Annotated in this window: 58 protein-coding genes and 5 pseudogenes (1 of these 63 only partly in view); 28 read left to right on the plus strand and 35 right to left on the minus strand. The window is 40.1% G+C overall.

Going from position 1 to position 56,627, the window contains the following annotated elements; all coding sequences use genetic code 11:
* The first annotated feature begins 130 nt into the window (after positions 1-130).
* The 7 genes and pseudogenes from ACE3JL_RS11280 to ACE3JL_RS11310 all read left to right on the plus strand — a co-directional run bounded on the left by ACE3JL_RS11280 (position 131) and on the right by ACE3JL_RS11310 (position 5,881).
* Positions 131-1,810, plus strand: coding sequence for a DUF3352 domain-containing protein (locus tag ACE3JL_RS11280; RefSeq protein ID WP_375329497.1), 1,680 nt, complete (start codon positions 131-133; stop codon positions 1,808-1,810).
* A 524-nt stretch (positions 1,811-2,334) separates the two neighbouring features.
* Positions 2,335-2,604, plus strand: a complete 270-nt coding sequence (locus tag ACE3JL_RS11285) for a hypothetical protein (protein WP_375329498.1) — start codon at positions 2,335-2,337, stop codon at positions 2,602-2,604.
* Positions 2,601-2,990 carry a putative toxin-antitoxin system toxin component, PIN family gene (locus ACE3JL_RS11290; RefSeq protein WP_375329499.1) on the plus strand — a complete coding sequence of 130 codons (390 nt, stop codon included), beginning with the start codon at positions 2,601-2,603 and terminating at the stop codon, positions 2,988-2,990. The genes ACE3JL_RS11285 and ACE3JL_RS11290 overlap by 4 nt, the downstream gene beginning before the upstream one ends.
* Before the next feature lie 235 nt (positions 2,991-3,225).
* A pseudogene (locus ACE3JL_RS11295) lies at positions 3,226-4,474 on the plus strand (ISNCY family transposase).
* Positions 4,475-4,793: 319 nt separating this feature from the next.
* Positions 4,794-5,048, plus strand: a pseudogene (locus ACE3JL_RS11300) (IS1 family transposase); the annotation flags it as partial.
* Positions 5,049-5,303: 255 nt separating this feature from the next.
* Positions 5,304-5,522 (plus strand): hypothetical protein, encoded by a 219-nt coding sequence (locus ACE3JL_RS11305; RefSeq protein ID WP_375329667.1) that lies wholly within the window; start codon positions 5,304-5,306, stop codon positions 5,520-5,522.
* Positions 5,523-5,599: 77 nt separating this feature from the next.
* The gene (locus tag ACE3JL_RS11310; protein ID WP_375329500.1) at positions 5,600-5,881 is read left to right on the plus strand and encodes a hypothetical protein; all 282 of its coding nucleotides are present in this window, start codon (positions 5,600-5,602) and stop codon (positions 5,879-5,881) included.
* Here the strand turns inward: ACE3JL_RS11310 and ACE3JL_RS11315 are convergent.
* The 10 genes from ACE3JL_RS11315 to ACE3JL_RS11360 all read right to left on the minus strand — a co-directional run bounded on the left by ACE3JL_RS11315 (position 5,878) and on the right by ACE3JL_RS11360 (position 15,121).
* Positions 5,878-6,585: a hypothetical protein gene (locus ACE3JL_RS11315; RefSeq protein ID WP_375329501.1), complete on the minus strand. Its 708-nt coding sequence runs from the start codon at positions 6,583-6,585 to the stop codon at positions 5,878-5,880. The two genes, ACE3JL_RS11310 and ACE3JL_RS11315, sit on opposite strands and share 4 nt — an antisense overlap.
* Before the next feature lie 167 nt (positions 6,586-6,752).
* Entirely contained in the window at positions 6,753-7,544 is a 792-nt protein-coding gene (locus ACE3JL_RS11320; RefSeq protein ID WP_375329502.1) for a glycosyltransferase family 39 protein, read from the minus strand.
* A gap of 193 nt (positions 7,545-7,737) precedes the next feature.
* Positions 7,738-8,088 carry a hypothetical protein gene (locus ACE3JL_RS11325; protein WP_375329503.1) on the minus strand — a complete coding sequence of 117 codons (351 nt, stop codon included), beginning with the start codon at positions 8,086-8,088 and terminating at the stop codon, positions 7,738-7,740.
* Positions 8,089-8,131: 43 nt separating this feature from the next.
* Positions 8,132-9,799, minus strand: coding sequence for a hypothetical protein (locus ACE3JL_RS11330; protein ID WP_375329504.1), 1,668 nt, complete (start codon positions 9,797-9,799; stop codon positions 8,132-8,134).
* A gap of 377 nt (positions 9,800-10,176) precedes the next feature.
* Entirely contained in the window at positions 10,177-10,587 is a 411-nt protein-coding gene (locus ACE3JL_RS11335; protein ID WP_375329505.1) for a GtrA family protein, read from the minus strand.
* A 17-nt stretch (positions 10,588-10,604) separates the two neighbouring features.
* Positions 10,605-11,570 (minus strand): glycosyltransferase, encoded by a 966-nt coding sequence (locus ACE3JL_RS11340; protein WP_012268129.1) that lies wholly within the window; start codon positions 11,568-11,570, stop codon positions 10,605-10,607.
* A gap of 23 nt (positions 11,571-11,593) precedes the next feature.
* Positions 11,594-12,226 (minus strand): trans-aconitate 2-methyltransferase, encoded by a 633-nt coding sequence (locus ACE3JL_RS11345; RefSeq protein WP_004158847.1) that lies wholly within the window; start codon positions 12,224-12,226, stop codon positions 11,594-11,596.
* Positions 12,227-12,235: 9 nt separating this feature from the next.
* Complete coding sequence (locus ACE3JL_RS11350; RefSeq protein ID WP_375329506.1) at positions 12,236-13,252, minus strand: glycosyltransferase; 1,017 nt, start codon at positions 13,250-13,252, stop codon at positions 12,236-12,238.
* Positions 13,253-13,271: 19 nt separating this feature from the next.
* Positions 13,272-13,889 (minus strand): bifunctional 2-polyprenyl-6-hydroxyphenol methylase/3-demethylubiquinol 3-O-methyltransferase UbiG, encoded by a 618-nt coding sequence (locus tag ACE3JL_RS11355; RefSeq protein WP_147073714.1) that lies wholly within the window; start codon positions 13,887-13,889, stop codon positions 13,272-13,274.
* Between the two features lie 59 nt (positions 13,890-13,948).
* Positions 13,949-15,121: a glycosyltransferase family 2 protein gene (locus tag ACE3JL_RS11360; protein WP_375329507.1), complete on the minus strand. Its 1,173-nt coding sequence runs from the start codon at positions 15,119-15,121 to the stop codon at positions 13,949-13,951.
* Between the two features lie 631 nt (positions 15,122-15,752).
* On the opposite strand from ACE3JL_RS11360, the gene mazG reads away from it, so the two are divergent.
* Positions 15,753-16,586: a nucleoside triphosphate pyrophosphohydrolase gene (gene mazG / locus ACE3JL_RS11365; RefSeq protein WP_271989738.1), complete on the plus strand. Its 834-nt coding sequence runs from the start codon at positions 15,753-15,755 to the stop codon at positions 16,584-16,586.
* The gene (lepB, locus tag ACE3JL_RS11370; RefSeq protein ID WP_271989727.1) at positions 16,586-17,161 is read left to right on the plus strand and encodes a signal peptidase I; all 576 of its coding nucleotides are present in this window, start codon (positions 16,586-16,588) and stop codon (positions 17,159-17,161) included. Before mazG ends, lepB begins: the two co-directional genes overlap by 1 nt.
* 9 nt (positions 17,162-17,170) lie before the next feature.
* On the opposite strand, the gene ACE3JL_RS11375 is transcribed toward lepB, so the two are convergent.
* A complete protein-coding gene (locus ACE3JL_RS11375) occupies positions 17,171-17,659 on the minus strand; it encodes a universal stress protein (protein ID WP_271989725.1) in 489 nt (162 codons plus the stop codon).
* Positions 17,660-17,677: 18 nt separating this feature from the next.
* On the opposite strand from ACE3JL_RS11375, the gene ACE3JL_RS11380 reads away from it, so the two are divergent.
* A complete protein-coding gene (locus tag ACE3JL_RS11380) occupies positions 17,678-18,085 on the plus strand; it encodes a hypothetical protein (protein ID WP_375329508.1) in 408 nt (135 codons plus the stop codon).
* Between the two features lie 55 nt (positions 18,086-18,140).
* Positions 18,141-18,995 carry a prephenate dehydratase gene (pheA, locus tag ACE3JL_RS11385; RefSeq protein ID WP_271989723.1) on the plus strand — a complete coding sequence of 285 codons (855 nt, stop codon included), beginning with the start codon at positions 18,141-18,143 and terminating at the stop codon, positions 18,993-18,995.
* Positions 18,996-19,036: 41 nt separating this feature from the next.
* On the opposite strand, the gene ACE3JL_RS11390 is transcribed toward pheA, so the two are convergent.
* On the minus strand, positions 19,037-20,968 hold the full coding sequence (locus tag ACE3JL_RS11390) for a sensor histidine kinase (protein WP_375329509.1): 1,932 nt from the start codon (positions 20,966-20,968) through the stop codon (positions 19,037-19,039).
* A gap of 91 nt (positions 20,969-21,059) precedes the next feature.
* Here ACE3JL_RS11390 and ACE3JL_RS11395 point away from each other — a divergent pair, with 91 nt between their 5' ends.
* From ACE3JL_RS11395 to ACE3JL_RS11405, 3 genes and pseudogenes are all read left to right on the plus strand, one after another.
* Positions 21,060-21,740 carry a RibD family protein gene (locus ACE3JL_RS11395; RefSeq protein WP_271989720.1) on the plus strand — a complete coding sequence of 227 codons (681 nt, stop codon included), beginning with the start codon at positions 21,060-21,062 and terminating at the stop codon, positions 21,738-21,740.
* Between the two features lie 36 nt (positions 21,741-21,776).
* A complete protein-coding gene (locus tag ACE3JL_RS11400) occupies positions 21,777-22,967 on the plus strand; it encodes a GNAT family N-acetyltransferase (protein ID WP_271989718.1) in 1,191 nt (396 codons plus the stop codon).
* A gap of 53 nt (positions 22,968-23,020) precedes the next feature.
* Positions 23,021-23,237 (plus strand): annotated as a pseudogene (locus ACE3JL_RS11405) (hypothetical protein).
* A gap of 72 nt (positions 23,238-23,309) precedes the next feature.
* Here ACE3JL_RS11405 and ACE3JL_RS11410 read toward each other — a convergent pair.
* On the minus strand, positions 23,310-23,894 hold the full coding sequence (locus ACE3JL_RS11410) for a tRNA-(ms[2]io[6]A)-hydroxylase (protein ID WP_151697105.1): 585 nt from the start codon (positions 23,892-23,894) through the stop codon (positions 23,310-23,312).
* A gap of 132 nt (positions 23,895-24,026) precedes the next feature.
* On the opposite strand from ACE3JL_RS11410, the gene glyS reads away from it, so the two are divergent.
* From glyS to ACE3JL_RS11445, 7 genes are all read left to right on the plus strand, one after another.
* Positions 24,027-26,159 (plus strand): glycine--tRNA ligase subunit beta, encoded by a 2,133-nt coding sequence (gene glyS, locus ACE3JL_RS11415; RefSeq protein ID WP_375329510.1) that lies wholly within the window; start codon positions 24,027-24,029, stop codon positions 26,157-26,159.
* A 291-nt stretch (positions 26,160-26,450) separates the two neighbouring features.
* On the plus strand, positions 26,451-26,840 hold the full coding sequence (locus ACE3JL_RS11420; protein WP_271989714.1) for a hypothetical protein: 390 nt from the start codon (positions 26,451-26,453) through the stop codon (positions 26,838-26,840).
* An 83-nt stretch (positions 26,841-26,923) separates the two neighbouring features.
* A complete protein-coding gene (bchI, locus tag ACE3JL_RS11425; protein ID WP_046662240.1) occupies positions 26,924-27,997 on the plus strand; it encodes a magnesium chelatase ATPase subunit I in 1,074 nt (357 codons plus the stop codon).
* Between the two features lie 127 nt (positions 27,998-28,124).
* Positions 28,125-29,492, plus strand: coding sequence for an AAA family ATPase (locus ACE3JL_RS11430; RefSeq protein WP_375329511.1), 1,368 nt, complete (start codon positions 28,125-28,127; stop codon positions 29,490-29,492).
* Positions 29,489-30,178 (plus strand): retron system putative HNH endonuclease, encoded by a 690-nt coding sequence (locus tag ACE3JL_RS11435; RefSeq protein ID WP_375329512.1) that lies wholly within the window; start codon positions 29,489-29,491, stop codon positions 30,176-30,178. The genes ACE3JL_RS11430 and ACE3JL_RS11435 overlap by 4 nt, the downstream gene beginning before the upstream one ends.
* Positions 30,179-30,252: 74 nt before the next feature.
* On the plus strand, positions 30,253-31,344 hold the full coding sequence (locus ACE3JL_RS11440; protein ID WP_375329513.1) for a glycosyl transferase: 1,092 nt from the start codon (positions 30,253-30,255) through the stop codon (positions 31,342-31,344).
* A gap of 315 nt (positions 31,345-31,659) precedes the next feature.
* Entirely contained in the window at positions 31,660-33,651 is a 1,992-nt protein-coding gene (locus ACE3JL_RS11445) for an ABC1 kinase family protein (RefSeq protein ID WP_375329514.1), read from the plus strand.
* 253 nt (positions 33,652-33,904) lie between these two features.
* Here ACE3JL_RS11445 and ACE3JL_RS11450 read toward each other — a convergent pair whose 3' ends face one another.
* A complete protein-coding gene (locus ACE3JL_RS11450; protein ID WP_271989708.1) occupies positions 33,905-35,209 on the minus strand; it encodes a cytochrome P450 in 1,305 nt (434 codons plus the stop codon).
* Between the two features lie 213 nt (positions 35,210-35,422).
* On the minus strand, positions 35,423-36,619 hold the full coding sequence (gene alr, locus ACE3JL_RS11455) for an alanine racemase (RefSeq protein ID WP_375329515.1): 1,197 nt from the start codon (positions 36,617-36,619) through the stop codon (positions 35,423-35,425).
* 380 nt (positions 36,620-36,999) lie between these two features.
* Between alr and ACE3JL_RS11460 the strand changes: the two genes are divergently transcribed.
* Positions 37,000-37,308, plus strand: a complete 309-nt coding sequence (locus tag ACE3JL_RS11460) for a polyhydroxyalkanoate biosynthesis repressor PhaR (RefSeq protein ID WP_375329516.1) — start codon at positions 37,000-37,002, stop codon at positions 37,306-37,308.
* Between the two features lie 113 nt (positions 37,309-37,421).
* Entirely contained in the window at positions 37,422-37,739 is a 318-nt protein-coding gene (locus ACE3JL_RS11465) for a DUF4164 family protein (RefSeq protein ID WP_079209767.1), read from the plus strand.
* An 84-nt stretch (positions 37,740-37,823) separates the two neighbouring features.
* On the opposite strand, the gene mnmE is transcribed toward ACE3JL_RS11465, so the two are convergent.
* Positions 37,824-39,197: a tRNA uridine-5-carboxymethylaminomethyl(34) synthesis GTPase MnmE gene (gene mnmE / locus ACE3JL_RS11470; protein WP_375329517.1), complete on the minus strand. Its 1,374-nt coding sequence runs from the start codon at positions 39,195-39,197 to the stop codon at positions 37,824-37,826.
* A gap of 53 nt (positions 39,198-39,250) precedes the next feature.
* Between mnmE and ACE3JL_RS11475 the strand changes: the two genes are divergently transcribed.
* Positions 39,251-39,784: a DUF2062 domain-containing protein gene (locus tag ACE3JL_RS11475; RefSeq protein WP_375329518.1), complete on the plus strand. Its 534-nt coding sequence runs from the start codon at positions 39,251-39,253 to the stop codon at positions 39,782-39,784.
* 180 nt (positions 39,785-39,964) lie between these two features.
* On the opposite strand, the gene ACE3JL_RS11480 is transcribed toward ACE3JL_RS11475, so the two are convergent.
* The 17 genes and pseudogenes from ACE3JL_RS11480 to ACE3JL_RS11560 all read right to left on the minus strand — a co-directional run bounded on the left by ACE3JL_RS11480 (position 39,965) and on the right by ACE3JL_RS11560 (position 50,448).
* Positions 39,965-40,279 carry a nucleotidyltransferase domain-containing protein gene (locus ACE3JL_RS11480; RefSeq protein WP_024971013.1) on the minus strand — a complete coding sequence of 105 codons (315 nt, stop codon included), beginning with the start codon at positions 40,277-40,279 and terminating at the stop codon, positions 39,965-39,967.
* Positions 40,280-40,569: 290 nt separating this feature from the next.
* Complete coding sequence (locus tag ACE3JL_RS11485; protein ID WP_008197333.1) at positions 40,570-40,977, minus strand: type II toxin-antitoxin system VapC family toxin; 408 nt, start codon at positions 40,975-40,977, stop codon at positions 40,570-40,572.
* A 2-nt stretch (positions 40,978-40,979) separates the two neighbouring features.
* A complete protein-coding gene (locus ACE3JL_RS11490) occupies positions 40,980-41,222 on the minus strand; it encodes a hypothetical protein (RefSeq protein ID WP_002735297.1) in 243 nt (80 codons plus the stop codon).
* A 93-nt stretch (positions 41,223-41,315) separates the two neighbouring features.
* The gene (locus ACE3JL_RS11495) at positions 41,316-41,627 is read right to left on the minus strand and encodes a tetratricopeptide repeat protein (protein ID WP_375329519.1); all 312 of its coding nucleotides are present in this window, start codon (positions 41,625-41,627) and stop codon (positions 41,316-41,318) included.
* A 16-nt stretch (positions 41,628-41,643) separates the two neighbouring features.
* Positions 41,644-41,901, minus strand: a complete 258-nt coding sequence (locus tag ACE3JL_RS11500; RefSeq protein WP_002737575.1) for a hypothetical protein — start codon at positions 41,899-41,901, stop codon at positions 41,644-41,646.
* Positions 41,879-42,100, minus strand: coding sequence for a hypothetical protein (locus ACE3JL_RS11505; RefSeq protein ID WP_002736659.1), 222 nt, complete (start codon positions 42,098-42,100; stop codon positions 41,879-41,881). The genes ACE3JL_RS11500 and ACE3JL_RS11505 overlap by 23 nt, the downstream gene beginning before the upstream one ends.
* Before the next feature lie 72 nt (positions 42,101-42,172).
* Positions 42,173-42,256, minus strand: a pseudogene (locus tag ACE3JL_RS11510) (tetratricopeptide repeat-containing protein); the annotation flags it as partial.
* A 153-nt stretch (positions 42,257-42,409) separates the two neighbouring features.
* On the minus strand, positions 42,410-42,850 hold the full coding sequence (locus tag ACE3JL_RS11515; RefSeq protein ID WP_185240163.1) for an HNH endonuclease: 441 nt from the start codon (positions 42,848-42,850) through the stop codon (positions 42,410-42,412).
* 1 nt (position 42,851) lies between these two features.
* Complete coding sequence (locus ACE3JL_RS11520; RefSeq protein WP_072928049.1) at positions 42,852-43,109, minus strand: hypothetical protein; 258 nt, start codon at positions 43,107-43,109, stop codon at positions 42,852-42,854.
* The gene (locus ACE3JL_RS11525; protein ID WP_260441947.1) at positions 43,075-43,326 is read right to left on the minus strand and encodes a hypothetical protein; all 252 of its coding nucleotides are present in this window, start codon (positions 43,324-43,326) and stop codon (positions 43,075-43,077) included. The genes ACE3JL_RS11520 and ACE3JL_RS11525 overlap by 35 nt, the downstream gene beginning before the upstream one ends.
* 228 nt (positions 43,327-43,554) lie before the next feature.
* The gene (locus tag ACE3JL_RS11530; RefSeq protein WP_375329520.1) at positions 43,555-44,511 is read right to left on the minus strand and encodes a tetratricopeptide repeat protein; all 957 of its coding nucleotides are present in this window, start codon (positions 44,509-44,511) and stop codon (positions 43,555-43,557) included.
* Positions 44,512-44,622: 111 nt separating this feature from the next.
* Positions 44,623-46,143, minus strand: coding sequence for a tetratricopeptide repeat protein (locus ACE3JL_RS11535; protein WP_375329521.1), 1,521 nt, complete (start codon positions 46,141-46,143; stop codon positions 44,623-44,625).
* The gene (locus tag ACE3JL_RS11540; RefSeq protein WP_185240167.1) at positions 46,124-47,497 is read right to left on the minus strand and encodes an NB-ARC domain-containing protein; all 1,374 of its coding nucleotides are present in this window, start codon (positions 47,495-47,497) and stop codon (positions 46,124-46,126) included. The genes ACE3JL_RS11535 and ACE3JL_RS11540 overlap by 20 nt, the downstream gene beginning before the upstream one ends.
* 17 nt (positions 47,498-47,514) lie before the next feature.
* The gene (locus ACE3JL_RS11545) at positions 47,515-48,159 is read right to left on the minus strand and encodes a hypothetical protein (RefSeq protein ID WP_375329668.1); all 645 of its coding nucleotides are present in this window, start codon (positions 48,157-48,159) and stop codon (positions 47,515-47,517) included.
* Positions 48,128-48,772, minus strand: a complete 645-nt coding sequence (locus tag ACE3JL_RS11550) for a DUF3782 domain-containing protein (RefSeq protein WP_375329522.1) — start codon at positions 48,770-48,772, stop codon at positions 48,128-48,130. Before ACE3JL_RS11550 ends, ACE3JL_RS11545 begins: the two co-directional genes overlap by 32 nt.
* A 246-nt stretch (positions 48,773-49,018) precedes the next feature.
* Complete coding sequence (locus ACE3JL_RS11555) at positions 49,019-49,621, minus strand: DUF3782 domain-containing protein (protein ID WP_375329523.1); 603 nt, start codon at positions 49,619-49,621, stop codon at positions 49,019-49,021.
* 245 nt (positions 49,622-49,866) lie between these two features.
* Positions 49,867-50,448, minus strand: coding sequence for a DUF3782 domain-containing protein (locus tag ACE3JL_RS11560; RefSeq protein WP_375329524.1), 582 nt, complete (start codon positions 50,446-50,448; stop codon positions 49,867-49,869).
* Positions 50,449-51,113: 665 nt separating this feature from the next.
* Between ACE3JL_RS11560 and ACE3JL_RS11565 the strand changes: the two genes are divergently transcribed.
* Together ACE3JL_RS11565 and ACE3JL_RS11570 are read left to right on the plus strand one after the other, a co-directional pair.
* Positions 51,114-52,646, plus strand: coding sequence for an NHLP bacteriocin system secretion protein (locus ACE3JL_RS11565; protein ID WP_375329525.1), 1,533 nt, complete (start codon positions 51,114-51,116; stop codon positions 52,644-52,646).
* Between the two features lie 64 nt (positions 52,647-52,710).
* Entirely contained in the window at positions 52,711-52,887 is a 177-nt protein-coding gene (locus tag ACE3JL_RS11570; protein ID WP_002735384.1) for a hypothetical protein, read from the plus strand.
* 629 nt (positions 52,888-53,516) lie between these two features.
* Here the strand turns inward: ACE3JL_RS11570 and ACE3JL_RS11575 are convergent.
* Positions 53,517-53,945 carry a type II toxin-antitoxin system VapC family toxin gene (locus ACE3JL_RS11575; protein WP_375329526.1) on the minus strand — a complete coding sequence of 143 codons (429 nt, stop codon included), beginning with the start codon at positions 53,943-53,945 and terminating at the stop codon, positions 53,517-53,519.
* A 2-nt stretch (positions 53,946-53,947) separates the two neighbouring features.
* Positions 53,948-54,160 carry a hypothetical protein gene (locus ACE3JL_RS11580; RefSeq protein ID WP_002744188.1) on the minus strand — a complete coding sequence of 71 codons (213 nt, stop codon included), beginning with the start codon at positions 54,158-54,160 and terminating at the stop codon, positions 53,948-53,950.
* Between the two features lie 579 nt (positions 54,161-54,739).
* Here ACE3JL_RS11580 and ACE3JL_RS11585 point away from each other — a divergent pair.
* Positions 54,740-55,988: pseudogene (locus tag ACE3JL_RS11585) on the plus strand (ISNCY family transposase).
* A 445-nt stretch (positions 55,989-56,433) separates the two neighbouring features.
* Positions 56,434-56,627, plus strand: the 5' end (the start) of a protein-coding gene (locus tag ACE3JL_RS11590; protein WP_375329527.1) for a hypothetical protein. It continues 2,017 nt past the right edge of the window; only the first 194 of its 2,211 coding nucleotides appear in the window; the start codon lies at positions 56,434-56,436; the stop codon falls past the right edge of the window.

Genomic DNA, 56,627 nt, shown 5'->3' on the forward strand with positions numbered 1-56,627 from the left:
TGAGAATGAAACAGCCCTACCCAGAAGGAGGAGAATCTAAACCCAAACTTTCGGTAAGAATTGTAGCGATCGAAATTCTTGGGTCATTTGCTGGCTTAAAATAGCTAATGGTTCATCTCGGGACAAGGTTGTGAAATTGCGATCGTTTTTCTCTATTTTAGGTGCGACGGTAATCATTCTCCTAGGAGTCGCTACAGCCAGTTTTGCTTGGATTCTCGCCGATAGTCCTCTGTCTTTGCTCAAAGGTGGGGTACTGCGGGAACCGGCGGCGGCGATTTTTGTGCCGAAACAAGCCCCGGTTATGCTATCCTTGCTGGTCAACCCCGAACGTTTGGAGTCTTTTGGTCAATTAATCGCTACACCGGCTAATCGACGACGTTCCCACCAAGAAATTAAGGATTTAGAAAAAAGTCTGCTTGGTAAAACGGGATTGAATTATCAAAAGGAAATCAAACCCTGGTTAGGGGAGGAAATTACCCTCGCTGTTACTTCCCTAGATTTCGATCGCGATACCGATAATGGTATCCAACCGGGTTATCTTTTGGCAATTCAAAGTAAAGATGGTGAACGCACTAAGGAATTTCTGCAAGCTTCCTACTCAAAACAGGCTGTTTCGGGCAAATTTGACCTTGTTTTTGAACCCTACAAGGGAGTTAACCTGATTTATCAACGTCCCTTGACTGCGGGAGATAATAATCGTTTTCTCGCTAGTGCCGTGGTGGGTGATACGGTGCTTTTTGCCAATAATATCAAGGTTTTGCGCGAGGCACTTAATAACGTGCAAGTACCGGATTTAAACCTAAAAAATAGCCCCGATTACCGAGAAGCCCTCAAAAATATCACCGAACCGCGTATAGCTATAGTTTACGGCAATTTACCCCCGTTATCAGCTTGGATTGCTAATCAACCCGTCCCGGAGAGTCCCGAAGCAAAACAACGATTAGCCACGGCTTTTACCCTCAAATCCGGGGGAATAGTCGCTCAAACCGCCTTAATTGGGGTTTTAGGACAGGATGACCAAGCACCAATTTTATCTAGTCCCGTGGGAGCATTATCTTTTATCGGCGAAAATAGCCTTTTAGTCGCCGCTAGTCGCGATTTAAATCGTTTTTGGACTCAGGTAGAGGAGGGGTTAGAAGCAGATAGTCCCCTACAGGAATTAATAACACAGGTCTTAAACCGCTTCCAGTCGCCTTTAGGTTTAAATTTGCCTGAAGACGTTTTTAGCTGGGTTAGAGGCGAATATGGCCTCGCTCTCGTGCCTAGTTCAAAGGGGATGGAACCCGATAGTGTTTTTGTCGGGGAACGGGTGATGGGAGTAGAGGTGGACAGTGCGATCGAGCATTTGGATGAGTTGGCCCGCAGTCGCGGCTATAATGTGGTTAATCTGCCTTTACTCGATCGAACGGTGACAGCTTGGACAAAGTTAACCACGGCAGTCCCGGGGGGAAAAGCGCAACTAGAGACGATCGTGACGGGAGTGCATACTAGGGTCGATAATTATGAAATTATCGCTAGTTCTGTGGAAGCGATGGGTTTAGCTTTATCTGCACAGAAAAACCCCATTTTAGGTAGTGGTAAGTTTCGACAGGCAATTACTGCTCTACCCGCAGAAAATGATGGTTATTTTTACGTCGATTGGCGACAATTGCAACCAGTAATCGAGGCAAAATTCCCAATCGTGCGGGTGTTAGAATTGTCGATTAAGCCTTTATTTAATAATCTGCGTTCTCTTACTATTAGCAGCCAAGGCAGTGAAAATTCTGTGCGTCGGGGAACGATTTTCTTTAACCTAGGGGTGAAATCTTAATCAGTTATCAGTTATCAGTTAGAATTTTGTAGGTTGAGTTGGGCGATTTAATACTTAGGGGAAACCTGATCGATTCAATGGTTTGAGCGAAACCCAACATTATTGACGACATTGGTGTGGTTGGGTTTCACTCAAGCGTCACTAATAACCTTTCAGGGGGCGGTTATCAAGTAGCCATTAGTATTGATTCTGTGGAAGGACTCTCCTGGGGTAGTATAAATGTAGAGGGAAAAACATTACCTCTCGAGATGCGAAAAAATATGTATATAGCGTTTCTGATTCACAAGAGGTACATTCCCGATCCTGAACAGCTTAATCAGCAAAGGTTTAAGTGTGCCGCACAGATGCGAGAACCGCTATAATTAACTTGATCAGATTATTTATAGCGTTTCTGATTCACAAGAGGTACATTCACGATTGTGAACAGCTTAATCAGCAAAGGTTTAAGTGTGCCGCACAGATGCGAGAACCGCTATATAAAGTCTGTTTAACAGCTAAAGCTAATAAAGTTAATTTTGAAGCCGATGACCAAAGAGCTACTTATAGAAATCAATCGAGAAGGAAACATCGAACTTCCTCCTGAAGTTCAAACCCGCCTCAACCCAGGAGATAAATACATGATTTCCCTGACGGAAGACTCCATCATTCTCAAAAAAGTTCATCAAGATAAAGTCAATCTAGAGCAATTCTTTGAGCGACTAGAAGCAATGGAAACAGACCCCAATCAACCGACTCTAGCTAAGATTAGCCAGATGATTAAAGAAGCTCGCCAAATTAGACGCGCCAACTCATGAAAGTTGTTCTAGATGTCAATGTTTGGATTTCAGGATTGTTGTGGGGAGGAGTTCCGGGTAAAATCCTTAAATTAGCTAAAAATCAAAGAATTACAATCTTTGCCTCCCAAAAGATCTTAGCTGATATAGAAGATACATTAGAACGACCCAAACTCCAATCTCGAAAACAATATTGTGGATATACAACAGCATACCTGATTACTATCGTTCAAGAACTTATACAACCTTGTGTTGACAGACTACTAGAAGTTCCTCAACTTAGAGATCCAGATGATGCTGTTATTTTAGCAAGCGCTATAGTTATTCAAGCAGAAGTTATTATTACCAGCAATTCTCATTTTGAAATAAATAGAGCATTAACCCCGATTTTGGCAAGGAAAATATAGTACGAAGCAACTATTTTCTAGAAGAGGCGAACAATAAAAAAAACAATTGGCTAGACAAATTAAGTATAAATACCCAAGCAATCAAAGAGGTTGGCTGAGAACGAACAGGGTTAAATCAGGAAGATAGTTCTGTTTTTAGAATAGGGAATTCAAGGGAAATAAAAATTTATAATTATTGTCAGCTAAGGTAAAATGGGTGAGATAGAAATCCACCAGCACGTCAAATTATTCCAAGATGGCTCAAAAAGCGGCAACCCTAGAAATTTCGGAATTAATGCAATTTTTCCATCAAGAATTAGATGATTTACCCGATGAGAGGAAACCTGGAAATAATAGAAAATATGAGATAAAAGATGCCGTGATGGCTGCATTTTCAGTCTTTTTTACTCAGTCGCCGTCTTTTTTAGACCATCAACGTTTAATGAAAAGCAATAAGGGAAAAGATAATGCTGAAAGTTTATTTTCAATTAAAAAAATTCCTGGGGATAATCAAATAAGAAATTTGCTAGATCCAGTGCCAGCATCCAATATCTCTAGGACTTTTCAAAAAGTCTATGAATGGTTAAAAGAAAAGGGAGTTTTGAAAAAGTTTCTCTACTTAGATGGAGAAATATTAGTGGCGTTAGATGGCACAGAATATTTCTCATCCAAGAAAATTAATTGCCCTCATTGTAACTGTCGTAATCATCGAAATGGAACTACAACTTATTTTCATGGCTGTGTCACACCGATAGTATTTTCTCCTAAGCAAAAACAAGTAATTAATTTAGAGCCAGAATTCATTAAAAAACAAGATGGACATCAAAAACAAGACTGTGAAAATGCGGCCGTTAAAAGATGGTTAAATAGGAATCATAAAAATAAGTATGGTTATCCTGTAACTCTTTTAGGAGACGACTTATATTCTCACGAACCTGTTTGTGAATTAGCGATAAAACAAGGTTATAATTTTATTTTTGTTTGTTTGGAAACGTCGCATAAAACTTTATATGAATGGCTAGAATTTTTAGAAAAAAGTGGCGAAGTTAGGACCGTTGAAAAGAAACAATGGGATGGACGAAAAAATCTAATTTATCGTTATCGTTATGCTTCTAGAGTTCCCTTAAGAGAGGGGGACTCAAGTCTCGAAGTTAATTGGTGTGAAGTGACTGTTATCAATGAAAAAACCCAGAAAACTATCTACCAAAATAATTGGATAACTAATCATAAAATCACGGAAAATAATGTCGAAGAAATTGTCAAAGCTGGACGTAGCAGATGGAAAGTTGAAAATGAAGGCAATAACGTTCTTAAAAATCACGGTTATAATTTAGAGCATAACTTTGGTCACGGTCAGAATCATTTGTGCGAGTTCTTATTGTCTTTGAATTTACTAGCTTTTTTATTTCATACCGTGTTGGATTTAGTTAATTACACCTATCAAAAGATTCGTGAGCTATTAGTAACTAGGACTTCTTTCTTTAATGATATTCGTACCCTATTAAAATTTATTTGGTTTAAGAATTGGTCGGAATTTTTCTCATTTATTCTAACCGAATATGTCCCATTTAAAAAAGTAAATTCTAGTTAAAAATGTCAGAACTCTTGAAGGAGAAAAAGAAAATTGTTCATAAAAAAAACTAAAAATTTTGTTAGAATTTCATCCAGATTTATGAGTTGAAATCGATTTTTTGTGGACAAAGTTCTTAAAACCTGTCTATCTCCAGCTTTGGATGATAATTATCTGTCAAAAAATCATGCTTCTACACAAGTTCTCTATTTAAATAAGAGAATTTTATCTGATTTTTTTCAAAATGAGAATTGCTGGATAGAAATACAAGAGAAATTATTGGTTGCTATTTGGGAGATAGGAGTCGTCAATCAGCCAAAAAACTTTGGGCTAGTTTACCAGGCGTTTACCGACAATGTGCAGTTGCTTACACAGACTTTTGGGAGTCCTATAAGACAGTAATTCCCAGTAAACGTCATCGACCAGTTGGGAAAGAAACTGGTCAAACTAATCATATTGAAAGATTAAATAATACCTTTCGACAAAGGATTTCTCGGCTGGTGAGAGAGAGGGGAGCATCTCACTTACGCGATGAGTAATTATACTTAGCCTAAAAGCCACTCTTAATCGTGTCTTGGAACGAAATAGAGGCTTTTAAAGACCGCGTATATGGAGAATTAAAACAAGAATTACCCTCGAAAAGCCTATTTTTCTACTAAGTATTTATGCTTATTGCAAAGGTGAGATGCTCCCAGAGAGAAGAGAGAGTCTATCTTTCTCTAAAAAAATGGAGAATCACGTTGGGGCTGTTTGGTATTTTATCCATGACTACAATGCACAGCTGGCAAAGGATTAAGCCGCCATCACTACTACCGAATCACCACCGTGCGATTATGCGTCTGTTGGAAGATGTTCTGGCTGAGGAAATTCTCTCCGGACGGGTTTCTGATGGAGATACGGCCATGGTCGATATCGATGAGGAAGGTAAGGTGAAAGTTATTTCCGGTGAAAGACGCGAGTTAATCGCTCCCGTGATTGAATAAGTTCTCACTGGAATTAGTTAAATAAAAGGTGGGCTTTTTGCTCACCTTTTATTGTAAAAATAGGGGGAAAAAGTGCGATGAAAGTCTGGGTTGTGGGTTGTGTTTTGTTATTTTTGTTGGTGGAATTGTATCAATGGGCTAAGGGGTTTATTTTGCCTTTACCTCTCTATATTTTTGCTGGAGCTTTATTATCGATCGCTTCTAATTATTCTCAGGATATGAGCAATTTATTTGCTAGAAATGAACAGGTGTATCAAACTGCCATTTTAACTGATATTCCTGACATTTTGACGGCAGAAACCGCAATTACCAGCCTAGAAGCGGCAGCATCGGAGGATGGTAAAAAACTATCCAATTAGGCGGTTTTGTAGAATTGCCATGTCATAACTAGGGTAAAAATCACTAAAACTAGCCAAGGAACTAAAATTAAATTGCGTTTACCAGTAAAGAAAAAGGGAAAGAAAGTGACTCTTTGAATTAATGGTTTAGCTTCAGGAGAATTTGATTTCTCCATACACCACGAGGAGGTGAGTAAACAAGTAATGTTACGAAAACGACTACCTAGTCGAAATTGTTGATGGGTTTTGGGAGTAGCAAAGAAAATTTTACCTACTTCTGTAGTAGAGGATAAACTAACGGAGGCTATTTGAATAATAAAAGCAATAATAAGAAGCGTAATAATTAACGAACGTCTCCAATGAAAATTGGATAACAAATACTGAATTAAGAGAGCGATTAGGGGAATCAATAATAGATGAATAGAAGTGACTTGGTAGCGCGCTCCCCATGCAGAGTCTCCATGCCAAAAATCAAGACGGCTAGTAGCTAAGGTAAAGAGAATAAGATTCAACAAAGCTGTCAATATATAGCCACGAAGATAGGGAGATAATGTTTTCCATACATAAACTGTCAACATTAAACAAGGTAGAAGCAGTGGATCATATATGAAAATGCTTTTAGCTGGAGAAAATAATACTCCCAATATTCCGACCGAAGGGTGATTAATCATTGGATAATTATCTGGCAGTTTTGGTAAACCCTCCAAAAAAGGATCGGTATTCATAGTATCAATATCTATTGCTCTCAACGTCCAAAATTGTCCAAATCTTTTGAAGTTAAAGTATTGGTTGATTAACATAATAGGAATAGCACCTAATATCGAAATAGCAAGAGACTGTAATATAGTCAGCCAACTTTTGGCTCTTCTCGACTTTGTGTGATAATTTTTGCTTATAGAATCGTGAAATATTTACCTAGAAAGACTTTTAGGACTATTTTGCTGAAGAAACTATCAGTATAGACCCCGTTTCCACACAGAAACCAGAAGAACCAACTTTTTCTTTTGTATAGTAAAATACCAAACAAGAATAATAGAGTAGTTGCTATATGAATAATACTGGTGGTTCTAACTAAAAAAGCACAGCCCAAAGCAACTCCACTTAAATAAATATTGATAATCTTGTTATTTTTTAGATAATTAAAGATAGCAATATAAGCCAAAATAACAAATAATAAAACTTGATTATTTTGTTGATTATTTTGAGCATAATTTAAAACCGTGGTAGTGAGCAACCAAGTTATGCTAGAAATTGTAGCTATTTTTTCGCTAAATTCTAGCTTAATTAACAAATAGTAAGCTGAAATCACCACTGCTATGTTAATGGGGACAAAAATTAACCAGTTAACAACAAATCTTCGGCTCAACTCTTCGGGAATTCTGGGAATAAGTTGATGTATCGTAGTTCCTAGCCAATCCCCCGGTAACATTAATAAAGATTGACCTACTTCATAGGCATGATAACGTTTACCATCTCTACTTAGATTTCCAATGGTATTGTCCAGACGACTGAGAGGCTTATAGTTAGTATCTAGTTGAATTTCAGGCTCTCCCGTCCAGATAGAATGGGTTATACTCAAGCGAGCCAAAGTATCTCCACGGATGAAACCAGTGTTAATCACCGCCAGCCATAAAAATGTTATTAAACTAATTTTTATGATATTCCTTTTTGATGAGTTGTTCATTTTTTATCTACTCCTGTAAAACCATATTGAGGCAGTTTATGTCCTGATAATGTATTTAATCCTTCTCCATACTAACCTAAGTTCGGGATCAGCCGAAACCCTAATTTTACCCTAGCCAGTCAGCCCTATTCTTTCCTGGAAGTCATGGCAAAATCTCCTTAACCCGAACTGAAGTTATCTACTCCCCGCACAACTACCGAACCGGGTTTTTCGCATCGAGAATACATCGAGCATCTAAGAGGATAATATTTTTTGATTCGACAACTGAACAACTCTTGCTTAACTCGGATAAAACGAGGGGGGTTCCCGCTTGCAGTCTTTCTACCGCCTCAGAAGTTACCGATCCAAAGGATTGAAGGCCAACTTTATCGATTGGGTAGTCCGGGGAAAAAGCGGAGCGATCGAGTAACCAGAAACGAATGTTATTTTTCTGGATAAAGTTCTGCACGGTAGCCAGATCGGGACTATATTGGGCCTCGATCAAGTCCGTATATCTTTGGCGAAGCTTTTCATAGTATAACAAGTTATAGCGTTTCTGATTCACAAGAGGTACATTCCCGATCCTGAACAGCTTAATCAGCAAAGGTTTAAGTGTGCCGCACAGATGCGAGAACCGCTATATACGGTTCTAGGGAGTCTCGGTGGACAAAAACGGGACGCAGGGCAAAGGAGGGAATATTATCACCCTCTAGGGAGAGAGAAGCCACGAGACTATCTTTCGGCTGTTTAGCTAAAAACTGATAAAGCTCCGGTTCTTTTCCGGTAATATAGCTAACTTTTGGGAAAAAATAGTATTTTTTCAGAGAGAGCGGATACAGTAGTGCGGATACCGCAATAACGATGAGCATTATATAGGTTAAAAAAACTCTCGATAAGCAAAACTCTCTTGCGGGAAGTGTATTTTTTCTATCTCTTCCGACAAAATAAACTAATCCTAATATTTGGATGACCATCAGTCCAGTCAGTAAGAGCGAGCGAGTTCGATTGAAATGAAGAATCGGCAGGTAGGAATAAATCATTGCTACTTGAAGTAGGAGAAAGATAATGATGGTTATTCCACTTGCTATAGTCTTTTTACCCCCCCATTCTAACAGTTTATCGATCAGCATCGATAAAGCGATTCCCCCCGCGATAGCGAAAACTATCCTTAGGCTATGTTCCGTGTATCTTTGCGGTAAATATAGCTTGAAGAGGACAGCGTGAGAGATTAGATAAAAGGCGATCGAGGAAAGCAAAATTTGTGGCAGGATAAACAGGGCGCTCGTGATTCGTTCTGCGAGAGAAAAATGGGAGCGATAATAGAGTATAATCGGCAAGGCTAGTCCGAGTAGAATTTGAGGTGGTAAGAGGAAAAATTTTCTCTTGAAGGGGTTAAAAATACACCAGTCCCTGGGAAAAATACCGCTATAATCATTACAAGTCCAAAAAGTAAGCGGCTCCCGATGAAAAAATCCGATTTTACCATCTTGTCCGAACTCGGGCAAATTGCGAGCTTCCGCCAGAGAAACCATTGCTCCATAGTCACTACTTTTGAAAAGATATGTCAGTAAGATTAAAAATACAACCAGCAAGCTGACTAGACAAAAAACAATCTCTCTTCGGTCTGTAGTCAAACGCAATCTTTGGTTATTCCAGGAGAAGAGACGGAGAACTAAGACTCCAGAAGCAACTAGAACCGAAGGAGGATAAAAGAAAGCCAGTAAAATTAAAGAGAGCAAACAAGGAATCGTGGAAGAGCGAAGTAAGTAATAGATAAAGGCCAGAAAAAGAGGGTATAAAAAGCCTCTTGGGGTACCGGAACCTAAATCATCTTTTAACCACAGATTTTGATTGAGAAATAGTGTAGATATAAATCCAGCCAAAGGTACGGGCAGAATTTGTAGGGAGACTCGATAGCAATAAATGGTAGATATTAAACCTAGGGCGATCGGTACGAGCTTATTAAAAAGTATGGCGTTTATCCCCACCATTGACATCAATTTATAAAGACTTGCTAAGGCCGAAGGAGTCGCCCATTGATAATAGTTCATCAGGAAATCATCAGGAAAAAGCTCTGAATCGGAGAAGCGCATCATCCAAACGATACTACGGCGTGCGTCATCCTGAATGCTGTACTCGCTACCGAAAGCGATTTGTAAGAATAGGATACTGTACAAAATAGAGAATACGATGCTGAGACTGAACCAGAAGGTTCTGGAAAGCATCAATTCTCTTAGAGGAGTGAGAGCTAAAAAATAGGAGTTCTTTGTCTGCATAATTACCTTTACGTTTTATACAAGTATTTTACATTTAATGCGGATACCCTAAGAACTAGGATGATTGTCGATTTCTTGCTATTTTTGATTTGCCATTAGGATATAGCCCCAAGAATCTTTTGGAATGCCTAAAACTTCACTATTTCTAATCAGAAAAAATTTCGCAGCAATTATAAATAGTAAACTCAAGAGAAAGTATTGTTTCTTGCCATCTATAAGCTTTAAAACCATATTAACTGTTACTTTATTAGATAAAAGATTGAGGACTAGAGTGATTGTTATTGATGCTTGACATTTGCTTAGTTGATAGGTTGATCAGGAAAAATGGTAATGAATTATCTGGGAATTTTGATTGCAAAAAAATTCAATAAAGACCACTATTTTCGATTAAAAGTCCATTTTTTATGGGCAATAAAATTATAAATAGTCATTAGTATAGTAAGGATTATGTAAGCGGACAAGTACCATACTTTGAATAAATCAACCAAGAAATACATAGCGATAGCGACCGCAAAAGAACTAGAAAGCATGATCCCATGATACTTGATTAATTCTCCCAAAATACTTCCAATTTTTATTCGTCCTGTAAATGTATATTTTCGATTCAGATAGAATCCCAATGTATTTACATAGAACATTTGCACGAAAATCGAGAGAACGTAATGCAATTTTAGGTAATTGGTCAGAAGGTATAGAATTAGTATATTTTGGAATGCACAAAAGACACCCACAAGGCAAAACCTAAAAAATGAGCTTCTGAATAAACGATTAACTGCGATAAATTTCATGTCAAACCTAATCGTTACTAAATTATATTAGCTTTTAGTCTAGCAATTATGCGTTCTTGGATGCGCGAATATCGTAAGTATTTGTAAACTCCTAAAAAACCAAGCGAAAAACTCGATAGGAGTAACTTAATTAACTCTAATCGAGAACGTTCACCGTGCGCCATCCTCGCTAAAATAGTATTCACTTGTATTGAGAATTCAGCAAGTGATCGAATTCTTTTTTTTCTGTAGGTTGACACCTCCCATCTATCTAGATAGTCGTGAGCAACCACATTCAATTGATTATAAAACTCTCCAGTTTTGGAGCTTCTGACAACGGTTTGAGAGCTTGAATGAATGCGGAATGCACTCAATGGATAAGGATAATAAATGATTTTTTCATCTCGTTCATGAAAAGCGATTTTTAACCAGAGATCCCAGTCGGCTGTATACCAAAGTTTTTCGTTCATTCCCCCCACCTGTAAAGCAATTTCTCTTTTAAAAATTGGAGCAGGAATGGAGATAAAATTTTGAATCAACAGCCTCTCGATTAAAATATCTCTGTTAACATATTTTGGAAAAGCTGGTAAAGGACAAGTCCATAAACCTAACTTTTTCCCTCGGTCATCGATAAAGATTGAAGGGTGTAAAAGTAAGTCGGTATCTGGATAATCATTAAGGATTTCCTTGATTATTTTTAAACGATTGTTCAACCATAAGTCATCTTGATGTAATAAACATACATAGTCTCCCGAGGCATTCTGTAAAGCGAAGTTAGTGTTAGCAACCCAATTGCCTATCCTTTTACGCTCGAAAAGCTTGATAGGAATTTTATCCTCGTAATTTTTGATAATAGATAAAGTTCGATCAGTAGAGCCATCATCAATGATAATATACTCGACGTTTCTCTCATTTTGTTCAAGGATTGAATCGAGAGTATCCTTTAGATACTTATCTCCATTATAAGTGGGAATTAATACGGACAACCACAGATGATCATTCATAAAGACTTTTTGAAATAACACTATTATGAAGAAATTTTAATTAGAAAAACAATATTGTTTTTCCAAGGACGAACGGTAGACTCAAGGAGAATCGATTGTTTACCAAAGAGTTTATATATCATATCTCGAAATTGTTTGGTAGTTTTATACTTGACCTTATCACCAGTAATATACCGCTCAAATAGATAGCATAAATAATGGATCGGTGAATTATTTTTACACCAATCCTTGAGAATAATATATCCGTTAGGTTTTACGGATTTACCAGCGTAAGTTAAGAATTCTTCATGCATTGACCAAGGAACATGGTGCATAACATCACTAATGACGACTAAATCGACACTTTGGGGGGTTTCTGCAACGAATTCTTGAATTGATTTTTGTTCAAACCGAACATGATCGAGATTTCCTTGAAACATCCGTCCTACTCTAGGAGTAATATCGATTCCTATAATATGTGAACTAGGATAGGCACTCGCTAAAAGTTCAGTTAAAGCACCTTCCCCACAGCCTAACTCTAGAATTATCTCAGGATTAACCCATTTATGGATTTGATGAGTTAAATCAGCTAGATCAATAAAAATGTTTCGATAAATATCAGAAATTGGTTTTTCCCAAGGACCTAACAAGTTCCGAACAAATGTTCCTATCGGCATAAAAATTAGTTAACCCCCTATAAGTTTATCTTCGGCTGTTTTCATCTTTGTTTTAGTCCCAAAACACTTAAAAAGAAACTGGAAAAAATCACCCGTACTGCCAAGGCTAAAGCGGGTACGAAAGGAATGACAATTCCCATGGCTACGGCTGGACATAAGGCTCCATAAAGTCGAGCATTCCAAGTGTATAAAGCATACACTGAACCGCCTATATCTAGTAAAAATAAAATTACGCCAATGAGCAATGGAGAAGTTAGCAATTTTTCTAATTTTACTCTTGGTTTGACTAGAAGTATTCCATGCTTCTAGATGCTCATCTATAACAGATTCTAACTGTTGTCGAAAATCTTGGATATAAGAGCTACGAGTAACGGTTTGGGAATGAGAATGAATGCGAAAGACCGATAAGGGCTTGGGATAGTATATTATCTGTCCATCTTGAGCTAATTTTAGCCAAAAATCCCAATCAGCCGTGTACCATAGTTTTTCATCCAAACCACCTACTTTTAAAGCCATCTCTCTCTTAAAGATTGGTGCGGGAATAGAGATAAAATTCTGCACTAACAATTTACTAATCATCTGCTCCGAACTAATCATTATTGGATAAGAAGGTAGAGGACATCGCCATAGTCCTAATTTTTGCCCTTGTATATTGACAAATATAGAAGGATTAAGAATTAAATTGGCCTGGGGAAATTGAATGGTTAGCTTTTTTAAAATCATCAATCTCCGGGTTATCCACATATCATCTTGATGTAAAAAACAGACATAATCGGCTCGGGCCATATCGAGTAGATAATTAGTATTAGCTACCCAGTTTTTTTGCGGTTCCCTTTGAACAATTTTTAGGGGAATTTTGGTTTGAAAATACTGGAGTATTGCCAAGGTTTCATCTGTTGAACCATCATCAATAGCCAGACACTCTATATCAAAATCATCTTGAATAGCAATAGAGTTTAGGGCTTTTACTAAATATTTTTCCCCATTGTAAGTGGGAATTAAAACTGACAGCCAAGGTTTACTCATATTCTTTGCTCTGGTAATTTTATTTCTCTTTTTGACTTAAAGAGACAAATTCATTATACTTAAATAATTTGCCCACTATCCGTGGAAAAGGGAAAGAGTATTGTTTAATAATTTTGGAATCAAGTTCTCTAGCAATTGCTTTCAATTTAGCAAAATTCATAAATTCTACATGGGTTGCATCACTCTTGAAACCAGCTTCTTGAGGAGTTATTATAACTAATTTGCCGTGATTTTTTAACAGATAAACATAGTCATTAAGTAAATTAATTACCTCTAAATAACTCATGTGTTCCGCAACGTGAGCTAATAAGATAGAGTCAAACTTTTCGGGTTCATCAAATGATGACCGTTGAAACTCCTCTGGTGTAAAAGCCATGAAGCCCCTAGCTCGGCAGACTTCAACTGAGTGAAAATTGTGGTCAATACCAATTCCATTTCCTTTCAGATTCATCAGATTACGGCCTATTCCACAACCAATATCGAGAGTAAAACCTAAATTTAGCCTCTGAAGATTCCAACGGTAAGGAGCTTGAACATCCAATATTTCTTTCCATTTTGCCGTCTGTTTATTCAGCAATCGTTCCGAGTAGGACTGATTTTTGGTATCCTGATTGAAAGGGTTAATTTTCCTATTCATAAGTTTTCTGATCGGGTAGACAAGTGAGCCACAACTAGGCATAATTTTGGGTAGGTTAATTATTTTCTCTTGAGTCCCAAAACACTTAAAAAGAAACTGGAAAAAACCACCTGTACTCCCAACCCTAGAGCGGTTACGGAAGGAATGACAATCCGCATGGTCACGGCTGGATCTAAGGCTCCATAAAGTCGAGCATTCCAAGTATATAAAGCATACAGTGAACCGCCCATACCTAGTACCAATAAAATTACGCCAATGATCAAACCCACCTCCAGATTAATATAACGCAAAAATCGTCTTAACTTGCGGTCTTCCGGTAATAAACCCTCGCTGATAGCAAAAGCTTTTGTGAAGACGGCAAAACTGACAATTTGAAAGCCAATAATCAAAGCTGTGGCTGAATAGAGAAGGGTGTGAACTCTGGGTTGGGTCATAAACCAAATCGTCGCCACAAACCCCAGAAACATTAAAGCCAGTCCGGGGTAGAGAAACAACCAGCGAGGACTATACATTAAGAGGAAGCGGAGATGTCGCCAGCCATCGCGCCAAGTTTTTAGGTGGGGAGGACGACTACGACCGTCAGGGGATAAAGTGGTTGGTACTTCGGTAATTTTCAGACCGTAGAGGGATGCTTTCACCACCATCTCGCTGGCGAATTCCATGCCAGTGGTGCGTAGGTTCAATTGTTCGATCGCCTGTTTACTAAACCCGCGCAATCCACAGTGAAAATCACCAGAGGGACTACCAAAAAATAACCGTCCTAACCAAGTCAAGACAGGATTGCCCAGATGCTTATGCAATACTGGCATCGCCCCGGGTTTAATTCCCCCCTGAAAACGATTGCCCATCACCAAATCATAACCCTGTCGCAATTTTTCTAGGAAAGGCGAGAGATTGGTAAAGTCATAGCTATCATCGGCATCCCCCATAATAATGTATTGACCTTTGGCGGCGGCGATACCCCCCCGCAGGGCGCTACCATAACCCCTTTCTGGGATGGGAACCACCCGCGCCCCTGAATTAGTGGCAATTTCTTGGGAACCATCGCTACTGCCATTATCGGCGATTAGCACCTCTCCCGCAATTTTGTGTCGTTCCAGATAATCTCGCGCTTTGCCGATACAGATGGCCAGGGTTTCCGCCTCGTTGAGACAGGGCATGATGATCGATAATTCTAGAGTAGGTATCTGCTCCTTAGAGGCAGCATCTGCCCTGACCTGATTTTCCAGCATAATAATCGCGGTGGATTCGTTTTGCCCAAAAGTATAACAGGATTATTGACATTTGTGACAACAGATTTTTGATTGCTCAATAGTGCTGCCTTAATTGATTGGCTTGTCTTTGTCCCCAATAACCTGACAGGGGGACAAGCAAGCTGAAAAGCTTATTTAGCATAGAATACAGACACAGACTCCAAAAAAAGATAAGTCATATTTACTAGATATGACCTAGATAACGAAAATGATAAGTGAACTATACCAGAAAGTCTTAGAGAATGAACTGGGACGAGCCAGATATCTACTGTTGTTAATGATAGTTGGAACCTTGCAAATACTAAAGCAAGCCAAGTTAAAGATATTAGCAGAAGCATTAAGTACCTAAGCAAAATTAATTACACATATCTAACCCCCTCTTGCCTTTTGCCTCTTGTCTATCTTTACTAGGAAATTAATTTTGCACGACTACTTACCAATACCGATCCTGTTTGAGAGTCGGAGAAAAAAACTAAAAAGATTTTTAAAGCTGGAAAATCTGAATATTGAAAAAATCTGGTTTCTCTGCCTAAAAGAGATGTTAAAACAGCAGGAGAGATTCACAATAAAAGGATTAGTATATAATGGGGGAGAAAACCAGAAAAAATCGATGTCTAGCCTTCCAGAAACCAAAAATCCCAGCTACGAGGTCATCTTAGAGGCATTAAACCATTTAATCACCGTTGTTGCCCGTTTACGAGACCCAGAAAGCGGCTGTCCTTGGGATTTAGCCCAAACCCCAGAAACCCTGATTCCCTACGTTATCGAAGAAGCTTATGAGGTGGTAGCAGCGATTAAAAGTGGTGATAAAACTGCCATTGCTGAGGAATTAGGCGATTTACTACTACAGGTGGTTTTACAAGCCCAAATTGCCAGCGATGAGGGTAATTTTAGCCTAGAAGAAGTGGCTAGAGGCATCACCGATAAATTAATTCGTCGTCATCCCCACGTTTTTGGGGAGCTATCCCTAGAAAATCCCGAACAGGTGCGTCAAAATTGGGAGAAAATCAAAGCTGAGGAAAAAAATGACCCGACTATTAGCGGCAAGTTAACCCGTTATGCCCAAACTTTACCACCCTTGATCGGGGCGATGAAAATTTCTCGGCAAGCAGCGCGAGTCGGTTTTGATTGGGAAAATATAGCGGGAGTCTGGGAAAAATTTGGCGAAGAGTTGGCAGAATGGCAAGAATCCCTAGGATCGGGCGATAAAGAGCATCAACAGGCCGAATTAGGCGATTTACTCTTTACTATTGTTAATCTTGCTCGCTGGTATGATTTAGACCCCAGTATCGCTTTACAGGAGACTAATCTGCGTTTTATTGAACGTTTTTCCCTAGTGGAATCTGTGGCAGAAAAGCCTCTTCATGACTATACACTAGAGGAATTAACAGTTTTCTGGCAGCAAGCGAAAGCTAAGTTAGATCAACCATCATCTGGGCAATAATGCAAGAGCAAGAAATTAATAAGGACAAATCCAAGACTTTTTGGGCTTCTATTCGAGAAAATCTGCAAATTATCACTATAGCTTTGGTTTTAGCCCTGCTGATCCGCACTTTTGTGGCTGAACCTCGTTTTATCCCCTCGGATTCTATGTTACCCACTTTAGAACAAGGCGATCGCTTAGTGGTGGAAAAACTTTCCTACGATTTCCATCCTCCTCGACGGGGGGATATCGTCGTCTTTGAACCGCCGGCACAATTACAATTACAGGGATATCAAAAGAACCAAGCTTTTATTAAAAGAGTGATTGCCACCGCAGGGGATGTGATTGCTGTCAAGGAGGGCAAACTTTATCTGAATAATCAACCCTTGTCAGAGGATTATATTCTCGAACCGCCTCAATATAATTTAATGCCTTTGCTCGTGCCGGAAAATAACTTATTTGTCATGGGAGATAATCGCAATAATAGCAATGACTCCCATATCTGGGGGTTTTTACCGGAAAACAACGTGATTGGTAGGGCGGTTTTTCGCTTTTTTCCCTTTAATCGTTTGGGTATTTTAGGGGGGAATCGCTAACAGGAATTTTTAGTCCTGAGGATGTTGAACAATTAAGACGGAACAGGGGGCATGATGGAGAACATAATTACTCACACTACCTAAGAATAACTCTCCTAGACCCGATCGCCCACGCCGACCGATAACAATTAAATCAATATTTTCCTCTCGCGCCACTTTACAGATAGTTTTGGCTGCATGACCGTAAATTTGCCGGTATTCTCCCTTTACACCCATTTCTCCGGCTTGATTAGCCCTTTTTTGCAACATAGCCGCCCCTTTCTGCTCGAATTCTTCCCATTGTTGCCGCCAAAAATCGAGAGTCAGATCATTACCCTGGGCGGGGTAAATATCGGCTAAATTGGGTGGAATCGGTAAAGGGCTATAATCTTCTTCAGGGGAAAGGACGTGCAGCAGTAACAGGTTAGCTTCGTACTTACTGGCTAAGGATACAGCTGCCTTAAAAACACTGTCTCCCATCTCTGATAAATCTACTGCTATCAAGATTTTTTGATACATTTTTCAGCCTCTGCAACCATGCCTTATTTAACGGAATCCGACGCTATTAGGAATGCGATCGATCACTTTTCTCATTTTCCCATTCTTTGGTTAGATACGGAAGTGGCCGATTACGATAGCAAGACTCCCCGTTTGTCTCTGATTCAAATTCTGGCTGATTCCACGGACTTAACGGGAGAGCGGGTGACAATTTTGGATGTTCTCGATCAACCGGAGCTTACTGACTATTTTATCACTAAAATCCTGTTGGTTGACTGGATAGAAAAGGTTTTTCACAATGCTAGTTATGATTGTAGATTTTTGGGCGGTAAAAGCAAAGTTAAAAAAATTACCTGTACCCTAGAGTTAGCTAAAAAGGTTCCCTACTATATTGCTCTTTTACCCAATTATCAACTGAAAACTGTGGTTGAATTAGGTTATACTTGATATTTATGAGAAAGGCTGTAATAGCTAGAAAAAATTGCTTGCGGGGATAATTTCAATGACTGTAAAGATCGCTTATCTGGGGCCAGTGGGAACCTATTCAGAAACAGCCGCTTTAACATTTGCTAACAGTTTAGCACCCCAGCCTCATCAATTAATACCCTATCCTAGCATTGCCTTGGCCCTGCGATCGGTTGTCCAAAATCAGGCCGATTTAGCAGTGGTTCCGGTGGAAAATTCCACCGAGGGAAGTGTGGTAATGACTCTTGATGCTTTATGGCAATTACCTGGGTTACAGATTCAACAAGAATTAGTTTTACCGATTTCCCATGCACTCTTATCTTCCAGACAATCGCTAACAGAAATTACCACCGTTTATTCCCATCCCCAAGCTTTAGCCCAATGTCAAAAATGGCTAGAAAATAATTTACCTAACGTGCCAATTATTCCCACCAATTCTACCACAGAAGCGATTCAAATTCTCGATCGAGAGGCCAATTCGGCCGCTATTGCTTCCCCCCGGGCAGCGAAACTTTATCATGTACCAATATTAACACAACCAATTAATGATTATCCCGATAATTGTACCCGTTTTTGGGTAATGGCTTTAACTTCCCATCCCCAAGGGGAGAGAATGTCCCTCGCTTTTCAGGTTTTAGATCAACCCGGTGCTTTAGTCAAACCTTTAGAAGTTTTTGCCAAACGTCAGCTTAATTTATCTCGGATTGAATCGCGACCAACTAAACGATCTTTAGGGGAATACATATTTTTTATCGATCTAGAAATTAATCTGGATCAACAGCATTTAATCGCAGAAACTTTAGAAGAATTAACCAATTATACCGATGCGATCGAGGTTTTTGGTGCTTATCAGGTGGTTAACTTACCTATAGAAAGTTTAGAGGAATTATAAACTAAGTTTCCCAGAAATTACAGGAGTTAAATAGAGATATTTTAGTTTTTAAGAGAGGGAGAGGAAAGAATCGACAAAGATGAGTTTTCCTCTGGATTAAAATCAAGCTTTTCTTCTCTCACTAGAGGAAGAATAATTTCCACAGTTGTTCCTAAACCTTGACCTTGACTAGAGATAGTAATATCTCCCCCCATCATTTTCATCAAATTCTTAGAAATAGCTAATCCTAAACCCGTACCACTAAATCTCCTAGTTGTGGAACCATCAATCATCACAAAAGGGCGAAATAATTTTGATTGCTGCTGGGGGTCTATACCGATTCCTGTATCGATTATAGTAATAATGGCCTGTGAATGTTCTAAGTGAGTTATCAAAGAAATAGTTCCCGTCTCGGTAAATTTAATTGAGTTAGAAATAACATTTAAAATCACCTGTTTTAGCTTAAAAATATCAGCATAAACTATAGGAATTTCTGGACAGAAAAGCAAATTTAATTTCAAGTGCTTAAGTTGCAGCGATGCTGTTTGTAAACTAACAACTTCATTAATAATTTTGTGTAAATATACTGGTTCAGGACTAACGGAAAGTTTGCCCGCTTCTATTTTAGCAATACTGAGAATATCATCAATAATTCCTAAAAGATGTACGGCTGCATTATCCGCTTGTTGCAGATATTCTTTTTCCTCCTGCTCACTATTACAAAATCCATCCATAACACAGCGAATTGAGCCAATAATACCATTGAGAGGGGTGCGTAATTCGTGGGAAGTATTGGCTAGGAATTGGTTTTTTAATTGATTAGCATTTTCTGCTTCTTGCCAACTATTAACTATTTCCTCTCCCCAAAGACGTAACCTTTCGAGCATTTCCTCTAGGGACGAGGCTAACTGATTAATTTCTCTAATATTAAAATTTTGTGGTGTAATATTTTGCGAAGGAATTTTCTGAATATTTAAGGCATAATCTCGCAGTTTTTCTAAAGGTATAGCTAAATCCCTAGCAATCAGTACAATAGCTACTAAATAAGCTAATAATAAACCAGAAATTAGATAAAAAATTGCTTCCCAAATTTGCTGTAGAGGAGCCAGAGCTTGGGAGAGGGGACTAATGGCTAAAACTATCCATTTTTGGGATGATTCTCCCGTAACTGGACTGGGGAGGGAACTATAACCAGCGACTAATTCTTTGCCATCTTTCTCGAAAGAAAATAAATGCAAGAAATTTTGTTTTCCTCGGATAGCATTACTGATAATAATATTTAAGCGTTCAGCATCAGCTTCTTGACTGATATGGCTACCAATGCGATCAAAATAGGGATGAGCGAGAATAATGCCATTTTCAGAAATAACCACGGGATAACCTGACAAAGAACCGGGTAAAACCTTCTCACGGTAAAGTAGAGAAGTTTGCAGAATCAGACTAGATTGTAATTGTCCTTGATTATCGTAGATGGGAACAGCAAAAACTAATTCTAATTGACGATTATTATTGGGAGATTTGGTTAAAAGTTGTCGAGGTAAACCTCTCACTAAAATATTTTCGATGTTTCCAGCAAAGCTAGTCTGTTTTTTTGTCCATCTTTCCAGAGGTAAAACTTTGATAATTTCTGGTTCACAGGCTCGATTTAATAAAGGTTTCTTGGTTTTAATATCAATTAATTCCAGACAGTTAATCTGATTAGGAAGCTGCGCCGTGAATTGTTGTAAAAAAGCTTGTTTTTCGGCTAAGGTTCCCTGTTTTAAAACCAGACTTTCCCCCGCAGTGATTAGATTGGCCTGCAAAAATTGAATTGATTGCTCAATATTGTCTGCTTTTCTGATGGCACTTTCGGTGAGATTTTGACGGGCCGTTTCCAAAAAAGCCGATCGCGCCTTACGATAGGTGACATAAACTCCCATTAGTAGTACAGGTACACTGACTAGGAGTAAGCGAGAGAGCAGAATACGACGAAAGGAGGATTGACCGATAGACATGGGCAGAAATCGGTTTGATTCTTGCTATCAAACTCCAGACTATACTAGCCTATTCACCAATCAGACCGGGTGATATCCCCGAGCATTTGCCATGAATTGTCCTCACACCAGCGTTATTTTAGCCATGAGTGCCGATGGTAAAATTGCCGACGCTTACCAGTCAGCGGCCAGATTTGCCTCTGCTACTGATAAAATGCGTCTAGAACAACATTTATCGTGCATGGATGCCGCTTTATTCGGTGCTAACACCCTGCGTGCTTATCACACCAGTCTTCCTATCCGTCATCCCGATTTTCTCGCATACCGTCAACAACGGGGATTATCTCCGCAGCCGATACAGATCGTTTGTTCTCATTCAGGCCAGCTTGATCCCCGGATGAAATTTTTTCAGCAGCCTTTCCCACGCTGGTTAATCACGGCAGCCGAAAAAGTGGGGAACTGGGAAAATCGGGGTTTATTTGAGCTTGTCTTAGTCTGCAGTGATTGGAAGGCTATTTTTAGTCAATTTACCGCCCTAGGTATCAAAAAACTGGCGATTCTGGGAGGAGGTGAATTAATTGCCTCTCTTTTAGCTGAAGATTTAATCGATGAAATCTATCTAACTATTTGTCCTTTGCTGTTGGGAGGCAATAAAGCGGCAACTCCCCTGGGAGGAACTGGATTTCTGGCAGATTCTGCCAGAAAATTACGACTTTTGAGCGTGGAAACCGTGGAAGCAGAAATTTTCTTACATTATTCCCTTGAACGAGATTCCCACAAATCTCAAAACTAGATTACCTTAAATAAAAAGGTTGACTTATCTTGTCCCATGGTAGAACAGCTTAAACCTCAATATTCTGTCGCTTGGATTGATAAAATGAGTGAGATTCCCCAACAAAAATGGGATGCTCTCGCTCAACCCCTAACTACTCCCTTTCTAGAGTGGCAATGGTTACATAATATCGAAACTTCTGGCAGTGCCACAGGACGCACCGGGTGGCAACCTGCTCATCTAACAGTTTGGCGCGGTACTGAGTTAATTGCTGCCGCTCCTTTGTATATTAAAAGTCATAGTTACGGTGAATTTGTCTTTGACCACCAATGGGCAGATCTTTCCCATCGTTTGGGGATTAGGTACTATCCGAAACTGTTAGGAATGACCCCTTTTACTCCAGCGGTAGGTTATCGTTTTTTAATTGCTCCGGGGGAAAATGAACTGGAGATTACTGCTTTAATGATAGCGGCGATTGATCATTTTTGTGATCAAAATAATCTGTCGGGTTGTCATTTTCTTTTTGTGGATCCCCAATGGCGAATTTTAATGGAAAATTTTGGCTTTACTCCCTGGTTACATCATAGTTATATTTGGAATAACAAAGGTTTTCAAAGTTTTGAAGATTATCTGACAGCTTTTAATGCTAATCAACGGCGCAATATTAAACGGGAACGGAAAGCGGTTACTAATGCGGGGTTAATTATTAAAACTCTGGCTGCCGAAGAAATTCCCCATCATTTGTTCCCGTTAATTTATCGGTTTTATAGCAGTACCTGTGATAAATTTTACTGGGGAAGTAAATATCTGACACAGAAATTTTTTGAACAATTATATCCAAATTATCGTCAGCGAGTGGTTTTGATTACTGCCTACCAGAATGAAAAGGATACTAAACCGGTGGGTTTATCTTTTTGTATTCGCAAAGATACTAATCTTTATGGTCGTTACTGGGGCAGTTTTCAAGAGTATGACTGTTTACATTTTGAAGCTTGTTACTATCAACCGATCGATTGGGCAATTAGTCAAAATATTACCATGTTTGACCCCGGTGCGGGAGGACAACACAAAAAAAGACGGGGGTTTCCCGCCACTGCTAATCACAGTTTACACCGTTTTTATCATGGCAAAATGACTCAAATTCTCCGCAATTATATCCAGGAAATTAATCAAATGGAACAGGAAGAAATCGAGGCAATCAATCAAGATTTACCCTTTTCTAAGAGAGAAATTGAGTTGAACGAGTAATTTAGATAGTTAATTGTTCCTGGGTGCATCTCATTTTTGTAAATCTACTGAAGTTGGGATTTTTAAAGGGAAACTATCTTCTAAAATTGGTCATTACTTCCGATTTAATCACTCAATCCAAGCTTTTGGGGGGTTCTACCCCCCAAACCCCCCGTTGGGGACGCAAGCGCGGTCACTGAGCGTGTCGAAGTGCCGTCCCCAAACCCCTCGCGCATTAGTTTTTCGGTGGGATGCTTACAGGCAGCTGCTGATATATTTGTAATAATTTAAGAGTCACTGATAATTGCTAATTGTCCGTATTTCTGCAAATGTGAGCTGCAGCCATTGTTCCTATTAGTACAATCAACTATGAATACGAGGTTCCGGGTGCAGATTGGCTAAAATCTCACTTTCGATCGCCGCTAGGGTTTCTAAGCGTTGCTCGATCACTGTCCGTTCAAAATAATCCGCTGCTAAGAGCCAATAAATACCATAATGACGCGCTTCGGAAGCCATTAAACCGCGATAAAATTGAGCTAATTGAGGATCGGGACAATATTCTCCCAATAAACCTAATCTTTCGTGGGAACGCGCCTCGATTAAAGCTGATATTAACAGAGAATCCAAAAGGCGATCGGGTTCTTGGTGACGAATCTGGGCCTTTAATTTAGCACCATAAGGGGGAGAATTTAAGGGAGCGAGGGGAATTCCCCATTTATCTAACCATTGATTGACCTGTTCAAAATGTTCTAATTCCTCTTGTGCGATCGCTGTTAATTTCCGCACGAGGGAAGCGTAGGAAGGATAACGAAACATGAGATTTAAGGCTACTCCTGCCGCTTTTCGCTCACAATGGGAATGATCGAGCAGAATAATCCCTAAATTATTAATTGCCTGTTCTATCCAATCCTCAGAGGTGGCACTGACTAATAAATTAATCTTTCCCATCGTCGCTGATTCCAATGTGCTGCATCTTTCACCCTAACCTAAAAAGTCGAACAACACCAGTCAAAAACTAAGGATACGGCTTCTGTGATAGCCTAGATGATTGGTGAAGCATAAACACGGCCAATCAATCAGATGGATTTTTTACTGGAAGTCGGTACAGAAGAACTACCCGCAGATTTTGTCGATAGCGCGATCGCACAATTGCAGGAAAGAGTTAGCAAGAGTTTAGAGACGGAATCTCTGGACGCTACTGCTATTCAAGTTTACGGAACCCCGCGCCGTTTGGCCGTGTTAATCACAGGATTACCGAGGGAGCAAGAAGCTCGCAGCGAGGAGATCAAAGGACCTCCAGTTAGTGCAGCCTACAAAAATGGTCAAATTACCCCCGCTGGTGAGGGTTTTGCTCGAAAACAGGGAGTTAGCACTGCTTCTTTCTCAATTCGTGCCACGGACAAAGGAGAATTTGTCTATATTGAAAAAACGATTCCAGGTCGTCCAACAGCCGAGATTTTAACGGAATTAATTCCCCAATGGATTACCCGTTTGGAAGGAAGACGTTTTATGCGTTGGGGAGATGGAGATTTAAGATTTCCCCGGCCAATTCGTTGGTTATTAACTTTAGTGGATGGGGAAGTTTTACCCCTAGAATTAATTAATGGCTCTACCACTTTAACCAGCGATCGCTTAACTTTTGGTCATCGCATTCTACACCCGCAATCTTTAGCCATTAGTAATCCCCAAGCATATTTAACCAGTTTGCGATCAATTTTTGTAGAAGCGGATCCGCAAGTGCGTCAACAGATAATTACTGATCAGATTAGCACCCTAGCCAAAAAACTGGAGGGAGTGGCAGAAATTCCCGCCGATTTATTAGCAGAAGTAACTAACTTAGTCGAATATCCCACGGCAATTGTTGGCAAATTTGACGATGAATTTCTGGAATTACCCCCGGAAGTAATTATTACCGTGATGGTGACACACCAGCGTTATTTCCCGGTGAAAACTCCCCAGGGTTTGTCCCCCTATTTTATTACTATTTCCAATGGCGATCCCCAGAAATCTGAGATTATCTCCGCAGGAAATGAAAGGGTTATCCGCGCACGGTTAGCTGATGCCAGATTTTTCTATACTGCCGATTGTGATGAACCCTTAGATAGTTTTCTTCCCCAACTAGAAACCGTCACTTTCCAAGAAGAATTGGGAACCATGCGCGATAAAGTCGATCGGATTATGGAAATTGCCCAGATGATCGTTGAACAGTTAAATCTCGATGAACAAAGTCGTAGTGATATAGAGTCCACTGCCATGCTTTGTAAAGCGGATTTAGTTACCCAAATGGTCTATGAATTTCCCGAATTACAGGGAGTAATGGCCGAAAAATATGCTTTAATTAGTGGCGAATCGGCTATAGTTGCCCGGGGCATTTTTGAACATTATCTGCCTCGCAATGCTGGGGATTTACTCCCAGAAACAATCACTGGTCAAGTGGTGGGAATAGCCGATCGATTAGATACTTTAGTCGGTATTTTTGGACTGGGAATGCTGCCCACTGGTTCCTCAGATCCCTTCGCTCTCCGTCGGGCTGCCAATGCAATAATTAGTATTATCTGGTCAGCCAATTTTAATATCAATCTTTTGGCATTAATTGAGCAGATAGCTAAGGATTTTGTCACCAGTCATCCCGATAAACCCAACCCAGTCAATCTGATTAAAGATTTCTTTTTACAGCGTCTGCAAACTCTCTTAATTGATGATTTGAGGATAGATTATGATCTCGTTAATGCGGTTTTGGGGGAAAACGATCCAGAGTATAAGTCCCGCGCTTTAGAAAATTTATTAGATACCCGTGAACGCGCTCGCTTTTTATACCAAATTCGTCAGGATGGTCAGTTAGCCAACATTTATGAAACCGTCAATCGCTCGACCCGTTTAGCACAAAAAGGAGATTTAGATACAACTACCCTAGAAGCCAAGGGAATCATCAATACGGAGTTATTTGAACAATCCTCCGAACCAGCATTTTATGACGCTTTAATTGCCCTAATTCCCGAAACTATCAGCGCAAGAGAGCAAAGAGATTATCAGCGTCTCGTCACTGCTTTAACAGCAATTTCTCCCCTGGTGGCTGACTTTTTTGATGGCGAAAATAGTGTGTTAGTCATGGCAGAAAAAGAATCTGTCCGTCGCAATCGTTTAAATCTGTTGGGTTTACTGCGAAATCACGCCCGAGTCCTAGCAGATTTTGGGGCAATTGTCAAGGGATAATTCAGTTATCAGTTATCAGTTATCAGTTCACCGATTACTGTTTACTGAAAACACTTCCTAATTCATAATTCCCCACTGATTACTGTTCACTGTTCACTGAAAACACTTCCTAATTCATAATTCCCCACTGATTACTGTTCACTGTTCACTGAAAACACTTCCTAATTCATAATTGATAATTGATAATTCATAATTCATAATTGACAATTCATAATTGACAATTCATAATTCATAATTCATAATTCATAATTCATAATTCCCCACACCCCCACTGAATAACTGATAACTGAAATGGCCAATTCTGAACTACAGCAACAAGTCCAAAGATTACATCGACTGACGATATGGGGTCGTTGGTTATTCGTGTTGGGTTGTTGGTTAGGGATTGGTTCGGCTAGTTTATGGGTTTTACGCGATGATATAGCCTTAATACGGCAATATTTTACTTGGACAGCCGTAAGATATGCTTTAGCTTTCAATTACTGGGCTTCTATCGGTCTGGCCTTTTGTGTTGCCATTACAGGAGCAGTATTAGTCTGGCAAAGTCGCAATATTATTTTAGGACTTTCCCCCAGAGAAAAACTGCGCTTAGAACAACAGGTGCAGAAAATTCGGGCCAAAGGGCCGCATCATCCCCTCTGGCGCTGGATACTAAAAAGCAGGGAAAAAGACTTACAATGATAAGGCTTTGCTGAAAGCTGACGGCTAGAATCCCCACTAGATATAATTCTTTACCCAACAACTCTTGACTTTTGAATCCACTTATGACCGTGACTCCCCAAGCTCCTCCGAAAACTCGCCGCGTGGTTTTTCCCTTCACCGCTATTGTCGGCCAGGAAGAAATGAAATTATCCCTAATGCTCAACGTCATCGACCCCAAAATTGGCGGGGTGATGATTATGGGGGATCGAGGTACGGGAAAATCGACCACGATTAGGGCTTTAGCTGACCTTTTACCGGAAATTGACGTAGTTGCTAACGATCCCTTTAATTCTGACCCCAATGATCCCGATTTAATGAGCGATGAGGTGCGGCAAAAGGTGGACGAGGCCATCCCCTTGACCATTGCCAAGAAAAAAGTCACTATGGTAGATTTGCCCCTCGGTGCCACGGAGGATCGGGTCTGTGGCACGATTGACATTGAAAAGGCCCTGTCAGAAGGGGTAAAAGCTTTTGAACCCGGTTTGCTGGCCAAAGCTAACCGCGGCATTCTCTATGTGGATGAAGTCAATTTACTTGACGATCACCTCGTCGATGTGCTATTGGATTCGGCCGCTAGTGGTTGGAATACGGTGGAACGGGAAGGAATTTCCATCCGTCACCCGGCCCGGTTTGTTTTGGTGGGATCAGGCAACCCAGAAGAGGGAGAATTGCGCCCACAACTGCTCGATCGCTTCGGAATGCACGCCGAGATTCACACCGTCAAAGAACCACCTCTACGGGTCAAAATCGTGGAACAGCGTGCGGAATTTGATGGCAATCCCCTCTCGTTTTTAGAGAAATATAACTTAGAACAGGAAGAACTGCAAAGAAAGCTAGTGGAAGCCCAAAATCTTTTGCCTTCCGTGGAGCTTGATTATGATCTGCGGGTGAAAATTTCCGAGGTTTGTTCCGAGTTGGACGTGGATGGATTGCGCGGCGATATCGTTACCAATCGCGCCGCTAAAGCTCTGGCCGCTTTGGAAGGACGGACAACTGTGACGGTAGATGATATCCGTCGAGTAATTGTTCTCTGTTTACGTCACCGTTTGCGGAAAGATCCCTTAGAATCGATCGATTCTGGTTATAAAGTCTTGAAAGCTTTTAATCGCGTCTTTGGATTAGAGGAAAATCCCTAAATCTAAAAAACCCTCTCTCCGAAGAGAGGGTTTTTGACTGGATTTAGAGATGAAGGCCAAAAAGGGCTAGGTGTGGCCAAATAAGCTAGAATTTTATCGATCGCTGTTATTCTCTGGGGGAATGTCCATGTGGGTTGAAAGTATAAAACTCGAAAACATTAAATGCTTCCAGAATCAAGAGATTAAATTTATTCGTAATCCCGATAATAAACGTCGTCAGGATCCTAAACCTTGTCGTTGGATCACTTTATTGGGAGAAAATGGAGTAGGAAAAAGCACGATTTTACAGGCTTTAGCTTTGCTGCTCGCCGGACCAGAAGCAGCCAAAGAATTATTACCACGTCCGACTGGTTGGATATGTAATCCCAAGACACCGGGTAAATTAACCGCAGTGCTTCATCAAGAAGATGGGGATGCGGGAAAATATGGTTGGGATAAAACTCGAAAAACTTTTGCTTATTCCTATTTTGTTACAGGCAAGGAAAGGTTAGAGTTAGGAGGCAGTAAGGACAAACAAACCTATACGGAACCGGCATTAATCGAAGAAAATAGCAAAATTTTGAGTTGGTTGCGAGCCAATGCTTTTGCCTCCGATAGTCATGGTTGGTTTGCCGTCGGTTATGGAGCTTTCCGTCGTTTGACACGAGTGAGTCAAGTGATTATTCCTAGTCTTGAACCCCAGCAACGCTCTAGCAACTTTTTCAGCCAATTTAATGAGGATACATCTTTAAGTTCTTTTGAGAGATGGATGGTGCATTTAGATTATCGAATAGCCAAAAATCCTGAAGATAGTAAAGCCAAACAAATGAAAAAAATCGGCGAAGAAGCAATTACTAAACTGTTACCCGGTAATGTAAAAATTGCTGAAGTAACTGCCGATGGCTTGATTCAGTTTCTAGTTAACGGTCAAAAAGTTCCAACCATTAGTTTATCCGATGGTTTTCGGAGTATGATTGCTTTAGCTGGGGATTTAATTTGGCGATTATTACAATCCTTCCCCAATCTAGATAACCCCACAGAGGCTTCTGGAGTCGTCTTAATCGATGAGTTAGATATTCATTTACATCCTTCTTGGCAAAGGGAAATTGCTGGATGGTTACAGGAAGTTTTTCCCAAGCTTCAATTCTTTGTCGCTACTCATAGTCCTTTAATCGCTGCCGGTGCGGGGGAAAAGTCTTTAACCCTACGAATCGATCTGGTAGAGGGTGAATTAGAGATTGTAGAAATTCCTTATTTAGAATTAGCGGCTAATGTTGATCGTACTTTAACAAGTGCTGCTTTTGGTTTGAAATCAACCTATCCCACTGATACAGAAAATAAAATTAAGCGTTACCACCAACTAAATCGTAAAAATAAAAATCTGGCAGCAGAAGAAAAGCAAGAATATGAACAACTGTCATTATTTGTTCGAGACGTTAAACCCTTTAGCGAAATTAGTCAACCTAATAGTTTAGAATCCCGAATTGATGCCTTACTAGAGGAGCGTTTATCTTGATTGCTGTCACGAGAATATCAAAGCCACCCGTATTAGCTAAAAATGCCGCTCGTTGGCTAGAGGCTTTAGAATCAATAAAATCAAACAACAAGGCAACTAAAGCTCAAATTAACAAAGCACAAAATAAATACAGTCATCCGCAAGTTAAAGAAGCATTAGTTAAAATGTTTAATGGGAAATGCGCTTACTGTGAAAGTAAGATTACAGTGGGAGCTTACGGAGCGATCGAACATTTTTATCCAAAAAGCCAGTATCCTAATCTGACTTTTACTTGGGAGAATTTACTGCTTTCTTGTGATAAATGTAATGATGCCAATCACAAAGGCACAAATTTTCCTCTCGATGATATCACAGGAAATCCTCTGTTAATAGACCCCACGGATGGAGTAACCGATCCGAATACACATCTTGAATTTGTTTGGGATGAAATGGCAAAATTGGCCAGTGTTTATGGTCGGGATCGACGTGGTCAAATTGTTGAAGATTTGTTCGATCTCAATGGTATGCGTGGACGAAAAGAATTAATTAACTATCGTAGTCAATATATTAAAAAGTTGTTAGCATTATTACGTTACGCAAAACAAGGAGACTCGGAGGTTTTATCTGTACTGCAAGAAGCTTGTCAACCGGGAGCGGAATATTATGCTTTTGCTAGTATTTATATACTGCCTCATTTGCCTCCGTAAAATTAAGGGTAATTCTTATCTACGGTCTGAAAAACAAAATTTATCGCTTATTATTCTCACCTTACTTGCTATTTATGTCTCGTCCTGTTGTTTATTTTGCCGTTACTAATCATGGTTTTGGCCATGCTGTCCGCAGTGCTTCGGTGGTAGCTAATATTATTGAACTTAATCCCGAAATTTTGCCGATATTAGTCACCACTGCTCCGCGCTGGTTATTAGATTCCTATATATCCGGAGAATATATTCAAAGACATCGGGGGTTTGATGTGGGGGTAATCCAATCGGATAGTTTAACGATGGATAAATTAGCTACTAAAGAAAAATTAGAACAAATAATTGCTCAATCAAGGGCAATTATTGCCAGTGAAGTTAATTTCATTAAAACTAATCGTGTGGGTTTAGTTGTAGCCGATTTACCGCCTTTAGCGGCACTAATTGCCAAAAATGCGGGGCTTCCTTGTTGGATGATTGGTAACTTTGGCTGGGATTTTATCTATCGTGATTGGGGTGAAGAATTTGCCAGTATTAGTGATTGGATTAGTCGTTGTTATAATCAATGCGATCGCTTATTTAAACTGCCTTTAGCAGAAGCGATGACAGCATTTCCCCATGTTACCGAGGCAGGTTTAACCGGGGGTACACCCCGCTACAGTGAAGAACAATTACGACAGGAATTTAAGCTAAATGCCCCTAAAGAAAAAACTATTTTATTGAGTTTTGGGGGGTTAGGATTAGAAGCAATTCCCTATAATAACCTTGCCAGTTTTCCCGATTGGCAATTTATCACTTTTGAAAAAAACGCGCCCGAATTGCCCAATTTAGTCCGCTTACAGGATAAACCAGATCGGAGCTATCGTCCTGTGGATTTTATGCCCCTGTGCGATCGAATTATTTCCAAACCGGGATATAGTACCTTTGCCGAGGCTTTAAAATTAGAGGTTCCGATTGTTTCTCTGATGCGAGAAGGTTTCGCCGAATCAGCGATTTTATTGGCTGGAATCCAAGATTATAGTTATCATCAAATTATTAGCGGTGAAGAATTTTTTCAGGGTAATTGGGACTTTTTACGCCAAGCCCCCCAACCGCCCAAATTAAAGGTTAAACTGCCTAAAGATGGTGCAGAATCGATAGCGAGAGCTATTGTAGAATACTTTGAGAGACATTAACGAAGCCTGCCGACCGCCTGATCTCAACAAGCAATTTAAATTACGAACAGCATTATAGGTTATCAGCCTCGAAATCGTCAAAAACACCGATAAGGGACTTGCGCTTTGATAATGTACCTTTTGGGCGAACGCAGTTCGCCCCTACATTGTGGACAAAATCTGTTACTGTAGGGGCGCAAAGCTTGCGCCCTCCGATCGATTGGGATATTATTCCCACGCAAGTCCCTAACCATTCGGGGAGACAGAAACAAGATCGGGCAGAAAGCCGATACTTGTTACAATAGTTTACAAATCACCCTGCCTTGTCACCGAACTATGTCCGAACAGATGATCTCCCCAGAGACGCAACCCGAAGAAGCGATTACTGTTGAAGTGCAGCCCGTGCATATTCCCGAAGAGCATCGGGAAGATATCGGCCCCATGGATGACAACGTAGCCGAGAGTTGGCGCTACAATCCCCAAGTTATTAACGACTATTACCGTGGGCGACCTCTAGACGTTGTGGGGAGATTAATCGAAATTGCCCTACCGGTTTTATCTTTTGTCATCGGTATCTGGTGGGATAAACTGCGGGGAAAATCGCCAAAAAATGAAATTAGACGGGCTGTACAATTGCGGGAAATGTTGACCAAATTGGGACCGACCTATATTAAAATCGGTCAAGCTCTCTCTACCCGGCCTGATTTAGTACCGCCTTTATATTTAGAAGAATTAACCACTCTCCAGGATCAAATTCCCTCTTTTCCTAACGAAATTGCTTATCGTTTTATCGAAGAAGAATTAGGTTATTCTCCTGAAGAAATTTATGCAGAATTATCCCCCAATCCCATAGCGGCCGCTTCTTTAGGACAAGTTTATAAAGGTAAATTAAAAACCGGAGAGAGAGTCGCCGTTAAAGTACAGCGTCCCGATTTGATTCGCTGTATAACTTTAGATGTGTATATCATGCGTAGTTTGGCGAGTTGGGCGAAAATTAATGTTAAAAGACTTCGCTCCGATTTAGTGGCAATTACCGACGAATTAGCTGGTCGTATTTTTGAAGAAATTAATTATCTGCACGAGGGACAAAACGCCCAAAAATTTGCTCAACTTTACGGTCATATTGACGAAATTTACGTCCCCAAAATCTACTGGAAATATACTGGGCGACGAGTTTTAACCATGGAGTGGGTGGACGGCACAAAATTAACTAATATCAAAGAAATTCAGGCCCAGGGTATTGATGCCACCCACTTAGTTAATGTGGGGGTGCAGTGTTCTTTGCGTCAATTACTTGAACACGGATTTTTCCATGCGGATCCCCATCCGGGTAATTTATTAGCGACTCCCGATGGTAAATTAGCTTATCTTGATTTCGGCATGATGAGCAATATTGAACCCTATCAACGCTACGGTTTAATCGAAGCGGTGGTGCATTTAGTCAACCGGGATTTTGAGTCTTTGGCCAAGGATTATGTTAAACTAGACTTCCTATCACCAACTACCAATTTAGAGCCAATTGTTCCCGCTTTTTCGGAAGTTTTCGGTAATGCCTTAGGGGCAAGTGTGGCAGAATTAAACTTTAAAAGTATCACCGATAAAATGTCGGCAATGATGTATGAGTTTCCCTTTCGAGTTCCTGCCTATTATGCCCTAATTATTCGCTCAATGGTGACTTTAGAGGGAATAGCAATTGGCATCGATCCTAATTTTAAGGTACTGAGTAAGGCCTATCCTTATATTGCTAAACGTCTGCTCACCGATCCTTCCACGGAGTTGCGAGATTCCCTGCGGGATTTATTGTTTAAAGACGGTACTTTTCGCTGGAATCGTTTAGAAAATCTCCTGCGGAATGCTAAAGATTCTAATGATTTTAACTTCGAGAAAGTCACCGAACAAGCGTTAGATTTTCTTCTCTCGGATAGGGGTGTATTTATCCGCGAAAAATTAGTTAATGAGTTAGTCAATGCGCTAGATAATTTCAGTCGTCGAACTTGGTTTAATCTGACGGTTAATTTCCGGCAACAGGTGGGTTTAGCGGTGCAAGAAACTCCCCCAGAATTGTTAAGTGATGCTAAGAGTTTTGAGCATCTTCGCAACATCTTGAGTATTTTACAGGAAACAAAAGGATTTGATGCCATGGCTATGGTGCCAGTGATGACGAAACTAATCGCTAAACCGGAAACCCAACAGATGGGACAAAAAATTGCTGAAGGTTTGCTACAAAAATCCCTAGCGCGTTTAATTCGTTACCTAGTTCTCGAATTTGATACACCAAATCATCGGCAAAATGGAGAATTATCGAAAGCTTTACCCGCTGCCGATTAACCTCTATCAGTTCAGCAATTCTCATTTTAAGGTTTCATGACATTAAAACCCTTGCACCTAGAGGGGTTAATAATTCTTAACGAATCTCTAGATCGCTGAAACAACGCAAAATCGTTTCAAAATGAGAATTGCTGCTATCAGTTCCACCGACGGCTCAAAATTTGAGCATTTCCGACAATAAAGGCCGTGAAATAAATTTCACGGCTCCGAGAAAAACGCTAAACTTTTTTAAAAGTTTTTCTATCCTAACTGGTTAACGGGGTTTAAAGGTTATTTGTAAACCGTCGCGAGGATGGGGAGTGGGGATAGTAGTGAGGGTGAGATCTTGATTGGGGAGTAATTGCCAATCGTATTTTTCTACTAAACGGACAGCTAGAATTTTCATCTCTAAACGAGCGAATTCCTTGCCGATACATTCGCGCAATCCCCCACCAAAGGGGATATATCCGTAGGGTTTTTCCTCGGCTAAAAAGCGATCAGGATCAAAGGTTTCAGGATGGGAATAAATATTATTATCTTTATGGGTATTGCTGATTTGATACTGCACTAACCATCCTTTCGGCAAATGATAACCGTTAAATTGACAGTCTTCTATTACCCGACGGAATCCTCCTCCCACGGGGGGAGTAAAACGTAAAACTTCCTTTAAAACGCGATCTAAATAGGTCATCTGTTTGAGGGTATCAACGCTTAAAGGAGTAGATAGATCAAAATTAGTTATTTCCTCCAATACAAGCTGAAAAATATCGGGATGCAGTGCCATTTGTAGGCAGAAAGTGGCGATAGCGGAGGTTAAAGTTTCATGACCGGCAAAGAGTAATAATAGCACTTGATCCTTTAATTCCGCTAAGGATAAACTTTCACCGTTTTCGTCTTTAGCTTGTAAAAGGATAGCCAGAGCATCCTGTCCTAAGTCATCATTTTTTTGTCTTTCTAAAATAATAGTTTTGATCGCTTGCAGTAATTCCTCTCGACAGCGTAATGCTTTGCCGAAACCTGTCCAGGGAAGGGGAAGGGGAAGGGTAAATAGTCCCGCAGAAAAAGTATCAAAAGCTTTTCCTAATTTGGTAGCAGAACCCTGGTCAAGACCGATAAATAATTTACAGGCGATATCGAGAGTATAGTTTCTTAATTCAGGATACCATGACAGGGTTTTTGCGGTTTGCCAACGCTCTAAATAGTGAGCAGTAATTGTTTCTACCGTAGGGATATAACTTGCTAGGGACCGGGGTTGAAAAGCTTGATAGATTAAACGACGACGGGAAGCGTGGACATCTCCTGTCTGCACCGCTAAAGATGCGCTACCGAGGAGAGTTTTGGTACTTTTAGGCCAAGTTGCCGCAAAGTATTTATTCTCGTTGCTGAGGAGAAACCGGTTAGCTTCGGTACCGGATAAAATAATCGTGGGACTGCCAAAAATGTGAGTACGGAAAAGTTGACCATATTTATTATGACGTTTACTGGCAAAATCTCGATCGGTCAAAAAAGCGATTGTTTCTCCTAATAGGGGTAATCCGAAACTGCCGGGGGGTAAGGGTATATCTTTGCTTATAGTCATCGCTGCCTCTAGGGTAAAACTAATCAGTTGCCGTCGATTAACCCTGTTTATTCTAACCTAAAGCACCGGAGAATTCATCTCCTGATCTAGCCTAGCAATTAGCGATCGCACTTGACCAAGGCAAGTATCTAGGCAAAATTAATTACAGATATCACCAGTCAGTTAACAATAAGAATTGCCGCCAATTGAAATTTTTTAAGATCACCGCCATAATTAGCCATTGCTAATAGTAATTCGCGGCAAACGATGCTTAAAACCGCAGAGAATCTCCCAGGATATCGTACCTAAATCCCGCGCCCAATCGTCGGCGGTGATGCACTGTGGACCGTCTTTACCGATAAGTGTGACGATTTCCCCTGTTTTTACCTCTGGAATCTCGCTCACATCAATCATTAACTGATCCATGGTTATCGCGCCGATTTGGGGTACTAAACGTCCTCTCAGGGATACTTTTAAACGATTGGAGAGATTGCGGGGAATTCCATCGGCGTAACCGATACCGACCACAGCAATACGGGTGTCTTTTGCCGCTATGTACTGATGACCATAACTCACTCCCGAGCCGGCGGCAATGGTTTTGACTTGGGCAATGCGTGCTTTTACTTGCAGCACCGGTTGTAAAGGAACTTTATCGGTGAGATGATCGGCAGGATAAAGACCGTAGAGAGCTAATCCCACTCTAACTCGATCGTAGTGCAGAGATCGATCGCTTAGGGTAGCGGCAGAGTTGGCTAAATGCAGACAGGGGGGATGATAACCTTTTGATCTTAACTCGGCGATCGCTTGTTGGAATCTTTGCCGTTGTAACTGCATGATCTCGGGATTGGGATCGTCAGCCGTGGCAAAATGCGAGTATATACTGGCAATTTTCAGGTTAGGAGCCTCTAAAACCTGTTCGACGAATTTGGTGCCGTTGTGCCATGGTGTACCTAAGCGAGACATTCCCGTATCTAGTTTGATATGAACCGGCAGCCGCTGCTCTAAGCGTCTCATAACGGCGGCAAAAATCTGCACCTGTTCGATTTGTACCAGGGTGGGTTGCAATTGCCAATGGGCTAAGGCTGCCACTTCTTCCGGGGTATTGACTGCCCCTAAAATCATAATTGGGGCAACGATTCCCGCTTCCCGTAGTTCGATACCTTCCCCGATAGTTGCGATGGCTAAAGACTGCGCTCCAGCTTCTAAAACGCTGTTAGCCACCTTAACTGCCCCGTGTCCGTAAGCATCGGCTTTAATTACCGCCATTAATTCCGTTTTTGGGGCTAATAAGGCCTTGACTTTTCGCACGTTTTGTTGTAAGGCCGAGCGATCAATCTCTACCCAAGCACGATAGCGAATTACTTCCGACAATTGATAATCATGACGGTTTTTGGGCGGATTGATGATTTTTGGTTCGATGCTAAACGTCACTCGCTCACTCCTTTGCACACATTACCCAATTTATACCAAAAGAAAACCGAGAGGGCTAGGAAAGAAGCCAGAAACTCCTCTGGATTTCCTCCTTATTTCCCTGCGGAATCTGGGTTTTAAGATGAATGGGATGTTAGGAAGTTCCCGAAAAAATTGGCAGTTAGGGTTATAAAGGCTAGAAACTAAGTACCTAAAAGCTTTTAGCTTAACCAATTAGGTTTTAGATTCGATCGAGTGACAAGAAACTGGCGAAGTTTTCACCTAACACTATCTCAGTGGTTGGACAGAAGTGAAGTTAACTATAGGGTAAGGAATGCCAAAAAGCCTAGACTAAGATAAAATTATTATATCCAACCAGATGCAGTACAGGAGTTTACCAAATGTCTAACGAAACTGTTACTTATTCCCTAGAAGCTGTCCTAACAAGGATTGAGGGGAAGATTGACTCGCTTGAGAAGCGGGTTAACGAAAGATTTGACAAGGTAGAAGATCGGTTAACCAAAGTAGAAATAGGATTAACCGATCTCAAAGGGGATATTAAAGTGTTAGACGAGAAAATCGAAGGCATCGACAATCGGCTAATATCAGTGGAAGGAACCCAAAAAAATCAGGTCTGGACATTAATCATCCTTTTGGGGAGTGCCATTATTACGGCCGGATGGAAAGTATTTTTTTCCAGTAATATCTGAGTTGTCTAATCCTCAACACAACTACAGTTAACCGCTCCTGAAAGAAAATTTTCTTAAAGCCTAGACTAAGATAAAATTATATCCAAGCCAGATGCAGTATAGGAGTTTACCAAATGTCTAACGAAACTGTTACTTATTCCCTTGATGTCGTCCTCAAAGAAATTAAAGACAGTATCAAGGAAGTTAGCCAGAAATTCGATAAGATTGATGAACGGTTTGATCGATTAGATAATCGCTTAACAAAACTTGAGATAGGACAAGCAGATATCAAAGGGGATATTAAAGTTTTAGACGAGAAAATCGAAGGCATCGACAATCGGCTAAAATCAGTGGAAGGAACCCAAAAAAATCAGGTCTGGACATTGATTATCCTTTTGGGAAGTGCCATTATTACGGCCGCTTGGAAAGTATTTTTTTCCAGTAATATCTGAGTTGTCTAATTCTCAACAAAACTATAGTTAAACCAACACAAAAAGATAAAAACTTCTTTCTGGTTGACCAGATTTTTTAATTGCTTATTTACCAATACAAAAGCGGCTAAAAATGCGATCAAGTACCGATTCAGTCACTTCTTCGCCGGTAATTTCTCCTAAAGCTTGAATGGCAGTACGCAGATCGATCGACCAAAAATCAAAAGGCAAATCTTGGTCAATTGTGTTTTTGACCTGTTGCAAAGCAATTTTCGCCCTAGTTAAAGCGGCCGTCTGTCGTTGATTAATGGCCAAATCCAAATTAGCCGCCTGTATTTCTTGATTTTGGACAGCATTAATAATAGTTTTTTCTAACTCTTCAATACCCTGATTTTGGGCGGCGGAAAGCTTGACAACTCGCTCAATTTCTGCTGGATAAATTACCGTTTCGGGATGAGCTAAATCAATTTTATTAATCACTAAAATTAATCGGCGATCGCTGACAGAGCGATAAATTTCCTCGTCCTCCTCGGTCCATCCTGACTCTGCGGAGACGGTTAAGAGAACTAAATCAGCAGACCGGGCCGTTTGACGGGAACGTTCCACCCCAATTTGTTCAACTCGATCGCTGGCCGAGCGAATTCCTGCCGTATCGAGGACTTGTACGGGGATTCCCGCCACAACTAGCTGAGATTCGACGATATCGCGGGTAGTGCCAGGTAAATCGGTGACAATCGCTCGATCGCTCCGACTCCAAGCATTTAACAAACTGGATTTACCCACATTCGGCCGTCCCACGATCGCCACTTTCAGGCCACTACGCAGCAATTCCCCGCGCTCGGCAGTAGCTAAAATTAAATTTACTTGACAAAAAACCTGTTCTATGCTATGGAGAACCGCCTCGTGATCCAAGGGCGGTAAATCCTCTTCAAAGTCAATACGGGCCTCAATTTCAGCCAAAATATCGAGACAGGTGGCGCGCAAATGGCGGATCGGTTGAGCGAGTTTCCCCTGTAAACCAGCGAGGGCAAATTGTGCCGCTTGGGGAGAACGCGCCCCAACGAGATCGACGACGCTTTCGGCTTGAGTTAGGTCAATTCTGCCGTTAAGAAAGGCACGCAGGCTAAATTCCCCCGCTTGGGCCAAACGCGCCCCATTTTCTAGACATAACTGTAACACCTGTTGTACGGGCATAATGCCGCCATGACAGTGAAATTCCACCACATCCTCGCGGGTGAAAGAGCGGGGCGCTAACATGAGCAACAGCAAAGCTTCATCGATAATTGCCTGACTTTGGGGGTGCCGGATATAACCGTAGAGAAGACGATGACTTTGCCATTTTTGACGATTGCGGGTATAAAAAAGCCGACGAGCGATCGCCACTGCCTCACTACCGGATAAACGGACAATACCGATACTACCCTGTTCCGGAACGATCGCCGTAGCGATAGCGGCGATCGTATCCCCTGTGTTTAACATCTCTTCATCACTCCTTGCTAAAATTGAAGTCGGTATCAATTTTGTCAGCATTTATGCCCGAAAATATGCGCTCACGGTCATTAAAAGCGAGAAAAAGCCGCAAATATTCGAGTAATCGCTTACTGCGATTTTTGCGCTATTGGTATATTCGCTTAATGCGATTACAAGGACATCCTAGGGAAATTGCCAGGGGTTTTGCCTTGGGAGTTTTTTCGGGATTTTTCCCGTGGATGGGCCTTCAAATCATCATCGCTATCTTTTTAGCCACCCTATTTCGTGCCAACAAAATTGCCGCTGCTGCCGGTACTTATATCAGCAATCCCGTGACCGATCTGCCGATTTTCCTGTTTAATTATAGATTAGGAGAGTTTATTCTTGGTCAAAGCGGGCGATCGAATGTGGGTGATATTTTTCAAACTAATCAAAGCTTCACCGAAAAGTTAGCTAGTTCTGGTGGCCAATTTCTTTTGACCCTGTTTTTTGGTTGCTTACTATCAGCGACGGTATTTGCTACTATAACCTATTTTGTTAGCTATCGCCTAGTTCATCAACGGTATCACCGGCGACAAACAGGGAGAAAACGCTGATAAATTGTCACCGTTCAGGGGGGGACGAAATCTGGTAATCTAAGGGGCATGGATGAGAAGCACCTACGGTTGATACCAGTAATTGGCGCAGAGGATTGGGAAGAGAACAAGCATCTTGATAAGCTTCCTCTGCACGATTTAAACGATACCTAATTAGTTGAGCGTGAGGGGAATTTTTACTCATAGCATAATAGCTTCTTTGTTAACTGATTGCCAGAAAGGAGTAGTTTGTAATAAGGGATGTTCCCATTGATTTTTGCTGCGAACAATGGTACAAATAACTTCTTCTGTTTCCCATTCGATTTCATAAATTTGACGACGGATTTGAGATGTGCGAGTAGGGTTAGTGATCCCATCAACTAATACTAATATATCCCAATCAGAGTCTGGTTGAGCATCATTCCGCGCCCGTGAACCATAAAGAAATATTTGCGCTTGAGGTTCGATCGCTTGTACTGCTTGTTTAATTTTATTGAGTAATAGTTGTTTTTCCATGATTTTTTATGACCTTTTTTGTACTGCACAACAATATTAACAATATAATCCATCCCATAATCCCATAATAAGTCTAAACTGTTATTTGATTGAATTAATACTATGATTGTGTTGTATTCAGCAAGTCTTCATCAATGATCAATTATAGTCCATCCCATAATCCCATAAATCACAGTTAAGACGATGGATGTTGCTGTTGTCGCATCATTTGTAAACTTTTCCGAATTTGAACAATAGTAGAGTGATTTTTCCTAATAGTCGTTGACTCCATTTTATAGTAGTTCTATTTTTTAAAAAAGAATAATAAAACCTTCTTGGGTAAAGTGCTTGTCATGGGTAAGCACTTCAAAAATATCCATTTGTTGCATAATTATCATTGATATGCAGTCTGTAATACTATAACCTTTGTCTGACCGTTGTTTATATAATTCAAAACCTAATTGACGTAATTCTGGTGTATAGGAAATAACTTGTATTGTTTTTTCCCGTAGCATTTGCGTACACATTAAGAGTGCTTTCTGTCTCATAATAGTTCCTCTACATGAAGCATAGTTCAGTATCTCATCAATAATGCCATCCGTTGTTATTAGTTGATCATTGATACAATTATGAGCATAGTTGAGTGCGATTTGATGCCAGTCATCTTTGGGGTTGAGTAAAGCGATCCAATAAAAGGTGTCGGCAAAAATTTGCTTCATGGTTAATGTTTAGGAGTACCGTAGATGTAATGATCATGTTGCTCTGCACTATCGGTTGGTAAGGTATCTAAAACTTCTTGAGGAATATCAGCAGTGAGTTCTTCGATAAATCGCGCGAAAGGTTTAGATTGTTCTTGCGATCGATGATGTTTGATTTTGGCTAACAATAAAAAGTCAAAAACTTCTTCTATTACCTCATCGGATACTGTTTCAATTTCATGAATTAGTTGTTCTTTAATGGTCATAATTTTACCTTTGTAAGTTCTTCAACTATAGCCTATATCAGTTATCAGTGATTAATTCAATTATAGTCCATCCCATAATCCCATCAATCACAGTTAAGACGATGGATGTTGCTGTTGTCGCAGCGTTTGTAAGTTTTCCCGAATCTTAACAGTATTAGGATGATTCTCCCCTAAAGCTTGCTCGGCAATTGCTAAAGCTTGTATTAAGAGTGGTTCAGCTTCTTCGTATCTTCCTTGAGATTGGTAGAGTTTTGCTAAATTATTAAGATTTTCAGTGACATTGGGATAGTTATCGCCTTCAAAAATTTCTGGACAGTATTTTTTTTGATTTGCCAGAAATTCCTGTGAGGTAACTTCAGTAAAATCTTGGTGGATAATATTGCGAAATTCTTTAGGATATGGCATGGTTAATTTTCTCCTTCTATTTAATTAACTCTTCATACTCATCATGAGAACCAATCCAAAACCAGTAATAATCTTCACCTTTTTTCAATGCTAAAGCTCTATAATTCTCAGTTATTCGGACTGACCAAACATTTTTCCCTACTTTCTTGAAATGTAATGATCGATGGAAAACATTACTAATCCAGAGACGATAGGCTTTTTTTGCCTGTTGCTTAATGTAGGGAGGTAAGTTGGCATAACATTGCCAAAAATCAGGAGTTGTTAAGGATTTCATCTAAAGGCTTAACTTGATTGTTACTGATATCATTGTTGACTTTTTGTAATAGTCGATCGAGTTTCCCTGATTCGAGATCGTTTTTTATCTGTTTGTCCCAACTATCATCAAGATAGTCTTGTAACCAAGCTGATAATTGATGGATTTCTTCGTCAGGCAACTGGAGAATTGCGGATTCAATATCTTTGAGTGTAGTCATGATTGTTTGGTTGATTGAAGGTGATTGTATTATTTTATATTGTTGTATTATCGGATGGGTTAATAACCCATCCTACGGGAGCGACTCTAAGTTTTCCCGAATCCTAACAGTATTAGGATGATTCTCCCCTAAACCTTGCTCGGCAATTGCTAATGATTGTAAATAGAGGGGTTCTGCTTCTGTGTACCTGCCTAAAAATAGTACAAATGCACCAAATTGTTGAGGGAAAGTGTCACATCAGGATGATTGTCTTCTAAGAGTCGTTTTTTCAATTCTAATGCTTGTGGAGAGAGAGGTTATGAAATAAATTTAAAGAAGTCTTTGTTTTGCAGAAACAGGTGGATATTTAGCAATTTCTATTAATAATTGTCGCTCTTGTAAGCGTTCTTTGTTATTGAAATCTAAAATTCTAGCTGTCACGTTACCAATATCAGTAATGGGTTGGATAAAAGCTTCTTTAAGTTGAAAATGTTCTTTCCACAAGTCTCGACGCGGGTTAAAAAAACGGACAAGTTCTCCAGTTTCCCAATTAATTGAGCCTAAATCTGTACCTTTTTGTAAATTGCAAAAAATACAGGCGTAGCACAAATTATCAGCCGAAGTTGCTCCCCCATGTTTAAAACTAATGATATGATCCACCTGACAGCCAGATACCCTATCAGAAGCAGAAATTAAGCAATATTCACAGAGAAAATCGGCACGTTCAGCAACTAATTTTCGCAATTCTAAATTAATGTAAGGTCGAGCCATTTTAGTTAGCTCCATTGAGATATTGGTGAGCTTTTGCTTTTGCTAGGGTCATAATATGTTCTAGCATTAAATAAGCATCGAGTTCCTGTTTTTCCTCTTGGGTAAGTTCATTATTTTTAGCGTTATAAATTAGGTCTTCTAGCCGATTTTGAGCGGTATCGGAAAGATGAAAGTTAATCACCGATTGGGGGGTGGTTCCCCTTGCGATTAGTTCAATAATTTCGTTATAGACTTTGATGGTTTGAGTTGTTGTATTCATGATGTTGTTTGAATTGAGTTTGTTTTAATCCTAAACGTTGATAAACCTCGGCGGAGGTCATTCCTTTCTTTCCTGCTTCGCGTCTTTGTTTTATTGCTAATAGGCGTTGTTTCACTTCTTCTTTAAGGGTTTTTCCTTCATCGGGATCACCAAAGTAAGATTCTAAGGTTTCGTCAATTGTGTTTTCAATTAACGCTTTTAATTCTTCGGAGTTCATGTCTTTAATTTGCATAGTTAAATTATCTGCTTTTTGTTATGGTTTATTACATTATAAGTCTAAACTATGATTGGAATGATTGAATGAATGAATACTATGATTGCTGTTGTCGCATCATTTGTAAATTTTTACGAGTCGTTGTTGTCTTTTAATATTCATTATTTACTGCATGGCTCTGTAATGTTTTTGTATTATAACATAATGGATTATTTCGGCTAAAGTAGTGTGTTAGGATTCTGGCTGTAGTTTTTTGTCAGAAATTTGGGAAAGCATTGAGAAGTAATTTGTAATAGCTATTTGCGTATTGGTATGGTTTGTATCGAAAGTTTGATTAGTGATAGTAATTGCTTTTCGATAAAGAGGTTCTGCTTCTTCGTATCTTCCTTGACTACGATAAAGTTCTGCCAGATTGTTGAGGCTTATTGCAATGTCAGGATGATTTACTCCTAATAAATTCTCTCTGATAGATAGAGATCGCTGATAGAGAGGTTCCGCCTCTTCATATTTCCCTTGGGCATAATAAAATGCAGCGATATTGTTGAGGCTTATTGCAATGTCAGGATGATTTATCCCTAATAAATTCTCTTTGATGGATAGAGATCGCTGATAAAGAGGTTCCGCTTCTTCGTATTTCCCTTGAAATACATAAAGTGCTGCCAGATTGTTGAGATTAGTGGCAACGTGGGGATGATTTTCTCCTAATTGTTTTTCCAAAATTATAAGAGATCTTATATAAAGAGATTCTGCTTCTTCGTGTTTCTCTTGGCTATAGTAAAGTTCAGCTAAATTGTTGAGGCTAATAGCAACAGAAGGATGCTCTGATCCTAATTGATTTTCACTAATAGCTAGTGATCGCTGATAAAGGAGTTCTGCTTCTTTGTATTTCTCTTGGTCACTGTAAAGTACTGCCAGATTATTAAGCGCAGTGGCTAAGGTAGAATGTGCATTGCCTATTCGTTGTTCTATTTGGTTAGGACATTGCTCAAAATAGGGACTTGCTTCACGATAGAGTCCTTGACCTTTATAAAAGCGACCCAAACCAACAAAAGGCCAAATTAAATCCTCATCATCCAGCCATTCGATTAAGTTATCGGTGGCAACCTTGATGTGTTCAATAGAAGGTTCAAAAATAGCAATATTTTCTAAAGTTGGTGTTTCAGGAATGATTTGAGAAATTTCAATCATTATCTTAACAAAGGCTCGTTTTAGTTGGTCTGCCTCGGTTTCTTGCTTAACTTTAACTAAAGTCTGTTGCATCATTATCACCTTATTTTTGTCAGTTAATTAGGAGATTCATTATTCATTATCTGCTGCTCTTTGTTCTTTTAGTGTCTTCAAACCATCTAGAACTTTTTGAGTATTGGGATGATTTTCGCCTACTGTTGCCATCAAAATCGCTAAGGCTCTTTGGTAGAAAGGTTCAGCTTCGTTGTATCGTCCTTGTGCTTGGTAAAGTTTTGCTAAATTATTGAGACTTTGAGCAACGTCAGGATGATTCTCTCCTAATTGTTTTTCCCTGATAGTCAGTGATCGCAGATAGAGAGGCTCCGCTTCTTCATATTTCCCTTGAAATACATAAAGTGCTGCCAGATTGTTGAGATTAGTGGCAACGTGGGGATGATTTTCTCCTAATTGTTTTTCCCAGATAGCAAGAGATCGCAGATAGAGAGGTTTGGCTTCTTCGTATTTCCCTTGAAAATTATAAAGTGATGCCAGAATGTTGAGACTAGAAGCAAAATAAGGATGCTCTTCCCCTAAAGCTTTTTTATCAATTTCAAGGCATCTCAAAAGTAGAGGTTCGGCTTCGTTGTATTTCCCTTGTAATTCATAAAGTCCCGCTAAATTGCTGAGAATAGTGGCAACATTAGGATGATCGGCTCCTAATTTCTGTTCTAAGAGCGAGAGCGATTGTTGTAAGAGGGGTTCGGCCTCACTGTATTTCTCTTGGGATTTGTAAAGTGATCCGAGATTATTAAGAGCATTGGCAACGTAAGGATGGTCAACTCCCAGTTGCTTCTCCCTAATCGAAAGCGATCGCACCAAGAGAGGTTCAGCCTCGTTGTACTTACCTTGGGATTTATAAAGGCTTGCTAGACCATTGAGACTGATGGCAAGTCTGGGATGATCAGCTTCCAGTTGCTTCTCCTGAATCGAGATCGCGCATAAATAAAAGGGTTCGGCTTCGTTGTATTTACCTTGGAAATAATAAAGTGCTGCCAAGTTATTGAGAGTTTCAGCAACGTAAGGATCGTCAGTTCCCAGTTGCTTCTCTTGAATCGAGAGTGCGCGCAAATAAAGGGGTTCGGCTTCGCTGTATTTACCTTGAGATTCGTAAACTAATGCCAGACTGTTGAGAGTGTTAGCAACATCAAGATGGTCAGTTCCCAGTTGCTTCTCCCTAATCGAAAGCGATCGCACCAAAAGAGGTTCCGCTTCTGAATATTTCCCTTGAGATTCATAAAGGGAACCCAAATTATTAAGAGCACTGGTAACGGTGGGATGTTCATTGCCTAAACGCTGTTCAGTGATAGTTAAACACTGTTCAAGATAGGGAATTGCCTCTTTATAGAGTCCTTGTTCTCTATAAAATTTACTTAAACCATTAAAAGGCCAAAATAAATCTTCATCTTCTAGCCATTGATTTAAATCCTCTGTTGTAATTTTGAGGTGTTCAATTAACGGTTTAAATCTTGCAAGATCTTCTAATGTTAAGTCTTGTTTAATTTCTTGGGCAACTTCTGCCGTTACCTTAACAAAAGCTCGTTTCAGTTGATCAGCGTCAGTTTCTTGCTTAACTTTAACTAATGTTTGTGACATCTTCTTCTCCTTCTAATTTGCCTCTAAAAAATTCTCGAATTAAAGAATGTAAACGATAAGTCTGTAGATCAATATTTTGGCAGAGATGAAAACGGAGCAGTTTTGCCCTAGCCAATTCTAATTCATCAAGATCAAACTCGCCCTTTTCAGGATACATTAAATAATATTTTTGCTCAACTCGTTCTGCTAACTCCCAAGGAATCGGTGCATTAGCAAACAAACTTAATAACTTGCCCAAATGTTGACTCAACTCGTCCAACAAATCCCAACTCAAATTAAAAGCAGATTCCACCCCTAACTTAGCCGTAGAAGTTCGAGTTTCTTCCTCAATTTCTAGAGCCTTATGTTTGAGAGTTTGACGTTTTTTCGCTTTTTCCTGTAAACGAAATAATAAAGTAGATAGAGATAAATCTGGAACTGCATTCAAATAACGCCCCACTAACTCTAATCCTAACGGCAAAAACTCTAACCAGCGACAAAGTGTTTCCGCGATTTCTGGCTCTTTACCGATGCGTTCCTTGCCAATAATAGATTCTAATAACTCTAACGCATTTTCCAAACTCAAAACTTCTAAAGGGATTGTTTGAATTGGAGAACCAAACTTTAACCGCGTAGTCATCAAGACCTTAAAACGTGAATCTTTCGGCGGTAGGTAGGGTTCAATCATAGGATAATTGACCACATCATCCAAAATAATCAACACATTTCCTGATCGCCAATTACGCCAGCAAAAAGAAACCTGATCCTCAATTTTATCTATCCAATCAGGAATTTTAAGCTCGATTTTTGCCTGAGCAAAACTAACAATTTGAATACCAATATTGACATCTCTTGCAAACACCCAACATAAGCCACCCTGATAATCTTCTTGATGCAAATCAGCATACTGAATCGCCAGTTCTGTCTTCCCGACACCTCCCATCCCTGCGATCGCAGAAATCGCCACCACCTTATTTTGCTGTAACTGGTTATGTAGGGTAAGAAGTTCATCTTCCCGACCCACAAACTTAGTCACACCACTACGGGGAATATTCTCAGGAATACCTACAGGTTGCAATGACTTCAATAAATCCTCTAAAGCTTCTCGCAAAACCTCTTGTAAAGTCTCCCGATTAACATCATTTAAGTGAATCCCAATATTGGCAATTCCCCCCGTTACCAAGGTTTGAAACCCCTTTGCATCTCCTTTGTTAATCTGAACTAACCGACGATCATCTTGAATTGCCTCAGTTAATTGTGAATTAGCATCAATGTTGGTTTTGACCAACGCTACCAATCGAGCGAGATCCGCTTGGGGATTATCTTGCAGGATTTCCGCCGTCAATTGGCAAAGTTCAGAAATTAGGTCAGTCATTGACAATAAGCCTCGATTTAAGTTTTAGGTTGTTGACCTTGGTTAATGTGAATCTCTCCAATATAGGCAGTTCCCCCCTCAACTTTTGTCTGCCAACCTTTAGCATTATCAGAGATATTTTGAATCATACTACTGTTATCCTGAATTTTACCCGCTTGGATTGTCTGCGCTAAAACTTTTAACTCTTTCGCAAAAGCAGGATCTTCATCTAAAATCACATCCAAATTTTTAGTCAAGGTTTCAACGGCTGTACTATCACCCCTCTCAACCTTAGCCAATGCTTCATCAACTTTAGGAGATTTTCCTGTTAAGCGAGTTTTGATTTTTTCCCATAAAATGGGAATCTTAGCCAAAGCTTCAGCCGTAAACCGTTTCGCTAAATCCCCCGTCCCAGACTTCACAAACTCTTGTACTGCTAAGGTGATCAGTAAACCTGCTGTTAATGGCTCAGTCATTTTTAAATTTTCCTCTAATAGTAATTCAAATTGGGTTTGAGACTCTAAACGTTTGGAGAAAAATAAAATCTCTAAATTTTCAATCTCTCCACTCTCATGGCTCTCTTGGATTTGGTGGGTAAAATGTATTCTAAGATAAATTTCTCCTAGCGAAGGGGTGGAACGAAAGCTAAACCTACCAAACTTGGGGCGTAAACTCCGCATCATTTAAAATTATTACATTTTCCCCTGACTGCACCAACACAAATAAACCCTGACGACAAGCGTAACTCGCCACCTCATTGGGAACAATCATCGCTGCAACTGCTCCCAAAGCTTTTACATCTCGAAAACGAGGCATTAACCGCTTAAACTTGGCCAAACGTTGTAAATGCTCGTCCACATCCCTTTGAGTTAACTTACTTTTGACCTCCACTAAAATGGCATCGGTATCATTCACTACTAATAGATCAATTTCTAAACCCTCATTATCCCGTTTTACCGAAATACCGGGGTGAAACTCATGCACATCAATACCCCGCTCCTGAAATAGACGCACCACCGCAGGACGTACTTGCCACTCGACAAACTCTCCTAAACGATTGCCCAACTCCCCAATCTGCTGACTAACTCTGTTAATTTGCTTATCTGTTTCCTTGATTTGTTGATCCGTTTCTTTTTGAGCTTGGGATAACTCTTGTTGGGATTGGGATAACTCTTGTTGGGATTGGGATAACTCTTGTTGGGATTGGGATAACTCTTGTTGGGATTGGGATAACTCTTGTTGGGATTGGGCCAATTCCTTTAGTATTTCCCAAATGTCTTCAATAGTAGCTGTCATAATGAATTTCTCTCAAGTTAAAGTGATGTAGCCGATACTCAAGGGATTTAGTATAATTTTAGCGTTGATTATTGGCAGGAATGGAATCGGCTCTCTTGGATTTGGTGGGTAAAATTTATTCTAAGATACATTCCTCCTAGGGAGGGAGTGGAACGAACCACAAAGACACAAAGTACACAAAGATCAACCATAATGTAAGTTAAACTAATCGCACAGAACCTATAAGATTTCGAGAAAAAGCTAAACCTACCAAACCTGGGGCGTAAACTCCGCATCATTTAAAATTATTACATTTTCCCCTGACTGCACCAACACAAATAAACCCTGACGACAAGCGTAACTCGCCACCTCATTGGGAACAATCATCGCTGCAACTGCTCCCAAAGCTTTTACATCTCGAAAACGAGGCATTAACCGCTTAAACTTGGCCAAACGTTGTAAATGCTCATCCACATCTCTTTGAGTTAACTTACTTTTGACTTCCACTAAAATGGCATCCGTATCATTTACTACTAATAGATCAATTTCTAAACCCTCATTATCCCGTTTTACCGAAATACCGGGGTGAAACTCATGCACATCAATGCCCCGCTCTTGAAAAAGACGCACCACCGCAGGACGTACTTGCCACTCGACAAACTCTCCTAAACGATTGCCCAACTCCCCAATCTGCTGACTAACCCTGTTAATTTGCTTATCTGTTTCCTTGATTTGTTGATCCGTTTCTTTTTGAGCTTGGGATAACTCTTGTTGGGATTGGGATAACTCTTGTTGGGATTGGGATAACTCTTGTTGGGATTGGGCCAATTCCTTTAGTATTTCCCAAATGTCTTCAATAGTAGCTGTCATAATGAATTTTCTCAAGTTAAAGTGATGTAGCCGATACTCAAGGGATTTAGTATAATTTTAGCGTTGATTATTGGCAGGAATGGAATCGGCTCTCTTGGATTTGGTGGGTAAAATTTATTCTAAGATACATTCCTCCTAGGGAGGGAGTGGAACGAACCACAAAGACACAAAGTACACAAAGATCAACCATAATGTAAGTTAAACTAATCGCACAGAACCTATAAGATTTCGAGAAAAAGCTAAACCTACCAAACCTGGGGCGTAAACTCCGCATCATTTAAAATTATTACATTTTCCCCTGACTGCACCAACACAAATAAACCCTGACGACAAGCGTAACTCGCCACCTCATTGGGAACAATCATCGCTGCAACTGCTCCCAAAGCTTTTACATCTCGAAAACGAGGCATTAACCGCTTAAACTTGGCCAAACGTTGTAAATGCTCGTCCACATCTCTTTGAGTTAACTTACTTTTGACTTCCACTAAAATGGCATCGGTATCATTTACTACTAATAGATCAATTTCTAAACCCTCATTATCCCGTTTTACCGAAATGTCAGGGTGAAACTCATGGACATCAATACCCCGCTCCTGAAACAGACGCACCACCGCAGGACGTACTTGCCACTCGACAAACTCTCCTAAACGATTGCCCAACTCCCCAATCTGCTGACTAACTCTGTTAATTTGTTTATCTGTTTCTTTTTGAGCTTGGGATAACTCTTGTTGAGCTTGGGATAACTCTTGTTGGGATTGGGATAACTCTTGTTGGGATTGGGCCAATTCCTTTAGTATTTCCCGAATGTCTTCAATAGTAGCTGTCATAATGAATTTTCTCAAGTTAAAATGAAATTTTCTCTATTATAGCCCGATCGCTTTTTCTCCCTTGAAGTAATACTAAATCCGTTGAGTAACGCACAGAAAACGGGTTTCTCCGAGAAACCCGTTTTCTACTCATGCACTCATGCAAAACGGAGAATAAATAATCAGTTTTTAATAACTGGATTTAGTATAACCGTTCAGGAGGGGACAAAATCTAGTAATCTAAAAAGACGGAGAAAAGAGCCGCTACTGTGAGAGAGTAGTATCCGTGGCTCTCTCTGCTACCCCAAGAGAGTCCTTCCACGGAGTCAATGCCACTGGCGGCTTGACATCCCCGCCCTGAACAGTTACAATGGAACTGTACGCCTTATGTAAGTTAGAAGCTGGAATGGTGTAAACTCCTTCGATAGATTATCTCTCTAGTCGGAGTGTTGGACTCAAACACTTGATCCCTATTAGGTTGTTTTAGGTCGTGTCAAGTGTGCTACTTTATTAGGTTTCTTACAGGAAATTTTAAAGGTTTGAGCCTTCGGTAAATCTTTCTAGGTAGCCTAGTTATCTTATGTCAAAAATAGCTTGAGCGATTTTTTCAGGGGATTTTCCTAGTCTAAAGTAATATTCTCTGAATGTTTATCATGTTACAAATTAAGTGATTTTTACTCATTACAATGGCAAAAAATCAAGCCGAATCTATGTCTGATCAGAATCATCAGCAGCCAGATATGGGTGCGAAGAAAACAACGCAGGCTAGAATAGAACATCAGGATAATAATCAAATAAAAACGGGAATTGATCCTAAAATTGATGCGGAAAAAACGTTTAAATATTCGGAGCCAACAGGAAGATTAGGGGAGATAATCCTGCGCTTAATGCCTGTGGGTCTTTTGCTTGGAGGACTGAGTTATTGGGCGATAGTTGGCAAGATTCCGACTCCTATTCAAGGACGAGCGGTCATTTTGATTCCTCGTTCTATTGTTAATATCGAACCCCGTCAAGGTGGGCGGGTGTTAACCCTCCTGATTCAACCCGGAGATTCTGTCAAAAAAGGGCAATTACTGGCAACTTTAGAGTTTCCTGAATTGGAAACAGAATTAAGGGATAAAAAGGATAGACTAGCAGATCTCAAGCAGCAGGATAAAAGAGTTGACTCTATTGAAGTCAGTCGTCGTCAATTGAATGCAGCCTCAATAGAGCGCCAGCAAAAGGCCAATCAGCTTCAGATTAAAGCACTTCAAGTTCAATTAGCCAGTAATCAAAAACAGCGAGAAGCCTATCTCTCCCATGCTCGATATCTTAAAAATTTCCAGAACTCAACGGATGAAAGACTGGCCGCCTACGATAAACTTATCGAAGAAGGAGCCGTAGCCAAGCTAGATTTTCCCTCCTATTTATTTCAGTTCAATAATCTAGAGGCTTCTAATAGTATCAATCGCGTCCAAATAGAACTCGATCGCCTTAAGGGGGTTGATGAAAGCCTGCGAGCGCAGATGAACGCATTGACAGCCCAGAATAATATACTAAACACAGAAAAACGGCAAATAGACCTGCAAGATACAGCCAGTGATATTCTTCGTTACAATGCGATCGCTGACCAGCAACGAGAGATTAATACCTTAAAAACCACCATTCAAGCCAACAAAAATGTAGTGAGTCTGTACAACGGCCAGATTTTAGACTTATCTGTTAATCCGGGGGAAGTTCTGGCTCCGGGGGGACGCATAGGTACGTTAGAAGTCTCTAATCTAAAGGCCAAGACCAACGTGGTAGCTTTGTTTAAGAGCGGTGATGCCAAACGATTAGAACCGGGCCAGGAAGTAGAAGTCGTTCCCGATCTCTATGATCGCGAACGCTATGGGGGTATCGTCGCTAAGGTCGTTTCCGTCGATCAGCAGCCGGTAACTGTGGCAGAACTGGCAAATATAGTGGGAAGTAATGAACTGGCCAGCAAGCTGTTTCTGGGTAGGGATGAAGACGATCGCGATAAGCCTATACCCGTGAATGCAAGTGTTATCAAAGCCACTTTAGCGCTGAAGGTCGATCGGAATACACCGAGTGGTTTTTACTGGACTCAAGCTAAGGGAGCGCCCCAAAGAATTACCAACGGGACCACCGCAGATGTCCATGCTGTGGTAGAAGAGCGTTCTTTAGTGAGTTACATAACCCCTGCTTTTCGCTGGGTTACAGGGGTGTACGACCGTTAACCACAATCTTGCGAGCGTAAGTAGCTGAAAGAAACAACGACTAGAATAAACGGTTAAACCTAATATGGAAAATCCGAAAAGACGTTCTCAATGGTGGACTTGGTGGTTTAAGTGGTGGATTATTGCCGCAGCCTTTGTCTTAGTCATCTTGATCCATAGTGAGCCTCCTCAGCTTTGGTTTTGGTTGGTGACATTTTTGGCACTGATTTTATATGGGATTGAGCGAGCGATTAATGGGTAAATAGACATCTCTAAAAAAGATTTTTGATCGGCCTGTAGTAAGAGCTTTAGCCCTTATTTTCACAGTTATTGGAGAAGTCTATTGATCAGGGGATTTTGGATTGGGGGATTGTCTGTTGGGTTCGGTGTTTCAGGAGAAACCTCCTACCCCCTGTCTCATTTTCAAGCCGCTTGTCACCCCATCAGGCGATCTGGCGTAGCGAGCGCGTTGCGACCGCAAGTAGCTTAAAGAAACAACGACTGGACTAGAATAAACGGTTAGGGACTGGCGTAGAAATAAATAATATCCCAGCCAGAAAATCGCTCCGTAGAAAAACCAGACCAGCCAGATGGCACATTATCAAAGCGCAAGTCCCTAACATCTCGAAGGCTCTCCCCCTACTTAGGGTGATCAGCAAACCTGAGCGATCGGAGGGCGCAAGCATTGCGCCCCTACAGTAACGGATTTTGTCCACAATGTAGGGGCGAACTGCGTTCGCCCAAAAGGTACATTATCAAAGCGCAAGTCCCTTGATGGTGGACTTGGTGGTTTAAGGGGTGGATTATCGCCGCAGCCTTTGTCTTAGGAATCTTGATCCATAGTCAGCCTCCTCAGTTTCTAAAGGCGATCGCTATTACCGTGAGTTTGCCCTACACCGTCCAATCTTCGGTTATTAATCTCGGAATTTTACTGAAGTCGCCAGTATTTCGGGTAAGTAATACCAAGTTGTTAGAAATGGCGATCGCAGCAATTCTCAAGTCCATTGTAGATACACGAACTTTCTGACTTCGCATCTCGTCAAATATGGCGATCACCTTAGCATCAAATGGTAAAACTGGAGCCTTTGCAAAACTGTTGAGAGTTTCTAACAACAGCGTATATCCACGAGCGATATCAGTATTTGTTTGGGCGCGATTGATAAAGCTATGAGCGCCTATTACTTGCTCATGAAAACTAATAACTGATAAAGCAAAGTCAGAGAGCGAATGTTGTGACATCCGCAAAGTTAATCGAATAAACTCTGAATTGGAACGGCGCTGTAGAAAGCTGATGTGGTCGGTATCGAGCAAATATTTCACGATTATTTGTCAGCGTCATCATTAGGTTTGTCTGACTGTCGAAATGCACGTCCATACTCTAGAGCTTCAAGAAAAGCTGAGTCATCAGAGATTGAACCTATGAGTTTATCAAGCCAATTGTCGGAGCTAGACTGACTTTCAAATTTATGTTGAAGATCAAAAACTACTTGCTCAAGGGTTATCAAGCGCTGCTCAAGTGTTGCTGTGTCTAGCATGGGCTTCTCCCAGATTGAAAGTTATTACTCTGTAGTCTAACTAAAAAATTGTATCTGTGTCCAAGTCAATGTCAATATAAACAAAAATAAGGTGTGTTGTAATTCACTAATGCAGCCAACAAGATAGGCGATCTCGCGTAGCGAGCGCGTTGCGACCGCACCAACAATCTATTTTTGGTTCAGCAATTCTCATTTTGAAATAAATAGAGCATTAACCCCGATTTTGGCAGGGAAAATATAGTACAAAGCAACTATTTTCTAGAAGAGGCGAACAATAAAAAAAACAATTGGCTAGACAAATTAAGTATAAATACTCAAGCAATCAAAGAGGTTGGCTGAGAACGAACGGGGTTAAATCAGGAAGATAGTTCTGTTTTTAGAATAAGTAGTCGTGCAAAATTAATTTCCTAGTAAAGATAGGCAAAAGGCAAGAGGCAAAAGGCAAGAGGGGGTTAGATATGTGTAATTAATTTTGCTTAGGTACTTAGAGAATTCAAGGGAAATAAAAATTTATAATTATTGTCAGCTAAGGTAAAATGGGTGAGATAGAAATCCACCAGCACGTCAAATTATTCCAAGATGGCTCAAAAAGCGGCAACCCTAGAAATTTCGGAATTAATGCAATTTTTACATCAAGAATTAGATGATTTACCCGATGAGAGGAAACCTGGAAATAATAGAAAATATGAGATAAAAGATGCCGTGATGGCTGCATTTTCAGTCTTTTTTACTCAGTCGCCGTCTTTTTTAGACCATCAACGTTTAATGAAAAGCAATAAGGGAAAAGATAATGCTGAAAGTTTATTTTCAATTAAAAAAATTCCTGGGGATAATCAAATAAGAAATTTGCTAGATCCAGTGCCAGCATCTAATATCTCTAGGACTTTTCAAAAAGTCTATGAATGGTTAAAAGAAAAGGGAGTTTTGAAAAAGTTTCTCTACTTAGATGGAGAAATATTAGTGGCGTTAGATGGCACAGAATATTTCTCATCCAAGAAAATTAATTGCCCTCATTGTAACTGTCGTAATCATCGAAATGGAACTACAACTTATTTTCATGGCTGTGTCACACCGATAGTAGTTTCTCCTAAGCAAAAACAAGTAATTAATTTAGAGCCAGAATTCATTAAAAAACAAGATGGACATCAAAAACAAGACTGTGAAAATGCGGCCGTTAAAAGATGGTTAAATAGGAATCATAAAAATAAGTATGGTTATCCTGTAACTCTTTTAGGAGACGACTTATATTCTCACGAACCTGTTTGTGAATTAGCGATAAAACAAGGTTATAATTTTATTTTTGTTTGTTTGGAAACGTCGCATAAAACTTTATATGAATGGCTAGAATTTTTAGAAAAAAGTGGCGAAGTTAGGACCGTTGAAAAGAAACAATGGGATGGACGAAAAAATCTAATTTATCGTTATCGTTATGCTTCTAGAGTTCCCTTAAGAGAGGGGGACTCAAGTCTCGAAGTTAATTGGTGTGAAGTGACTGTTATCAATGAAAAAACCCAGAAAACTATCTACCAAAATAATTGGATAACTAATCATAAAATCACGGAAAATAATGTCGAAGAAATTGTCAAAGCTGGACGTAGCAGATGGAAAGTTGAAAATGAAGGCAATAACGTTCTTAAAAATCACGGTTATAATTTAGAGCATAACTTTGGTCACGGTCAGAATCATTTGTGCGAGTTCTTATTGTCTTTAAATTTACTAGCTTTTTTATTTCATACCGTGTTGGATTTAGTTAATTACACCTATCAAAAGATTCGTGAGCTATTAGTAACTAGGACTTCTTTCTTTAATGATATTCGTACCCTATTAAAATTTATTTGGTTTAAGAATTGGTCGGAATTTTTCTCATTTATTCTAACCGAATATGTCCCATTTAAAAAAGTAAATTCTAGTTGAAAATGTCAGAACTCTTGAAGGAGAAAAAGAAAATTGTTTATAAAAAAACTAAAAATTTTGTTAGAATTTCATCCAGATTTATGAGTTGAAATCGATTTTTCGTGGACAAAGTTCTTAAAACCTGTATATCTCCAGCGTTGGATGATAATTATCTGTCAAAAAATAATGCTTCTACACAAGTTCTCTATTTAAATAAGAGAATTTTATCTGATTTTTTTCAAAATGAGAATTGCTGTTTTTGGTTTTGGTTGGTGACGTTTTTGGCACAGATTTTATATGGGATTGAGCGAGCGATTAATGGGTAAAATGAGTAAGTCGAAAAAGGATATAGAGATACCTTGGACAGTAAAAACGGGCTAATGATCAGACAGGGATTGAAATTTTCCTTGGGTGCTGCTCTCTTAACGAGTTTCTTTTGGCACCGAGGAAATGTATTAGACAACTTTGTCTATCCCGTCTTTGGCTATGTATCTGTACTGATTGAGCCATCCATGGGAGGTGCGATCGCCGCAGGTTTGGGGCGTTTGGGGGGAAGTGCTTTGGGGGGAATCAT

Origin of the sequence: Microcystis sp. BLCC-F210, from assembly GCF_042134685.1 — a bacterium.
Taxonomy (GTDB): Bacteria; Cyanobacteriota; Cyanobacteriia; order Cyanobacteriales; family Microcystaceae; genus Microcystis; species Microcystis aeruginosa_D.

What these genes read in the sequence shown, in the direction of transcription:
- ACE3JL_RS11285 (WP_375329498.1), top strand. Translation starts at nt 2,335, where the DNA reads ATGACCAAAGAGCTACTTATAGAAATCAATCGAGAAGGAAACATCGAA.
- ACE3JL_RS11485 (WP_008197333.1), bottom strand. Translation starts at nt 40,977, where the DNA reads ATGAAGCAAATTTTTGCCGACACCTTTTATTGGATCGCTTTACTCAAC.
- ACE3JL_RS11310 (WP_375329500.1), top strand. Translation starts at nt 5,600, where the DNA reads ATGAAAGTCTGGGTTGTGGGTTGTGTTTTGTTATTTTTGTTGGTGGAA.
- ACE3JL_RS11395 (WP_271989720.1), top strand. Translation starts at nt 21,060, where the DNA reads ATGAATTGTCCTCACACCAGCGTTATTTTAGCCATGAGTGCCGATGGT.
- ACE3JL_RS11420 (WP_271989714.1), top strand. Translation starts at nt 26,451, where the DNA reads ATGGCCAATTCTGAACTACAGCAACAAGTCCAAAGATTACATCGACTG.
- ACE3JL_RS11290 (WP_375329499.1), top strand. Translation starts at nt 2,601, where the DNA reads ATGAAAGTTGTTCTAGATGTCAATGTTTGGATTTCAGGATTGTTGTGG.
- lepB (WP_271989727.1), top strand. Translation starts at nt 16,586, where the DNA reads ATGCAAGAGCAAGAAATTAATAAGGACAAATCCAAGACTTTTTGGGCT.
- ACE3JL_RS11525 (WP_260441947.1), bottom strand. Translation starts at nt 43,326, where the DNA reads ATGAACTCCGAAGAATTAAAAGCGTTAATTGAAAACACAATTGACGAA.
- ACE3JL_RS11335 (WP_375329505.1), bottom strand. Translation starts at nt 10,587, where the DNA reads ATGAAATTTATCGCAGTTAATCGTTTATTCAGAAGCTCATTTTTTAGG.
- glyS (WP_375329510.1), top strand. Translation starts at nt 24,027, where the DNA reads ATGGATTTTTTACTGGAAGTCGGTACAGAAGAACTACCCGCAGATTTT.
- ACE3JL_RS11340 (WP_012268129.1), bottom strand. Translation starts at nt 11,570, where the DNA reads ATGAATGATCATCTGTGGTTGTCCGTATTAATTCCCACTTATAATGGA.
- ACE3JL_RS11440 (WP_375329513.1), top strand. Translation starts at nt 30,253, where the DNA reads ATGTCTCGTCCTGTTGTTTATTTTGCCGTTACTAATCATGGTTTTGGC.
- ACE3JL_RS11495 (WP_375329519.1), bottom strand. Translation starts at nt 41,627, where the DNA reads ATGCCATATCCTAAAGAATTTCGCAATATTATCCACCAAGATTTTACT.
- ACE3JL_RS11360 (WP_375329507.1), bottom strand. Translation starts at nt 15,121, where the DNA reads ATGCTGGAAAATCAGGTCAGGGCAGATGCTGCCTCTAAGGAGCAGATA.
- mazG (WP_271989738.1), top strand. Translation starts at nt 15,753, where the DNA reads ATGTCTAGCCTTCCAGAAACCAAAAATCCCAGCTACGAGGTCATCTTA.
- ACE3JL_RS11570 (WP_002735384.1), top strand. Translation starts at nt 52,711, where the DNA reads ATGGAAAATCCGAAAAGACGTTCTCAATGGTGGACTTGGTGGTTTAAG.
- ACE3JL_RS11345 (WP_004158847.1), bottom strand. Translation starts at nt 12,226, where the DNA reads ATGCCGATAGGAACATTTGTTCGGAACTTGTTAGGTCCTTGGGAAAAA.
- ACE3JL_RS11535 (WP_375329521.1), bottom strand. Translation starts at nt 46,143, where the DNA reads ATGTCACAAACATTAGTTAAAGTTAAGCAAGAAACTGACGCTGATCAA.
- ACE3JL_RS11555 (WP_375329523.1), bottom strand. Translation starts at nt 49,621, where the DNA reads ATGACAGCTACTATTGAAGACATTTGGGAAATACTAAAGGAATTGGCC.
- ACE3JL_RS11330 (WP_375329504.1), bottom strand. Translation starts at nt 9,799, where the DNA reads ATGCAGACAAAGAACTCCTATTTTTTAGCTCTCACTCCTCTAAGAGAA.
- ACE3JL_RS11530 (WP_375329520.1), bottom strand. Translation starts at nt 44,511, where the DNA reads ATGATTGAAATTTCTCAAATCATTCCTGAAACACCAACTTTAGAAAAT.
- ACE3JL_RS11380 (WP_375329508.1), top strand. Translation starts at nt 17,678, where the DNA reads ATGCCTTATTTAACGGAATCCGACGCTATTAGGAATGCGATCGATCAC.
- ACE3JL_RS11515 (WP_185240163.1), bottom strand. Translation starts at nt 42,850, where the DNA reads ATGGCTCGACCTTACATTAATTTAGAATTGCGAAAATTAGTTGCTGAA.
- ACE3JL_RS11580 (WP_002744188.1), bottom strand. Translation starts at nt 54,160, where the DNA reads ATGCTAGACACAGCAACACTTGAGCAGCGCTTGATAACCCTTGAGCAA.
- ACE3JL_RS11565 (WP_375329525.1), top strand. Translation starts at nt 51,114, where the DNA reads ATGGCAAAAAATCAAGCCGAATCTATGTCTGATCAGAATCATCAGCAG.
- bchI (WP_046662240.1), top strand. Translation starts at nt 26,924, where the DNA reads ATGACCGTGACTCCCCAAGCTCCTCCGAAAACTCGCCGCGTGGTTTTT.
- ACE3JL_RS11520 (WP_072928049.1), bottom strand. Translation starts at nt 43,109, where the DNA reads ATGAATACAACAACTCAAACCATCAAAGTCTATAACGAAATTATTGAA.
- ACE3JL_RS11540 (WP_185240167.1), bottom strand. Translation starts at nt 47,497, where the DNA reads ATGACTGACCTAATTTCTGAACTTTGCCAATTGACGGCGGAAATCCTG.
- mnmE (WP_375329517.1), bottom strand. Translation starts at nt 39,197, where the DNA reads ATGTTAAACACAGGGGATACGATCGCCGCTATCGCTACGGCGATCGTT.
- ACE3JL_RS11390 (WP_375329509.1), bottom strand. Translation starts at nt 20,968, where the DNA reads ATGTCTATCGGTCAATCCTCCTTTCGTCGTATTCTGCTCTCTCGCTTA.
- ACE3JL_RS11490 (WP_002735297.1), bottom strand. Translation starts at nt 41,222, where the DNA reads ATGACCATTAAAGAACAACTAATTCATGAAATTGAAACAGTATCCGAT.
- ACE3JL_RS11430 (WP_375329511.1), top strand. Translation starts at nt 28,125, where the DNA reads ATGTGGGTTGAAAGTATAAAACTCGAAAACATTAAATGCTTCCAGAAT.
- ACE3JL_RS11475 (WP_375329518.1), top strand. Translation starts at nt 39,251, where the DNA reads ATGCCCGAAAATATGCGCTCACGGTCATTAAAAGCGAGAAAAAGCCGC.
- ACE3JL_RS11315 (WP_375329501.1), bottom strand. Translation starts at nt 6,585, where the DNA reads ATGAATACCGATCCTTTTTTGGAGGGTTTACCAAAACTGCCAGATAAT.
- ACE3JL_RS11505 (WP_002736659.1), bottom strand. Translation starts at nt 42,100, where the DNA reads ATGACTACACTCAAAGATATTGAATCCGCAATTCTCCAGTTGCCTGAC.
- ACE3JL_RS11375 (WP_271989725.1), bottom strand. Translation starts at nt 17,659, where the DNA reads ATGTATCAAAAAATCTTGATAGCAGTAGATTTATCAGAGATGGGAGAC.
- ACE3JL_RS11450 (WP_271989708.1), bottom strand. Translation starts at nt 35,209, where the DNA reads ATGACTATAAGCAAAGATATACCCTTACCCCCCGGCAGTTTCGGATTA.
- ACE3JL_RS11550 (WP_375329522.1), bottom strand. Translation starts at nt 48,772, where the DNA reads ATGACAGCTACTATTGAAGACATTTGGGAAATACTAAAGGAATTGGCC.
- ACE3JL_RS11480 (WP_024971013.1), bottom strand. Translation starts at nt 40,279, where the DNA reads ATGGAAAAACAACTATTACTCAATAAAATTAAACAAGCAGTACAAGCG.
- ACE3JL_RS11500 (WP_002737575.1), bottom strand. Translation starts at nt 41,901, where the DNA reads ATGAAATCCTTAACAACTCCTGATTTTTGGCAATGTTATGCCAACTTA.
- ACE3JL_RS11350 (WP_375329506.1), bottom strand. Translation starts at nt 13,252, where the DNA reads ATGAGTAAACCTTGGCTGTCAGTTTTAATTCCCACTTACAATGGGGAA.
- ACE3JL_RS11465 (WP_079209767.1), top strand. Translation starts at nt 37,422, where the DNA reads ATGTCTAACGAAACTGTTACTTATTCCCTTGATGTCGTCCTCAAAGAA.
- ACE3JL_RS11320 (WP_375329502.1), bottom strand. Translation starts at nt 7,544, where the DNA reads ATGAACAACTCATCAAAAAGGAATATCATAAAAATTAGTTTAATAACA.
- ACE3JL_RS11410 (WP_151697105.1), bottom strand. Translation starts at nt 23,894, where the DNA reads ATGGGAAAGATTAATTTATTAGTCAGTGCCACCTCTGAGGATTGGATA.
- ACE3JL_RS11355 (WP_147073714.1), bottom strand. Translation starts at nt 13,889, where the DNA reads ATGAATAGGAAAATTAACCCTTTCAATCAGGATACCAAAAATCAGTCC.
- ACE3JL_RS11460 (WP_375329516.1), top strand. Translation starts at nt 37,000, where the DNA reads ATGTCTAACGAAACTGTTACTTATTCCCTAGAAGCTGTCCTAACAAGG.
- ACE3JL_RS11400 (WP_271989718.1), top strand. Translation starts at nt 21,777, where the DNA reads ATGGTAGAACAGCTTAAACCTCAATATTCTGTCGCTTGGATTGATAAA.
- ACE3JL_RS11560 (WP_375329524.1), bottom strand. Translation starts at nt 50,448, where the DNA reads ATGACAGCTACTATTGAAGACATTCGGGAAATACTAAAGGAATTGGCC.
- pheA (WP_271989723.1), top strand. Translation starts at nt 18,141, where the DNA reads ATGACTGTAAAGATCGCTTATCTGGGGCCAGTGGGAACCTATTCAGAA.
- ACE3JL_RS11545 (WP_375329668.1), bottom strand. Translation starts at nt 48,159, where the DNA reads ATGATGCGGAGTTTACGCCCCAAGTTTGGTAGGTTTAGCTTTCGTTCC.
- ACE3JL_RS11305 (WP_375329667.1), top strand. Translation starts at nt 5,304, where the DNA reads ATGACTACAATGCACAGCTGGCAAAGGATTAAGCCGCCATCACTACTA.
- ACE3JL_RS11445 (WP_375329514.1), top strand. Translation starts at nt 31,660, where the DNA reads ATGTCCGAACAGATGATCTCCCCAGAGACGCAACCCGAAGAAGCGATT.